Below are 56,018 nucleotides of genomic sequence, written 5' to 3' on the forward strand. Positions count from 1 at the left end.
GCGTTACTCCTGAACCGGTGCATCCAACGAACTCGTTCTAGTATTCGTGCTTGTGACCAATCTTCGCGAGATTCCGCTGCGCACGCTCTCCGACAAGCCCACCACGCTGGCCGAACTGGCCGGCGACAAGGCCGTCCTGCTGGTCAATGTCGCCTCCAAGTGCGGGCTCACCCCGCAGTATTCGGGCCTGGTCGAACTGCAGCAGACCTATGGGCCGCAGGGCTTCACGGTGATCGGTGTGCCGTGCAACCAGTTCATGGGCCAGGAGCCCGGCACCGCCGAGGAGATCGCTGAATTCTGTTCCGCCACCTACGGAGTGGACTTCCCGCTGCTGGAGAAGAGCGACGTCAACGGTGAGGGCCGGATCCCGCTGTACCGGGAACTGACCCGGGTCGCGGACGCCGCCGGTGAGGCCGGGGACATCCAGTGGAACTTCGAGAAGTTCCTGATCGGACGCGACGGTGCGGTGCTGGGGCGGTTCCGTCCGCGCACCGAGCCCAAGGATCCGGCGATCGTCGCCGCCATCGAGGCGGCGCTGTAGGCCTTCGGGGCTGCCGTTCAGCCTTCCGACGGTCGTGCGCGGCGGTGGTGCCGCACCGCGCACGACCGTCGCCGGTCCTACGGAATCCATTGCACAGCAAGGGATCTCAGTGGCGCAGCACGCGCAGCGCGGATCTTTCCATGCGCTCGGCGATTTCGGCGTAGGACGCATAGCCCATGCCCGCGCGCACCAGCGCGCCCGCGTAGATCATTTCGAGAGTTTCCACCAGTTCGAGATCGGCGTCCGCGCCCAGCGCCTCGATCAGCCGGCGCCGGATCTCACTGCCGATCCGCAACCGCAGATGCGCCACATCCGGATCGGTCCCCAGCAATGCGGCCGTCACCGCACCCGCGAGGGCCGGCTCATCGGCCAGCAGCAGTGCGATCTGCCGCAAGACGCCCAGCACCCGCGCGGTCGAATCGGGTTCGTCTCCGGCGGGCGGTTCCATCGCGGCCAACCGCCGCCAGAACATCTCCGCGACCAGGTGTTCCTTCGAGGAGAAATAGGTGTACGCGGTGGCCGTCCCCACGCCCGCCTGCGCCGCCACCATCCGCACGGTGAGCCCCGCGAATCCCTCCCGCGAGAGCACATCCATGGCCGCCCGCGTCAATCGGTCCACGGTATCGGCCTGCTTCTCGGTGAGACGCCGACGCGTGGCCTCCATGCTCACCGCTGGGCGGGCGGATGCGGGATCAGACACGTGTCCGGATGCTACTATTGCTCGACCCGCCGAGCAACTCGCGATTTGCGCGATCCACATGAATGAGCGTCCCCTAGAAAGGCTTTCGAATGCCCACCACGGCGCTCTCCGCGATTCCTCGGGAATTGCCGACACTGGTCGACAGGATCGCCCGCACCCTCTCTGCGGACGAGGCCCGCGCATTCTCCGAAGCCGCCCGGTCCTACGCGAACAAGGGCGCGATTCTCGAAATAGCCGCCCATTCGGCCGATGAATCCGAGAGCTACGAGCACGCCGTCCGAACATGGCGTACGCCATTGCGGTTGCTCCTGATCCTCGACCCGCCCTCCGACAGCGCCGCCGTCGACGCCTACGACGACTGGGTGCACTGGATCGCCGGCGGCGGCCTCCTCGCGCTCCGCGGCTCCGACGTTCTCCACCGTCGAGCCGCCGACAGCGGAAAGTTCCGGGAACTCACCGCCGTCGGCGCTCTGCGCGTTCTGCAGCGCATCGCCGCCTGCAACTAGTCGAACATCAGCGATTCAGCGTGATCGCCGGTTGCGGGTCAGGCGGATCGGGTGTCCATGCCGAGCGGCGCGAGTTTGCCCGCCAGGCGGTCGAGGTAGGCGAGCACCTCGGGTTCGGGTTTGTCGGGGAGGCCGTACAGGACGTCGGTGACTCCGGCTTCGGCCCAGGCCGATAGTTTTTCGGGGTCGGGTTTGTAGGCGAGGGCCACCACCCGCGGAGTCCCCTCGCGGCCTGCTTCCTGCCAGTGCTTCAGCAGGAGGCCGGTGGAGGCGGAGACGTCGGATTCGTAGGGCGTGGTGATCCAGCCGTCGCCGGAGCGGGCGATCCACTTGAAGGTCTTCTCGGTGCCGCCGGCGCCGATGAGGACGGGGATGTGGGGCTGGATCGGCTTGGGCCAGGCCCAGCTGGGGCCGAAGGAGACGAAATCACCCGAGTAGGAGGCTTCTTCCTGGGTCCACAGGGCGCGCATGGCTTCGACGTACTCGCGCAGGACGGTGCGGCGCTTGTTGCCGGGGACGCCGTGATCGCTGAGTTCGTCGGTGTTCCAGCCGAATCCGGCGCCGACCGTGACACGGCCGCCGGAGAGATGGTCGAGGGTGGCTATGGTCTTGGCGAGCGTGATGGGGTCGCTCTCGGTGGGCAGCGCTACCGCGGTGGACAACTCGATGCGGGAGGTGACGGCGGCCGCGGTGCCCAGGGACACCCATGGGTCGAGGGTGCGCATGTAGCGGTCGTCGGGGAGATCGGCGGTGCCGGTCTGCGGGTGGGCGGCCTCGCGTTTGACGGGAATGTGGGTGTGTTCGGGGACGAAGAAGGAGTCGAAGCCTCGATCTTCGGCGGCCTTGGCGGCGGCCGCGGGCCTGATGCCGCGGTCGCTGGTGAACAGGACGATGCCGAAACGCATGGGGGAGCGCACCTTTCAGAGCGGCTTGGCGGCGGAGACGCCGGCGCGGCGGCCGAAGAAGCTGCCGTCGCCGAGTGAACAGCCCGAGGCGTAGCCGCCGGCGCAGATGCCGGAGGTGACGCGGCCCGCGGCGTACAGGCCCGGGATGGGCTCGCCGGAGACGTGCAGGACTCGGGAGTCCAGATCGGTGCGCAGGCCGCCGAGGGTGAAACCACCGGTGTAGCCGCGCAGGTCGTACGCCCCGAGCGGAGTGCGGATGGGTTTGACCCATTCGGTCTTCTTGTTCAGGAACGGGTCGATGCCCTGTGCCGCGTGGTGGTTGTAGAGGTCGATGGTGGCCTGGAGCGTGTGCTCGGGCAGACCCATCTCGCTCTCCAGCTCGGCGACCGTCTCGGCCACCCAGGTCGGCGCGATGCGCAGGAACGACATGGACGACTGGGTATCGAACGCCTCCTCCAGCGCGAGCTCGTCGATCACGAGATACGCCTGATTGCCCTGCTCCTGCAGCACGGCCTGGCCCATGCGGCCCGGGTAGGTGTCCTCGGTGATGAACCGCTGTCCGCGCCCGTTCACCAGGATGCCGCGCGCCACCACCTGCGGATCCACGATCAGCGCCACCTCGGTGGCGTCCATGTGCGCCAGATCCGCGCCCAGCGCCTGCGCGACCCGGATGCCGATGCCGTCATGCTCCTCGACCGTGGCGGCGGGGCGGCCGGAGATCTTGGGCGCGAAGCGCTCCACCATCTCGTGGTTGTAGGCGAAGCTGCCGGTGGCCAGCACCACGCCTCGCTCGGCGCGCACATGGACGGGTTTGCCGTAGCGGGTGGCGGCCACACCCACCACGCGCCCGGCCTCGTCGACGATGAGCCGCCGCATGCGCACGTCGTATTCGTGGCGCACGCCGAGCTCGTCGGCCTTCTGCGCGAGCGGCTCCATCAGCATGTAGCCGCCGCCCTTCTCACCCAGCTTCTTGTCCTTGGTCCAGGCCAGATGACCGCGCGGCGCGGGCGGAACGGTGTCCTTGAATGGCGCGGCGTTCTCGCCGCCGGAGTACATCAGGCCCTGGTCGCCCGGCGGTTCGTAGCCGGGCTCGCCCCAGAACTCCTCCTTGAACGGAACGCCCTGGGCGACAAGCCAATCGAAGTGCTCGACACTGCCCTGGCAGTAGTCGTGGATCTTCGCCTTGTCCACGCCGGGACCCAGGGCCGCGGTGAGGAACGCCTCCATGTTCTCGGCGGTGTCCTCGAAACCGAGCTTCTTCTGCAGCGCGGTGCCGCCGCCCAGATAGATGAAGCCGCCGGACATGGCGGCCGCACCGCCCCAGCCCCCGGTACGTTCCAGCACCAGGACATCGGCCCCGGCGCGGGCGGCCTCGAGGGACGCGCACACCCCGGCGATGCCGAAGCCGACGACCACGACATCGGCCCGGAAATCCCAGGATTCGACCTCACTGGCCAGAAGCGGCCGGACGCTTGCGGTTTCCGCCATTGTCTTCGAATTCCTCACTGCGGGTAGGATTACTTCTTCTTGTCCTTGGCGAGCGTTTTGCGGATGACGCCGTCCAGCTTGGTGGCCGCGGGCCAGCCCACGTAGTGGGCCAGGAACACCGCGATCTCACGCAGCTGATCGGCGTCGAGTTCCCCATTGCGCAGGGCCGCGCCCACCTGGATCTCGGCGATCTCCGAATGTCCCTGCGCGACAATGGCGCCGAGCAGCAGCAGCCGCCGGTCCCGCATGGACAGGCCCGGCCGATTCCAGATATCGCCGAAGAGGTGGTCGACGGTGACCTCGAAGAACGGATCATCGGTCAGGTTCGGCAGATCGAACCCGTACACCTCCGACATCCTCTTCAACCCCCGCTGCCGCTGCTCCGAGGGGATCCGCTCATCACGCCCGCCCGTCGTCCCGCCGCCATCCCGGGCCGAATCGCTTCGCGATGCCATCACTTCTGCTCCTTCGCAATCGCTCCGGGCCCCACACCGAGCCCGTCACCCAGATCGTGCAATGCGCGCCACGCCAGCGGTAGTTCGACATCCAGCCGCCCGGCCAGATCCAGCGCCAGCGCCAGATCCTTCTCACCGAGGTCGCGGACGTGGCCGAGGACGGTGAACCAGAAGTCATCCGCCTCGACCGGTGCGGTGGTCTTCCGCAGCATGATCGCGCCGGGCCCGCCGGTGTGCGAGTCGGAATGCCGGACCACCTTGCCGAGCTGGGTGATGTCCAGCCCGGCCGCCTCGGCCAGCCGCTGTGCCTCGGAGGCCGCGGTGAACGCGACGAAGTGCAGCAGGTTGCGCGCCAGCTTCATACGCGTGCCCGCCCCGACCTCACCGGCGTGGATGACCAGGGATCCGAAGCGCCCGAACGGTTCCCGCACGGCGTCGAAGGCGGCACCGCTGCCGCCTACCATGACGGCCAGCGCCCCGCGCTGCGCGGCCGGAGCGCCGCCGCTGATCGGCGCGTCCACGAATTCCACACCGTGCGAGGCGCATTCGGCGCCCAGCTGCACGGCGGTGCGGTCGGAGATGGTGGAGTGCACGGCGATCACCGTGCCCGGTTTCGCGGTCTGCAACAGCCCGTCGGGGCCGGTCACAACCGTGCGCACCTGGTCGTCGTCGAGGACGACCACGGAGATGACGCCGCACCGCTCGCCCAATTCGGCGGGGGTGCCGGCGGCGGTGGCCCCCGCGTCGGTGAACGGCCGCACCGCGTCCGGCCGCACATCGCACACCACGAGCCCGCCCGGCCACTCGACCAGCCGCTGCGCCATGGGAGCGCCCATATTGCCGAGCCCGATGAACCCGACCGAGACTTCCCGATTCTCGCTCATGGCCGGAAGACCTGCCCCCCATCGACATTCAGCACCTGACCGGTCACCCACGCGGCGTCGTCGGACAGCAGGTACAGGCATGCCCCCACCATGTCCTCGGTGGTCCCGAGCCGCTTGAGCGCCATCTGCTTCACCAGCTGATCCACGAACTTCTCCGGCACGATGCCGCGGGTGGCCTCGGTGTCGGTGGGCCCGGGCGCGATGGCGTTCACCCGAATCTTGGAGTGCCCCAGCTCATGTGCCAGCTGCTGGGTGAGGCTGTTGATCCCGGCCTTGGCCAGCCCGTAGAACCCGGAGTAGGTCCAGGCCGCGGTGGACGACTGATTGACGATCGACCCGCCGCCCGCCGCCGCGAGGTGCTGGTATACCGCGCGCGTCATATTCAGCGCGCCATCGAGATTCACGGCCATGAACCTCTTGTAGTAGTCCCATGGCACGGTCAGCAGGATGTCGAGCTTCATATCGCCGTAGATGGCGGCATTGTTGACCAGGTGGTCGATGCCGCCGAACTCGGCGACGGTGAAATCGGCGACCGCCTTGGCGGAGGCCGGATCGGCCACGTCGACCTGCGCGAAGACCGCGACCCCGCCCGCGGCGGTGATCTCCTTCGCCACGGTCTCGCCCAGCTCGCTGTTCAGGTCGGCGACAACGACTTTCGCGCCCTCTGCGGCCAGCGCCCGCGCGTAGGCGGCGCCGATGCCGCGCGCGGCCCCGGTGACGATGATCGACCTGTCGGTGAATCGGCCCATGTCAATACTCCTCAGACGCCGGTCGCGATGAGTTTGGTCTCGGTGTATTCCTCGAACCCGAGGACGCCCATTTCCCGGCCGATGCCGGACTGCTTATAGCCGCCGAAGGGCGCGTCGGCCGAATACCAGATGCCGCCGTTGACGCTGAGCGTCCCGGTGCGCACGCCCGCCACGACCGCGCGCAGCCGCTCGGGATCGCGTCCCCACACCGAGCCGGACAGACCGTAGGGGGAGTCGTTGGCGATGCGCACGGCATCCGCGTCACCGTCGTGCGGGATGACGGTGAGGACGGGCCCGAAGATCTCCTCCTGGGCCACGGTGGAGCTATTGGGCAGACCCGTGATGAGGGTCGGCTCGATGAACCATCCGCCCACGCGGTCCGGCCGCTTTCCGCCGGTCACGATGGTGCCGCCCTCGGCGCGCGCGATATCGAGGTAGCGCTCGACGCGGGCCAGCTGCCGCTCGGAAATGACGGGGCCGCACACGGTTGCGGGTTTCGCGGGGTCACCGGGCGCGATATTGGCGAGGGTGCGCGCGGCCGCCTCGACCGCCTGATCGTGCAGCGTCCGCGGCACCAGCAGCCGGGTGCTGATCGCACACCCCTGCCCGGCGTGCACGCACACCCCGAACGCCGCATAGCTGACCGCCGCAGCGAGATCCGCGTCGTCCAGCACGATGAACGCCGACTTGCCGCCCAGCTCCAGGAACACCTTCTTCAGCGACGCCGCCGCCGCGGCCATGACGGCCTTGCCGGTCCGTGTCGACCCCGTGAACGAGATCATGTCCACCCGCGGATCGGTGACCAGCTGCGCGCCCAGCTCGTGGTCGTCGGAGGTGACGATATTGACCACTCCGGCCGGTATATCGGTTTCCTCGGCGATGATCCGTCCCACGGCCGCCGCGCACCACGGAGTGTCGGGCGCGGGCTTGAGCACCACAGTGGTGCCCGCCGCGAGCGCCGGGCCCAGCTTGGCGAAATTGATCTGATGCGGGAAGTTCCAAGGCGTAATCGCGCCCACGACGCCGATGGGTTCTCGCCGCAGCAGTCGCGAGCTCTTGATCCCCATGGGCGAGGCGATGCCGAGATCGGTTTCCCATGCGTAGTTCTCGGCGAGGTCGGCGAAGTATCCGAGATCGCCGACCGGGCCCTCCAGCTGCGGCCCGCTGGTCAGCATGCGCGGGGCGCCCGCCTCGGCGATGGTGATCTCGCGCAGGTCCTCGAGGTGGCTGCGCAGGGCATCCCGCAGCTGTCGCAGGCAGGTCGCGCGAAAACCCGGATCGCGCGACCAGTCGGTGGTGTCGAAGGCGGTGCGGGCGGCGGCGATGGCCGCATCCATATCGGCGGCGTCGGCATTGGCGGCATAGCCGAGCGTTTCCCCGGTGGCCGGGTTGGCGGTGGTGAACACGCCGCCGCCGCCGGGCGTCAACTTGCCGCCGATCAGCAGGTGCGAACCGCCGTCGGGGACGAGATCGCTCGGGCTCATAGGTAGCTCCCATGCTGTCCGGACACGTGTACGGACTATAGATTCGCGGCTCGGGGGTACGCAAGAACCTGTTTCAGTTTGCGCGTCCGTTGCCGATTCGGTTCGCGGGATCCCGTTGTCAGGCCATCCCGTCGCTAGTACCGTACAGACACATGTCCAGCTGCGTGTCTTCGTTGCTGGAAAACGTTCGTCAGAGCCGATGAACGCGTTACCGAATACGAGGTGCACACACCATGACCGCAGCCTCCCTAGAGCCGCTGCTGTTCGACCCCTACGACTACCGCATCCACGAGGACCCTTACCCCGTGTACCAGCGGTTGCGCACCGAGGCGCCGGTGTACCACCATCCCGGCCTGGACTTCTGGGCGCTGTCCCGGCACGTCGATGTGACGGCCGGCTTCCGAGACAACATCAAGCTCTCCAGTGCCAACGGCGTCTCGCTGGACCCCGCCGCCTGGGGGCCGCACGCATGGCGGACCATGTCCTTCCTGGCCATGGACGACCCGCGGCACCTGCGCTTGCGCAAGCTGGTCTATCAGGGCTTCACCCCGCGCCGGGTCACCGAGATGAGCGACCGCATCCGCGACATCACCCTGCGCTACCTCGAACCCGCGCTGGCCGGTGGTGATTTCGACTGGATCGACGCGGTGGCGGGCCAGGTCCCCATGGACGTCATCTCCGAACTACTGGGCGTCCCGGAATCCGATCGCGCCGAATTGCGCAGACTGGCGGACCTGCTGGTGCATCGTGAGGAAGGTGTGCTGGATGTGCCCGTCGCGGCCATGGAGGCGGCCCTGCAGCTGGCGGGCTACTACAACGAGATGCTCATGGCCCGGAAGCGGCGACGGACCGAAGATCTGACCTCCGCCCTGCTCGACGCCGAGGCCGACGGGGACCGGCTCACCGACGAGGAGATCCTCGGGTTCATGTTCCTGATGGTGGTCGCGGGGAACGAGACCACCACGAAACTGCTGGGCAATGCGCTGTATTGGGCGGGCCGGCATCCTGAGCAGTACGCCAGGGTCGCCGCGCACCCGGAAATCGTCGAGGACTGGGTGGAGGAGACGCTGCGCTATGACGCCTCGAGCCAGATTCTCGCCCGGACCGCCACCGAAGATCTCGAGTACTACGGACAGACCATCCCGCGGGGCGCGAAAGTGCTGCTGCTCGTCGGTTCCGCCAATCGCGATTCCGCCGTCTTCCACGATCCGGACCGCTACGACATCGAACGCCCCGACAAAGGCGGGCTGATCAGCTTCGGCCGCGGCGTGCACTTCTGCCTCGGCGCGCATCTCGCGCGGCTGGAGGCGTCGATCGTGCTGCGGGAGTTCGCCGCTCGCGTCCGTGCCTACGGCATCGGCGAATCCGGTGTCCAGCGCGTGCATTCGGTGAATGTCCGCGGTTTCGCCCATCTGCCCGTCGCCGTGGAGGTTCGGTAATGGCACGTTTCGCACCGCATCCCGCCCGCCGCCCGGCCATCGTCGCGGGCGCTTCCTCCGGAATCGGCGCCGCTACCGCGGAAGCCCTTGCCGCCCTGGGGCATCCGGTCGCGCTCGGCGCGCGCCGGGTGGAGATCTGCGAGACCCTCGCCGAGAAGATTCGCGCGGAGGGCGGTGAAGCCTTCGCCGGGCGGCTCGACGTCTCCGACACCGGGTCGGTGCACGAATTCGTCACCGCAGCTGAGGAAGCGCTGGGGCCCACCGAGATCCTGGTCTCCGGTGCGGGCGATCTGGAGTTCGGGCAGGCCTGGGAAATGGACCCCGACGTCTTCGAATCCCAGGTCCGCGTGCATCTGGTCGGCGCGCAGCGCCTCGCGCACCGGGTGCTGCCGGGGATGATCGAACGGCAGCGCGGCGACTTCGTCGTCATCGGTTCCGACTGCGCGGTCCGGGTGCGGCCCGGCGCGGGCGCGTACAACGCGGCCAAGAGCGGTGTGGAGGCCTTCGCGACCCAGTTGCGCATGGAGCTGGAGGGCACCGGCGTGCGCTCGTCCATCGTCCGCCCGGGTCAGACTCTCACCGGCATGGGCATGCAGGCCACCCCCGAAGTGGTCGGTCCGCTACTGGAGAACTGGGTGAAATGGGGCTTCGCCCGGCACCCGCAGTTCCTGCGGCCCTCGGATCTCGCGGCGGCCGTGACCGCGGTCGTCTCCACCCCGCGCGGCGCGCACCTGGTGCTGGTGGAGGTCCAGCCCGAAGCGCCGATACAGAACAAGGAGGGCGCCTGATGCGTCTGGTCGTCGATCTCGATCTCTGTCAGGGCCACGCCGTCTGCCAGGACGAGGCCCCCGGACTCTTCCACGTGCCCAAGCACGGGCAGGTCCGGATCCTGCGCCCCGATCCCGGCGCCGACCTGGAGGCGGCGCGCGCCGCCGTCCGCTACTGCCCGACCCGGGCGCTGTCGCTGGTCGACGACAGCGCAGCAGAATAAGGAGGCCGCGGTGAGCTGGTCCCGCGAAGAACTCGACGAGATGATCCGCCGCTGGGTGGAGGAGAACGAGCAGTGTGAGGCGCTCGGCGATTGGAAGCCCCTCGCGCACTTCTACACCGAGGACGCCACCTACGGCTGGAACTACGGCCCGCAGCAGGAATTCATGGCCGTCGGCCGCGACGAGATTCGCGATATCGCGCTCGGCCAGGAGATGTTCGGCCTCGAAGGCTGGACCTACCCGTATCAGGAATTCGTGGTCGATGAGCGCAGCGGCAGCGTCATCGGATTCTGGAAGCAGGTCAATGAGGGCCGGCGGGCGGATGGCCGACCCTACAGCCCGGAGGGCATCGGCGGCAGCTGGTTCCGCTACGCGGGCGACTATCAGTGGTCGTGGCAGCGCGACTTCTTCGACTTCGGCAATGTCACAGCGCTTTTCGTGGAGATGATCTCGAACGACGCGCTGTCGCCCGGAATGCGCAAGCGCATGGAGCGGGCGGCGTCGGGCCGAGCGCTGCCCGGCTGGTACCCGGTCGGAGAGGGACCGGTGCCCCTGTGGTGAACAGCAGATTCAACTCGCTGACCAGATCTGAACTGGCCCTGCTGGTTCCGGAACTGCTGCTGTGCGGCCACCTCATCGACCGCTCCGGCATGGCGCACGTGCTCGGCGCGCTCGGCCGCGGGGGCATGACCGCGGTGGCCATCGACGAATGGCGGCTGGCCAGTCCGGTCTACACCCGGCGCATGCAGCGCGCGCTCGATATCACCGGCGACGGCGTGGACGCCATTTTCAAGGGCTTCCAGCTCGACATCGGCGCGCCACCGCAATTCATGGATTTCCGCTACCGGGTGATCGACCACGACCACGGCGAATTCCATCTCGACCACTGCGGTGCGCTCGCCGATGTGGAACCCATGGGTACCGAGTTCGTGGTCTCCATGTGCCACGACATCGAGGACCCGACCTTCGACGCGACCGCACTGGCCACCAATCCGCACGCCCGGGTCCGCCCCGTGCACCGGCCACCCCGGGAGCCCGCCGACCGCAGGCCGGTGTGCGCGTGGACGGTCACCATCGATCCCGCGCACGAGCCGCCGGCGCCGCCCGACGACGCGCACGTGGTGGCCGGATCCGAGGCCGCCGCCACGGTGCTGGCACCCATCGACCCGGAAGATCCCGGGCAGCAGGACTATTCGGGTCCACTGCTGAGCGATCTGCGCTTCGAGGACTTCTCCCGCTCGGCGCTCATCCGGATCGCCGACGAGGTGTGCCTGCAACACCATCTGCTCACCCTCGGGTACAAGGCCGCCGTCGAGGCGCGGACGAAACCCGAAACGGCGCTGGATATCCTGCGCAAACAATGGACCGGTATCGCCGGGCTGACCTCCGAGCGCATTCGCAAGGCGCTGGGACTCGGGGACGACGCCGCCGCGCTGGCCAAGGTCCTGCGCCTGCACCCGGCGTTCAATCCGGCCGCCTATGTCGACATCGAGGTCTCCAGCGAGACCATCGGGGGCCGACAGCTGGTGGAACTGCGCATCGGCCGGGCCTGCGGCGCGATGGACGACGGCGCGTGGCCCGCGCTGCTCGATCCCGAGCACCTGGCCCCGCTCGACGCGCTGGTGCGCGGGGTGAACCCCCGCTTCCACACCGCTGTCCGATCCGTCGGCGAGTGCGGTCTCACCGTCGAAATCCGTTGTGCGGACCTGCCCTTCCGGGAAGCCGACGAGGTCGCCATCACCCGGTTCAGCTCGGGGGCGGCCTTCACCTTCACCGACCGGGGCGCCCCGTTGCCGCTCACCGTTCTGTAGCCGGAACACACCAGGAGATACGGCCATGGCGTGCAATTTCGCCGACCTCTACGAACACTCCGCCGACGCCGTGCCGGACCGGACCGCCGTCATCGAGGGCCCGCGCCGGCTCACCTTCGCCCAACTCGACGCCCGCGCCAACCGGCTGGCCCACCACCTCTCCGCCGCCGGGGCGGGGCCGGGCACGCATATCGGCTTCCACATGCACAACAGCATCGAGACGCTGGAAACACTGCTGGGCTGCTACAAGATTCGCGCGGTGCCGGTCAATATCAACTACCGGTATCGCGCGGAGGAACTGCGCTACGTCTACGACAACGCCGACCTCGAGATGGCGGTGCATCACCGCTGTTACGCCCCGCTGATCGAGGAGATCCGGGCGCAGCTGCCCACATTGCGGCACACGCTGGTGGTCGAGGACGACCAGGGCGGAGCTGGAGTGCCCAGCAGCTCCGTCTCCTACGAGGCCGCTCTCGAATCCGCCTCTTCCGACCGGGATTTCGGGCCGCGAAGCGCCGACGACCACTTCATCATGTACACCGGCGGCACCACCGGCCTGCCCAAGGGCGTCATCTGGCGGCAGGAGGACATGTGGCGGGTGCTCGGCGGCGGCATCGACTTCTACACCGGCGAACCGGTCGCCGACGAGTACCAGCAGTCCCGTGCGGGGGCTCAGAATTCCTCGCCCATGACCTGGTTCGTGCTGCCGCCGCTCATCCACGCCGCCGCCATGATGCCGACCTTCACCGCTCTGTGGTCCGGCAATACGGTGCTGTTCCAGCCCCGCTTCGACCCCGTCGAGGTGTGGCAGGTGGTGGCGCGGGAGCGGCCCCACGTCCTGGTGGTCACCGGCGACGCCATCGCCCGCCCGCTGGTGGACTCCTACCGGGCCGCCCCCGTGGACGCGTCCTCGCTCATCTCCATCGGCTCCGGCGCCGCCCAGCTCACCCAGCCGGTGAAGAACGCGCTGCTGGAACTGTTCCCGAACACCCTGGTCACCGAATCCATCGGCTCCTCCGAAACCGGTTTCGGCGGTATCGGATTCGCGCGGAAGGACGACGACCCGGCCCGCGCGCCGCGGGTCACCACCGGGCGCGGGGCGCTCGTGGTCGACGATGCCGGGCAGCCGGTCGCGCCGGGCGGTGAGGGCTGGGTGGCCAAGACCGGCAATGTGCCGATCGGCTACTACAAGGACCCCGTCAAGACCGGCGAGCTCTTCCGCACCGTGGACGGGGTGCGCATGGTCATCACCGATGACCGCGCACGCGTCGAGTCCGACGGCTCGGTCACGCTCATCGGCCGCGGCAACATGGTCATCAACACCGGCGGTGAGAAGGTCTTTCCGGAGGAGGTCGAGGCCACGGTCAAGGCCCATCCCGCCGTCTACGACGCCGTCGTCATCGGGGTGCCGCACGAACGCTGGGGAGAGCTGGTGGCCGCCGTGGTGTCCGCGGCCGAGAGCGAGATCGACTTCACCGCCCTCGAAGAGCACGTGCGCGCGCGGCTCGCCGGTTACAAACTGCCGCGCCGGATCTGGGTGGCCGACACCGTCGCGCGCACGCCGAGCGGCAAGCCCGACTATCGATGGGCCAAGGCGTACGTGGCCGAGCGGACGCCCGACCACGAGGCGGGCTGAACGGTGAAGCGCGGCCGGGTGACCGAGGAGCGGAGAAACCCTGTGAAACCCCCACCCCGGAAGACTGAAACCTGTTCTAATTCGAACATGGTGGAGGCGCATACCGTACTCGGCGAACAGGTCCGCATGCCGGTGGAAATCCGGCACGCCGACGCCAGCTCGGCGCTGTTCCTCGTCGACGCGGCGGCGGCCCGCGGCCTGCTGGCCGGCACGGGGCTGGAGCCGATCACACCGCTGCCCGGAAAGGCCGTGCTCTCACTGGCTTTCGTGCGCTACGTCGACGGCGATCTCGGGCCGTACCACGAGTTCGCCTTCTCGCTCATGACCAGACAGCCCGGCCGCAAGAACAGCACCGGCGCCTACATCCACTGGCTGCCGGTGAACCAGAGCTTCACCTGCGAAGCGGGACAGTCGATCTGGGGATTCCCGAAGCTCATGGCGGATATCGACATCACCCCCGACGGCCGCGGGCACCGTTGCGAGGTGCGCGTCGACGGACAGTTCGTGCTCGCCCTGCGGATCGCCGACGGCTTCCCCATGCCGGGCGGCGCGGGCGGGGCGTCCATCGACGCCTACACCCACCGCAACGGAATACTGCGGCGCACACCGTGGGTCATGAATCCGGGCCAGGTCCGGGGACGGCCGGGCGGTGCGCGGATCGAACTCGGGGACCATCCCGTCTCCGGGCAATTGCGCGCGCTGGGACTCCCCGCGCGCGCACTGTTCTCCAGCCGGATCGGCGCGCTCCGCATGACATTCGAGGACGCCGCGACGGTACTGCGCAACCGGGAGGCCCGATGAGCCGGACAGCACTCGTCACCGGAGCGGCCAGCGGCATGGGCCGCATCGTCGCGCAACGACTCGCCGCCGCGGGCTGGCAGGTGGCGGCGGTCGACCTGAACGCCGACGGACTGGCCGCCATGGCCGCGCGCTCGCCGAACACCCACACCTACACCTGTGACGTGTCCGATTCCACGCAGGTCCGCGCCGTCGTCGACAAGGTGCGCTCGGAACTGGGCGCCATCGACCGCCTCGTGCATGCCGCCGGGATGGCCCATGTGCACGCCTCCGTTCTCGACCAGGACGTGGCCGAGCTCCGGAAGATGATGGACATCAACTACATCGGCACCGTCAACCTCTGCCAGGCCGTCATCCCCGCCATGAAGCAGGCCGGTGCGGGCACCGTGGTGTTGTTCGCCTCGTTGGCCGGCTGGCTGCCCTCGCCCGGCATGGCCGGGTACACGGCGTCCAAGCACGCGGTGGTCGGCTTCGCCGACAGCCTCTCCTACGAACTGCACGACACCGGCGTGCGACTGCTCGTGCTGTGTCCGCCCATGGTGGAGACCCCCTTCCTGGCCGCGGTCCGCAAGGAGAACGCCACCGTGCTCGGCAATGCGGGCGGCAGCGCACCGGAGGCCATCGTCGACGCGCTGGAAAAGGCGCTGGCCAAACCGAAGTCGCCGTTGTTCCTGCTGCCCGGACAAGCCCGCCCGGCCTACCTGATGCGGCGCTTCCTGCCGAACGTGGCGCGCGCCATCGTCCGGCGCTCTGTGCACCCCACCGGATGATCACCTGCGAACGTGGATGCCGGCACGTGCTCCGATCGGCATCCGCTCCCGACGCTGGACGGCCGGGCTCCGCGGCGGCCCAGCGCCCGTATCCAGCCATCGACCAGCAATAATTCAGTGGCGTCATACCTCCCCACCAGGCACTCTGGGCTGTCTGCACTGCTCGAAGTACCGATTCGAGAGGGGATGGATGAGTTCGCGCACATCCGCTGTCAGGCTGGTTCTGCGCTACTACGGCCGGGAGATGGCCCGGCGCAAGGCAATCACGATTCCGGCCATGCTGGGGCCCGCCCTCGGCAATATCTGCCAGCTCTACATCGCACCACTGCTGGTCGCGGTGATCGTGGGCAAGGTGGCGGCCACCGGCGACTCCTCGATCGGCGCGCTCGCGCCGTACGTACTGGGGTTCGGCGCGCTGCTGTTGCTGTCGGAAGTGTTCTGGCGCCTGGGCATTCACTGCCTCAACCGCCTCGACGCCTACGGCATCGAAAGTCTCTACAACATCGCCATGGACGAACTGCTGGCCAAGGATTCGGCGTTCTTCCACGACAACTTCGCGGGTTCGCTGACCAAGCGCGCCCTGAGCTTCGCGACCCGGTTCGAGGAATTCGCCGACACCTTCGCCTTCGAGATCGTCGCCGCGCTGGTGCCGTTGAGCTTCGCGTCGGTGGTGCTGTGGCGATACGACCCGATGCTGGTCATCGTGCTGCTCGGGCTGATCACGGTGAGCGGCATCGTGGTCGCCCCGCTGATCCGCCGCCGTCAGCACCTGGTCGACGACCGTGAGGCCGCCATCGCGCGGGTCTCCGGGCACGTCTCCGACACCCTGTCGAACATGCAGGCGGTGCGGGCCTTCGCGGCCGAACCGCAGGAGATCGAGGAGCATCGGCGGCGGGTGGCGGTGCAACGCCGAAAGTCGCTGCGCTCCTGGGACTACAACAATCTCTACATCGACACCGCGGTGACGCCGCTGATGGTGATCGTGAACGTCTCCGGGTTGCTGATCGCCCTGGGCATCGGCGGTGGGCACGCCTCGGTCGAGGTGATCATGGTGGCCTTCACCTACTACTGGAACGCCACCGGCATCATGTTCCGGTTCAACCAGATCTACCGGCGGCTGGAGAGCTCCACCACCGAGGCCGCACAGTTCACCGAACTGCTGCTGGAATCGCCGACCGTTCTCGACGTGGCCGAGCCGGAACCGTTGCGGCCCAAGGGCTCCGACATTCGGTTCGAGCGGGTGGACTTCGCGCACGCGGGCGCGCCGCCACTGTTCCGCGGTCTGGATCTGGAGGTGCCCAGCGGCGCGCGCATCGGCCTGGTCGGCCGGTCGGGCGGCGGCAAGAGCACGCTCGCCCAGCTGCTGCTGCGGATGATGGACGTCAACGGGGGCGTCATTCGCATCGGCGGACAGGACATCTCGCGACTACGCCAGCGTGATCTGCGCAGCCTGCTGTCCTACGTGCCGCAGGACCCTGCCATGTTCCACCGGACGCTACGCGACAACATCCGTTTCGCGCGGCCCGAGGCCACCGACGAGGAGGTGCGGCGCGCCGCCAAGGCCGCGCACGTCACCGAATTCGCGGACGGGCTGCCCGAAGGCATGGACACGCTCATCGGCGAGCGAGGCGTGAAACTGTCCGGCGGGCAACGCCAGCGGGTCGCGCTCGCGCGGGCCATCCTGCGCGACGCCCCGATCCTGCTGCTGGACGAGGCCACCAGCGCACTCGACTCCGAGAGCGAAAATCTTGTGCAGCAGGCGCTCTGGGAGTTGATGGAAGGGCGTACGGCGCTGGTGGTCGCGCACCGGTTGAGCACGGTGGCCGGCATGGACCAGCTGATCGTGCTCGATCGCGGGCGGATCGTCGAAAGGGGCAGCCATGAGGAGTTGCTGCGTGGCGAGGGTACGTACGCGCAACTGTGGCGGCACCAGTCCGGCGGATTCCTCGGCGAGGAATTGGCCGCCCACTGACGGTGATGTGGCGAGGGGAGAGGACCGTCGCCACATCCCTCCGGGGGGACAGTCCCCGGAATTCCTCAGTTCCCCTGGAAGTTGGGCGTGCGCTTCTCGGCGAAGGCGCGCGGGCCTTCCTTCGCGTCATTGCTGCGGAAGACGGGCAGGCCGACCTTGGCGTCGATCTTGAACGCCTCTTCCTCGTGCATGCCCTCGGTGTCGCGGATGACCTTCAGGATCGCCTGCACGGCCAGCGGGCCGTTGTTGTTGATCAGCTCGGCGATCTCGAGCGCCTTGTCCAGCGCGGTCCCGTCCGGCACCACGTGGCCGATGAGGCCGAAGTTCAGCGCCTCGGTCGCGGTGATGTGGCGGCCGGTCAGCAGCAGCTCGGCAGCGACGGTGTAGGGGATCTGGCGCGGCAGCCGCACCGCCGAGCCGCCCATCGGGAACAGGCTCCACTTCGCCTCGGACACACCGAACTTCGCGCTCTCGCCCGCGATGCGGATGTCGGTGCCCTGCAGGATTTCGGTGCCGCCCGCGATGGCCGCGCCCTCCACCGCCGCGATGAGCGGCTTGGTCAGGCGCCGACCCTTGAGCAGGCCGGGCATGCGGGACGGATCGAAGGCGCTGCCCTCCTTCATGCCGTCGTCGGGGCTGCGCTTGTTCATGTTCTTCAGGTCCGCGCCCGCGCAGAACGCGCCGCCCGCGCCGGTGAGGATGCAGGAGCGAATCTCCGGATCGTTGTCGACGGTGTCCCACGCCTCGGTCATGATCGCCAGCATCTCGCCGGTGAGAGCGTTCTTGGACTTGGGGCGGTTCATGGTGACGATCAGCGTCGCGCCGCGCTTCTCGACCAGGGCGTGCGGTTCGGTGTTGCTACTTGTTTCAGCAGTCGCTGCGGTCATCGCCGACCCTTCTTTCCACATGGACGAACCAAGATTCCGGCACGAAACTACCCCGCGCCGTTGTCCTGAACAATAACGTGTTCTAGTTTGGAGCATGGTGACCGCCGTCACGGGCGGCAAGTACTGGAGAGAGTCCCATGAGCACAACGAGTAAGGCGAAACTTCCGCCGCGCGTCACGGAACCCCTCATCAATCGGCTGACCGCGATGGTGACCGCGGGCAAGGCCGGCGAGGCCCGCGAGCCCTTCGAGATGGTCGAGGTCTACACCGGCGATGTCGTCGGCTACCTGCCGCAGTCCTCCCCCGAGGACGTGAAAGCCGCCGCCGAGCTCGCCCGCGCCGCCCAGAAGGAATGGGCCGCCCGGCCGCTCAAGGACCGCCTCGCCGTTTTCGAGCGCGCGCACGAAATGATTCTCTCCGAAATCGAGACGATCGCGGACCTGATTCAGATCGGTTGCGGCAAAGCGCGTCGCATGGCCATCGAGGAGGCGTGCGATACGCCGATGGTCATCGCGCACTACCTGAAGACCGCCGAGAAGACCCTCAAGCCCAAGAAGCGCAGCGGTCCGATGCCGGTCATCACCTCCTCCACCGAGGAGCACCGGCCCAAGGGCGTGGTCGCGGTCATCGCGCCGTGGAACTTCCCCTTCGCCATCTCCATGTCCGACTCCACCCCGGCGCTCATGGCGGGCAACGGCGTGATCATGAAGCCGGACAACAAGACCGCCCTGTGCACCCTCTACGGCATCGAGCTGCTGCACAAGGCGGGCCTGCCGCGCGGGCTCATCCAGGTGGTCTGCGGCGGTGGCCCCGACGTCGGCCCCACCCTGATCGACAATGTCGACTTCGTCATGTTCACCGGCTCCACCGCCACCGGTCGCGCCATCGGTGAGCAGGCCGGGCGCAACCTCATCGGCTGCAGCCTGGAGCTCGGCGGCAAGAACCCGATGATCGTGCTCGACGACGTCAACCTCGACGAGGCCATCCCCTCGGCCCTGTTCGCAGTCTTCGGCAACACCGGCCAAGCGTGCATGCACATCGAGCGGATCTACGTCCACGAGCGCATCTACGACGAGTACCTGCGCCGCTTCGTGGCAGCCGCCGAAGAGCTCGCCGGAAAGATGGGCGCCAGTTACGACTTCGATCCCGAGATGGGCTCGCTGGTCTCGGTGGATCATATGAAGCGCGTCGCCTCACACGTCGAGGAGGCGCGCGAGAAGGGCGCGACCGTCGTCACCGGCGGCAACCCCCGACCCGATATCGGCCCCGCGTTCTTCGAGCCGACCGTGCTCACCGGCGTCACCAAGGACATGGCCCACGCCACCATGGAGACTTTCGGGCCCGTGGTCAGCATCTACAAATACGCCACCGAGGACGAGGCCGTCGCGCTCGCCAACGACACCGCCTATGGCCTCAACGCCAGCATCTGGACCGGAAACATCGACCGCGCAACGAAACTCGCCGAGCGCGTCGAGGCCGGGGCCATCAATATCAATGACGGCTTCGTCACCAGCTACGCCGCCAAGGGCACCCCATCCGGCGGTGTGAAGCAGTCCGGCGTCGGCACCCGCCACGGCGCGGCCGGCATCCTGAAGTACACCGACACCATCAATGTCGGCGTGCAGAAGAAGCAGATCATGGCGGCCCGCGCCTCCATGCCCTACGACAAACAGCTCAAGTCCACCCTGGTCACCCTGCGCCTCATGCGCCGCCTGCGCCTGGGCTGAAAACCGCTCCGCCACACAGGGTCCCGGCGATTCGCCGGGACCCTGCCCGCGTTCCGGGTCAGGGCCGCCGCGCGGTCAAGGTCGTGCGCGCCACACCGATGATGTGGGAGCCCATGGAGAAGGACACCACCGTCGGGGTGGTGGCGGCGGGCAGGTCCAGGGTCGGGATGTCCAGGGCCAGGACCGAGATCTGGTAGGTGTGCGGGCGGTCGCCGGTGGGCGGGCACGGGCCCAGGTAGCCGGGGACGCCGGCGTCATTGACGCCCGCGACGCCCGCCGTGCCCGTGGTGAAATCGGTTGTGGTGGCGGGTATATCCCAGTTCATCCAGTGCCAGAAGCCGGCGGCGGTCGGGGCGTCCGGGTCGAACATGGTGACGGCGAAGCTCTTCGCCCCGGCGGGAGCGCCGGACCACTGCAGGCGCGGCGCGTGATTGGCGGCGGTGCAGCCGAAGGAGCCCGCGTAGAAGTCGGCGGGGAAGGCGCGGCCGGACGCGGCATCGGGCGTGGTGACGGTGAACTGGGCGGCCGACGCGGGGACCACGGCCCGAACCTGAACGGACGGAGCCGGATTCGAGGTCTGGGTGGCGGATGGCGAATCCTTGCCGCTGCCGCAGGCGGCCGCGGACAGCAGCGCCGCCACGGCGAGGGTCGCGGAAACGATGCGTGCGATGGGATGCATGGCGGTTCTCCTCTGGGCTCTGATGGCAACAAGAGAATCCCGGAATCCCGAACCGCCAGGGAGATCGTCCGCAGCCTGGTATTCCGCGTGCTACCCGGCCGCCGCCCTAGGCTTGGGCGGGCGGCACAAGGCGGTGCCGGACCTCGGAGACAAGGAGTGCGCGTGGACACTGCGGCATCGGGCAGGGAGCTGGGCGCCTTCCTGCGGGCCATGCGGGGGCGGCTGGCACCCGAGCAAGTAGGACTGCCGAACCTCGGTCAGCGGCGCACTCCGGGCCTGCGACGGCAGGAGGTGGCACAGCTGGCCGCGGTCAGCATCGACTGGTACATCCGCCTCGAACAGGGGCGCGTCGGCACCCCCGGCGCCGCGATCCTCGACGCCCTCGCCGACGCTCTGCGGCTCACCGATACCGAACGCGCGCACCTGCACCTCATCGCCCGCGGCGCGCAGCCGCCCACCCGCCGGCCGGCCGACCCGCCGGAGTCGCTTCTCGCCATCCTCGAGGGCATGCCCTCGCTTCCGGCCTACCTGACCGACTTCCGCCTGGACGTGCTGGCTCGCAATACCGCCGCCGCGGCACTGTTCGGCCCGGGCTTCGGACCCGGCATCAATGTCGCCCGCCTGACCCTGCTCGATCCCGCCACCCGCGGCACCCAGCTGGACTGGGACCGCGTGGCCCGCGAGACGGTCGGCAACCTGCGCCGCAATCTGGCCCGCCACCCCGACGACATGCGCCTGCGCGAGGTGATCGCCGAATTGCGCACGGACAGCCCCGAATTCGCCGTCTGGTGGGATGACCACACCGTGCAGGACCGCAGCCACGGCGCCAAGCGCATCCGGCATCCGGAGGCGGGGGACCTGACGGTCTGCTACGACAACCTCACCAGCCCGGACGGGGCCGACCACAGCATTACGGTCCTCACCCCCGCGGACGCGGCGTCGGCCACCGCACTGCGTGCCATCCTCACCGCTCACGCGGATCGTCTGGGCGGCACGCGCCTTCGCCCGGTCGCGGGCTGACCACGCAAACAATCCAGAAAACACAAAACCCCCGGCTCTCGAAAGAGCCGGGGGCCGAGTTGTGTCTCAACCACACAGTCGGGGTGACAGGATTTGAACCTGCGACCTCTTCGTCCCGAACGAAGCGCGCTACCAAGCTGCGCCACACCCCGTGAAGCGAACCTGCAGTAGCTTAGCGCACTGGCCGTACAGACGTTAAATCGGCTGGTCAGATGCTCTAAATCAGGCGAAAAGTGGCGAACAGCTTACGCGCGAAATCGGCCGTGACCGAGCGATCCACCCCGGTGTCGGCGACGATCACCAGTACCAGCGAACCCTTCCCATCGCCGACGCTGAGGGCGAAGGTGTACACCGAGTATGAGGTGGCGCATCCGGCGGGGGCGGTGAAGTTGCCGCTGGTCTCCAGGAAGGTGCCGTGCAGGGTGCCGTCGGTGGTGTCGAGGGACTGGGCGGCCCCCGCGTTCAACGAGGTGCGGGTGGACCAGCCCAGGCGCGCGGCGTGCGCGCCCACGTCCGTGGCCGCCGCGGCGGCGTCCGAGATATCGGAGGTGGACAGAAACATGGTGGTGCGCACATTGTCCGGGCAGTAGTCGGCGCCCTCCTCGCTGAAGCCCGCGGCGGGAATGCTGTCGGCGTCCGTGCCGTACTTGGTCGTGGTCTGATCGATGGTCCAGTCCTTGGGGATGTCCCAGGCCGCCTTCAGATCCGTGGGTACGACAACCTGATAACCGGGGATCTGGGGCGTCAGTGTCGATGCGGGGGTCGTCGTGGTGGTGCGAGGCGCCGAACTGGGCGGTCTGGTGGTCGAGGTGGGCTTGGTGGTGGTCGGCGTGGCGCTGGTACCGGAATCGTTCATCACGATCACGATCGCGACAATGGCCACGATCACCACCACGAGCGCGCCGACACCCGCCACCAGCCACACCCGCCCCCGATCGCCGCCCGGCGGCGGTGCGTAGCCACCCGAGTACGGCGACGGGCCGCCCGGCGGCGCGGACGCGAACGGCGCCGAGCCCGTGCGATACGAATTCGACACCGGCGGAACGGGATTCGGGCCGGAGCGATAGGGCGAGGACTGGTAGGGGTGCGGCCCGGACTGATACGGACTCGGACCCGGTTGCGGATTGCGCCCGGAGACCGGATTCGGCCCGGAGACCGGATTGGACCCGGAGACCGGATTGGACCCGGAGACCGGATTCGGCCCGGAGACATAGGGATTCGGGCTCGGGTGTGGATACGGGGGAGGTGGCGGGCTCGGCCGGGACCGGTCCCGCACCGGTCCCTGCCACCAGTCCCCGCTGGATGTCGTCTTCTCCGGATCGATGTCCTGACCGTCGGTTCCACCGCTCATCGTCGGACCCCCTGTCTGACGAGTCGTGCCGCCGCCTACTGGATCGGGCGGATACTGGCGAGAATCTTCTTCGCTAAGGTCGCGTCCACCGACTGGTCCACCCCGGTATCCGCGGCGATGGTGAACACGAAAGCGCCGCTATCTCCGGGGAAGGCGAAAGTGTAGACCGAATACGTCGAGGCACAGCCCGCCGCCGGAGCCGGAGCATTGCCCTTGGTCTCCAAGTAGATACCCTGCAACTGGCGGTCCGAGGACTGGAACGACTCCGGCGCGCCGGGCGTCGCCCCGGTGGACGTGGACCATCCGATGCGGCCCATGCGGGTACCGATATCGGCGGCAGCCTTGGCGGGGTCCGTCTCGTCGGACTGGGTCAGGAAGACGTTGGTGCGCACATACTTCGGGCAGTACTCGATGCCGTCCTGCGCCAGCCCGGCCACCGGAATGCTGTCCGCGCCGCTGCCGAAGGCGCTCTGCCCGGTGCGATCCACCTTCCAGGTCGTCGGAATGTCATAGGCCGCACCGTTGTCCGGGATCGTGACCACCTGGTACCCGGGAATCACCGCGGTCGGTGTGCTGGTCGCCTTCGGGCCTGTGGTCTTGGCGGGCGTCGGCCGGCCCGACTGGGTCGGCTTGGCCGTGGTCGAGGTGAGCGCGCTGATCAGCGACGGCGTCGTATTCGACTTCGCCGAGGGCTCGTTCGAGTTCTTGTCTACCAGTGCCACGACCACCACCGCCGCGACGATCGCCAGCACCAGGACGCCCATGCCCGCGAACAGCCACACCCGGCGCTTGCCGTCGCCCGGCGGCGGATAGGGCGGCTGCTGACCGTAGCCGGGTGGCTGCCCATAGCCCGGCTGCGCCCCGTAACCCTGCGACGCACCGAACGAGCCCGGCGGCGCGCCGAACGCCTGCGTCGGCGGGTACTGCGGCTGTGCGGGCGGATAGTCCTGGCCGTACGGCCCGCCGGTGAGGGGCGTCGTCGGCGGCGGCCCGTAGCCGGGCTGCTGCCAGCCCGGATTCGGTTGCGGCGCAGCGTAACCGGGCTGCTGCGGCGGCTGCCAGGTCGGCTCCTGCGTGGGCGCGCCCTGCCACCAATCCGGATTCGGGTCCGGCCGGCCGGGCTCATTGCTGTGGTCGTTTCCACTGGTCACGGTTGGCCCCCTGACTGACAACTACATACCGCGCTGTATATCGCGGCGGGCGCTCACCGCGCGACAGCCTCCGAGGACGCGGTACGGCCGCGCCCCGACTCGGCGGCCGGCTTCTTCGGCGGCGCGCCGACCAGCGTCAGCAGCGTCGCCTCCGGGCGGCAGCAGAAACGGTACGGAGCCCAGGGCGAGGTGCCCAGACCCGCCGACACGTGCAGCTGGGTGTGCGCGCCCCAACGCGAGGGACCCTTCACCCGCGCCCGGTCGATTCCGCAGTTGGTCACCAGCGCGCCGAAGCCCGGCACGCACAGCTGCCCGCCGTGGGTGTGGCCCGCCATCACCAGGTCGTAGCCGTCGGCCGCGAACCGGTCCAGCACCCGCGGCTCCGGCGAGTGGGTGAGCCCGATGCTCAGGTCCGCCAGCGGATTCGGCGCACCCGCGATGGTCTCGTAGCGGTCGCGCTGCAGGTGCGGATCATCCACGCCCGCGGTCGAGATCTTCACCCCGGCGACCTCGATATCGCGGCGCACATGCGTCAGATCCAGCCAGCCCCGCTCGGTGAACGCCGCCCGCAAGTCCTGCCAGGGCAGCGGTTCGCCGTAGACGCGCTTGTGATCCTTCTTGAAGTACTTGAGCGGGTTCTTCGGCACCGGCGCGAAGTAGTCGTTCGAGCCGAACACGAAAATGCCGGGGCGCGCGAGCAATCCGCCCAGCGACTGCACCACCGACGGCACCGCCTTCAGGTGCGAGAGGTTGTCCCCGGTGTTCACCACCAGGTCCGGCTCCAGCCGGTCCAGCTCCCGCAGCCAGGCCTGCTTCAACTGCTGGCCGGGCATCATGTGCAGGTCGCTGATGTGCAGCACCCGTAGTGAGGGTTTGCCCGGTTCCAGCACCGGCAGCGTCGCCTCGCGCAGCGTGAAGGCGTTGCGCTCGATGAGGGTCGCGTATCCGATTCCGGCGACCGCGGCCCCGGCGGCTCCGAGTGCGGCACGGGTGAGGGCGGAGGTCGAGAAGACGGGCATTTGCCCAGAATAGGCGACCCGGCGGAAAAACATCGAGTCAAATGAGCTGGACCACGATAGAAGTCCCTCGTACCGTGTCGCTCATGTCGGAACTCAAATCCACGCTGCGGGCGGACATGACCACCGCGATGAAGAGCAAGGACACACTGCGGCTGGCCACCCTGCGGATGCTGTTGTCCGCGATTCAGAACGCGGAGGTCGCCGGTCCCGAGGCCCGTGAGCTTTCCGACCAGGAGATCATCGCGGTCCTGCAGAAGGAGGCGAAGAAGCGCAACGAGGCCGCCGTCGTCTACGAGCAGGCCGGGCGCGGTGAACTGGCCGCCAACGAGCGCGCCGAGGAGTCGATCATCGACGAGTACCTGCCCACCCAGCTCACCGACGCCGAGGTGGGCGACATCGCCGACACCGCCATCGCCGACGTCGCCGAGCAGTTGGGGGTGCGTCCCGGCATGAAGCAGATGGGGCAGGTCATGAAGGTCGCGACCGCGCTGGCGGCCGGGCGGGCCGACGGGTCGCGGATCTCGGCGGCGGTCAAGTCCCGGCTGTAGACGGTGTCCTTTTAATACGCTGTGTCCCTCAATGCGAAGGTCCGGAGTGAACGAATCACTCCGGACCTTCGTTGTGGGTTACCGCGGAATCGGGATGGGAATCGGGATCGGCGGTAGCTGCGGGATGGTGATGTTCGGCAATCCCGGCAGCGACGGCGGTGCGTTGGGCGTGGGCACCGGTATCTGACTGCCGTCACTCACGTAGATCGTGATCACCGAGCCCGGAATGGCCGACCCGTTCGGCGAGACGTTCATGACCGTCCCTTTGGCCGCGCCCGGCTGGGTGGTCACCGACACCTGGAAGCCCGCTCCCACCAGCATGGAGGTGGCCTCCGCCTGGGTCATGCCGATCACGTCCGGGATCTGCGAATTGTTCGAGCCGCGGACGTACTTGTCGTCCAGCGGAGGCAGCGCCGCGGGCGGGAACTTGTCGAGCACGTTCTTCATCGCGCCCAGATAGGTGCGGGCGGGTTCGTTACCGCCGTACAGGTTTCCGCTGCCGCAGCTGCGCAGCGGGAACGAGCAGATCTCACCCGGCGTCGGGCTGTCGCCGTAGATGTAGGCGGACCCGGCGAAGGAATTGGTGAACGCCAGGAAGGCCGAGGACCGGTGGCTCTCCGTGGTACCCGTCTTGGCCGAGGTCGGGATGTTCCAGCCCACAGCGTGCGCCGAACCGGCTGCGGTACCGCTCACCACGTCCTGGCTCAGGGCGTTGGCGAGGGTATTGGCCAAACCTGGATCCACCACCTGCTCACATGCCTGCTGGGTCAGCGGCACCGACTTGCCGTTGCGGTCCACCACTTCCTTGATCGGCGTGGGCGGGCACCACTTGCCGTTGGAGGCCAGCGTGGCGGCCACATTCGACAACTCCAGCGGGTTGATCGCCACCGGTCCCAGGGTGAACGAACCCAGGTTCTGGTCCTTGACCATGTCGGCAAGGCTCTGGTTGCCGTGGCCGGAGGTGCCGGGCTGGGTGTAGGAGCGCATGCCCAGGCGGACCGCCATATCCACGGTCGGGGCCACGCCGACGGCCTGGATCAGTTTGACGAAGGCCGTGTTCGGCGAGGTCGCCAGCGCCTCGGTCACCGACATCGAGCCCTTGTAGGCGCCCGCGTTCTTCACGCAGTAGGTCTCCGGCGGGCAGCCCGGCGTCCCGGAATTACCCATGCCCTTGGCCGAGAAGAACGACGGAACGTCCAGCGTGGCATTGATGCCCAGGCCCTTCTCCATGGCCGCGGCCGTGGTGAAGATCTTGAAGATCGAGCCCGCGCCGTCACCGACCATCGAGTACGGCTGCGGCTGCACGGTCTGATGCGCGTTGGCGTCCAGACCGTAGACGCGGCTCGAGCCCATGGCCAGCAGCGGATGCGAATCCTGGCCGGGCGCCACGATATTCATGACCTCGGCGATGTCGTCCAGATTCGGGTTGGTGTTGGCGGCCAGCGAGTCGCGCACCTGGTCCTGGACCGCCGGGTCCAGGGTGGTGCGAATCAGGTAGCCGCCCTTCTCGAGCTGATCGCGACTGATGCCCGCGTTGTTCAGGTACTGCATGGCGTAGTCGCAGAAGAAGCCACGGTCATTGGCGGCGATGCAGCCGCGCGGCAGGCCCTTGGGCTCGGGCAGTACGCCCAGGGGCGCTTCCTTGGCCTTGCGGTATTCGTCGGCGCGGTTGGGTACGTTCTGGATCAGGGTGTCCAGCACGGTGTTCCGGCGCTCCAGCACACCCTGCGGGTTGGTATAGGGGTTCAGCTTGGAGCTGGACTGCACCATGCCGGCCAGCATGGCCGACTGCACCACGTTCAGATCCTTGGCGTCGACGCCGAAGTAGGTCTGGGCGGCGTCCTGGATGCCGTAGGCGCCGTTGCCGAACGGCACCAGGTTGAGATACCTGGTGAGGATCTCGTCCTTGGTGAGTCGCTTGTCCAGCGTCAGCGCCATGCGGATCTCGCGGATCTTGCGGGCGGGGGTGGTCTCGATGGCGGCCCGGCGTTCGGCGTCGGTCTTGGCCACCACGAGCAGTAGGTAGTTCTTCACGTACTGCTGGTCGATGGTGGAGCCACCCTGCGAGACCTGGCCGCCCGAGGTATTGGTCAGGAAGGCGCGAAAAGTGCCCTGCCAGTCCACACCGTGGTGGTCGGCGAAACGCTTGTCCTCCACCGAGACCAGGGACAGCTTCATGTCATTGGAGATCTTGTCGCTGGGGACCTCGAAGCGGCGTTGCTCGTACAGCCATGCGAAAGGTGTCCCATTCGCGTCCACCATGGTCGAGACCGCCGGAACGGTACCCTCGACCAGTTCGGCGGACACATTGTCGACGGCATCCGCGGCTCGGTTGGAGATGAACCCGAAGCCACCGGCGAGCGGGAACAGCAACCCGGCGAGCAACACGGCGGCCAAGACGCACGCGCCTGCCAGTCTCCAGAGCGTTCGTGTGATCGGCACGGGCCCTAGCCTAATTGGCCTTGCGGGCACTCGGTGTTCGCCCGCCGTGGGGTGTCCATTCGTCCCAAAAGAGACGGACTGCCCGGTTCAATGCAACGAATGCATGGACGGACGTACCAGAAAATCTCGGGACGGTCTTGCGCAGGCCGCACACCTTTACCTAGATTGAGAACCCAGTGTGATAGAGCTAACACTCAAAGTGGAATGTGGTGCAGGACGCAGTGGGGTTGGGTAGCTGCGCGCTGTACACGCGATTCTGGAGCGCCGTGACCCGGTGTTCGGACTGCAAAGGGGCACACCAAATGCACATGACTACCCCGATCGCTCGATTGGACGTGGAGCAGGCCGAAGCGAGAATCGCCTGGGTTTCCCAGGCCCGATGCAAGGAAGTGGATCCCGACCAGCTGTTCGTGCGAGGCGCAGCGCAGCGCAAAGCGGCAACCATCTGCCGGCACTGCCCGGTCCTGATGGAGTGCGGGGCGGATGCCCTGGACAATCGTGTCGAGTTCGGAGTGTGGGGCGGCATGACCGAGCGGCAGCGCCGCGCGCTGCTCAAACAGCATCCGGAGGTGACGAGTTGGGCCGACTTCTTCCGCGCCCAGCGGTCCCAGAAAGTAGCGATGTAATCGAGTATCCCTTACCGAGATCCCCCCTATAAGCAGAACGGATCGAGCCCGCGAAAGCGGGCTCGATCCGTGTCCGGGGTCGGATCGGGCATTTCAAACCAAAGGGTCGAAAGCCTTGGCTCTGCCAGGCGGACTCGGCGCCACCTGATCGGGCGGATCGGGAAGAGCCTGGTCAGGCGGATCGGGCAGTGCCGGCCTCGACCAGTTGATCACCCACCGCGCGCAGCGCTTCCAGGTCGGCGACCTCGAACGGCAGTGCGGTGACTGCCACAATCGGGACGCTCGGGTGCGCGCCCGTGAACCGGTGCAGCAGATGCTGTTCCCGCTTGGCGGTGGCGGCTCGGTGGGCGTGAATGCGCAGCACCGCGGCGGTCAGGGCCTCCGGGGTGTCCGCCTCGGGTTCCGGCGTCGCGCCATTGGTCGCGGTCTGCGGGGCCAGCCGGTCCGCGGCGACCTGCGCCTGCTCAGCGGACAGTGAACTCAGCACCGGATGCGTGCGGTTCAGCACCAGGCCCGCCAGCGGCATCTTGTCGGTCGAGAGCCGATCCACGAAGAAGCTCGCCTCACGCAACGCGTCCGGTTCGGCCGCGGCCACCACCAGGAAGTGGGTGCCCGGTCGCGACAGCATGGCGTAGGTGCGGTCGGCGCGATCCTGGAAGCCGCCGAACATGGATTCCAGCGACTGCAAGAAGACACTGGCGTCTTTGAGCAATTGGCCGCCGACGATGGTCGAGACGCCGCGCAGCGCCAGGCTCATGGCACCGGCCACGAACTTCCCGACCCCGCGGCCCGGGGCCATGATGACGCGGATCATCTTGCCGTTGAGGAAGTTGCCCAGCCGCTTGGGCGCGTCCAGGAAGTCCAGGGCATTACGGGAAGGCGGGGTGTCGACCACGATCAGGTCCCACTGGCGCTTGGAGGCCAGCTGTCCCAGCTTCTCCATCGCCATGTACTCCTGGGTGCCACCGAAGGAGGACGCGACGGTCTGATAGATCGGGTTGGCGAAGATCTGCTCGGCCTTGTCCGGACTGGTGTGCTCGAGCACCATCTCGTCGAAGGTGCGGCGCATATTCAGCATCATGGCGAACAGCTCGCCCTTGGCCTCCGGGCCGAGTTCCACCTTCTGCGGGACGTTTCCGAGGTCGCTGACGCCCAGCGACTGGGCCAGCCGGCGCGCGGGGTCGATGGTCAGCACCACGACCTTGCGACCCTCCTCGGCGGCGCGCAGCGCGATGGCGGCGGCCGTCGTGGTCTTGCCCACGCCGCCGGAGCCGCAGCACACCACGATGCGGGCCGACGGGTCTGCGATGATCTTCGAAATATCCAGGGGCACAGTGCCTGCCGGAACGATCATGACTAGCGAACCCCCTGCGCGCTCAAGACTTCGGCCAGCTCGTAGAGTCCGCCCAGATCCATGCCGTCGGTCAGCGAGGGCAGGTACAGCCGTGAGATATCGAGCTGGGACAGCTCGGCCGCGCTCTCGTCCTGGGCGGCCAGCCGGGCGGAATGCTCCACCGCCTCGGCGACCAGGCCCTGGAAATCGGCCTCGGACAAGCTGATCCCGGCCTCGGCCAGCCCGGCCTTCAGCGCGTCGATGTCGACCTCGCCCTGGGCGGCCCGTTCGCGCACCGGGCGCGGCAGGTAGCCCTCGCTCGCGCGATTTACGATGACCGTGCCGATATTCAGGTCATTGGCGGTGAGTTCGGCGACGGCGTCGGCGGTTTCCTGCACCGGCAGCGCCTCCAGCAGCGTGACCAGGTGGATCATGGTCTGCTCGGAGTGCAGCAGCTTGGACACGCCCTCGGCCTGGGAGGCGATGGGACCGCCGCCGGCGATCTCGACCATGGCCTGGGTGACGTCCAGGAAGCTGGCGATGCGACCGGTCGGGGGCGCGTCGATGACGATCTCGTCGTAAACCGGCTTGCCCGACTTGTCCGCGCGCACCGCGCATTCCTTGATCTTGCCGGTGAGAATCACGTCGCGCAGGCCCGGCGCGATGGTGGTGACGAACTCGATGGCGCCCACCCGGTGCATGGCGCGACCGGCGAAGCCCAGGTTGTAGAACATGTCGAGGTACTCGAGGAACGCGTGCTCGACATCGAGGGCCAGGGCCACCACCTCGCCGCCGCCGTCCGCGGTGGCGATACGGGTCTCGGTGGGCGGCAACGGCGGCAGATCGAACAGCTGGGCAATGGACTGTCTGGCCTCGACCTCGACCAGCAGCACCCGGCGTCCCCCGGCGGCGAGTGCCAGCGCCAGCGCGGCGGCGACCGTCGACTTCCCGGTGCCACCCTTCCCGGAAACGTAGTGCAGGCGGGCCTTGTTCGCTCGCTCCGGCCAACCTACTTCGACCCCCGGCTCAACCGAAACGGGCACTGCTATCGGTACTCCCACGCCCGCGAGCCTATAACTCGTTCCGGATATCTGCCCAGAGGCACGACATACTGTCTGATACACCACTTTTAGTTTGTGGTCCGCCTCGGCCTGGACCGCAGCTTGACAGACCTCCGCCCTGCAGCGAGGGGAGCGAAGGGCTCCATATACCTGCGCCTTGGGGAGCGGAGGAGGGAAAGCCGAGATTCCGGCTCCATAGACCTGCGCCTCGGCCGCGAACCCGCCCCGGAGCGAGGTGGAGGGGCGAATTAAACTCGGCCCATGAGTGAACTGACCGTGTGGGAGTACGCGACGGTGCCGCTGCTGACCCATGCCACCAAGGCCATTCTGGACCAGTGGGGTTCCGATGGCTGGGAACTCGTCACGGTACTTCCGGGGCCCACCGGTGAGCAGCATGTCGCCTACCTGAAGCGGAGGAAGAGCTGATGGCCTGGGCGGAGAACCTGAAGAAGCTCGGCCTCGAGCTGCCGCCCGCTCCGCCGCCGGTCGCGGTGTACGTGGCGGGCGTCCGCACCGGGAACTACGTCTACACCTCCGGCCAGCTGCCCTTCGTGAACGGGCAGCTCCCGCTCACCGGAAAGGTCGGCGCCGAGCTCACCATCGAGCAGGGCGCCGAGATGGCCAAGCTGGCGGCGCTCAATGCGCTTGCGGTCGTGCATGATCTGGTCGGGCTCGACAATGTGGTGCGCATCGTCAAGGTGGTGGGTTTCGTGGCCTCCGCACCTGGCTTCAACGATCAGCCGCTGGTCATCAATGGCGCCTCGGAGCTACTCGGCGAGGTGCTCGGCGAGGCCGGTGTGCACGCCCGCTCCGCGGTCGGCACCTCCGAACTGCCCAAGAACACCCCGGTCGAAGTCGAACTCATCGCCGAGGTTCGCTAGCGCGAAAGCGTTGCGGCACAAGACTTATGCGCGGTGCGTTCAACTCTGGACGCACCGCGCTCGGTGCATTAGGACGAATGTATGACGCTCACCCATCCCGCATACGAGCAACTGCGGCAAGTGACGCCGTCCGCCGCGGTCGTGCTGGCCGACAACCCCAGCGGAATGACGTTGCAGGGCACCAACACCTGGTTGCTGCGCGCTCCCGGTGCCACGGAATACGTTGTGGTGGACCCGGGCCCGGAGGATCGCAAGCACACCGAGGCACTGGTGCATGAGACCGGCGGAAATATCGCCCTCACGCTCATCACCCACAAGCACCACGACCACACCGGCGGTATCGATCACCTGGTCGAGGCCACCGGAACTCCGGTGCGCGCCAAGGATTCCGAATTCCTGCGCGGTCGAGGCGCCCATCTGACCGACGGCGAGGTCATCGAGGTCGCCGGATTGCGCATCACGGTGCTCGCCACCGCCGGGCACACCGAGGACTCGCACAGCTTCCTGCTCGACGGCCCGGACGGTGAGCAGGCCCTGCTCACCGGTGACACGGTGCTCGGAAGTGGTACGACCGTCTTGGAATCCTGGGACGGCGCCCTCGCCGCCTACCTGGACTCCCTGGACAGGCTCATGGCGGTCGCCCCGGGCCGCACGCTACTCCCGGCGCACGGCCCCGACCACGCCGACGCCGAACCGGTCATCCGCTACTACCTCGCCCACCGCCAGGAGCGGCTGAACCAGGTCCGCGCGGCCCTGGAGAAGCTCGGCCCGAAAGCCGAAGCGCCGCACATCGTCGCCGAGGTCTACGCCGACGTCGACAAGCGCCTCTGGCCCGCCGCCCAGAGTTCGGTCGAGGCCCAACTGGACTACATCCGTTCCCGGGGCTAGGGCTTTCGCAGCGAAGCCCGCGAGAGTCCTCGGTACCGGACACAGGTTCCGTACACACGGGACGAGGCGCGTCGTCACCGCTCCGGGGTGACGACACGCCTCGTGTCGTATGTGCGGTCGCTGCCTAGCGAGCGCGGCGGGCCAGGCGCTCCGAGTCGGAGATCAGCACGCTCTTGCCCTCCAGCCGCAGCCAGCCGCGGTGTGCGAAGTCGGCCAGTGCCTTGTTCACCGTTTCGCGGGAGGCGCCGACCAGCTGGGCGATCTCCTCCTGGGTGAGGTCATGGGTCACGCGCAGCGCGCCCGCCTCCTGGGTGCCGAAGCGCTGGGCCAGCTGCAGCAGCGCCTTGGCGACGCGACCCGGAACATCGGTGAAGATCAGGTCGGCCAAGTTGTTGTTGGTGCGGCGCAGGCGGCGGGCGAGCACCCGGAGCAGTTGCTCGGCGATCTCGGGGCGCTGGTCGATCCACGCCTTCAGAGCGTCGCGGTCCATGGTGACCGCGCGGACCTCGGTGACGGTGGTGGCCGTCGAGGTGCGCGGACCCGGGTCGAAGATCGACAGCTCACCGAACATGTCCGACGGACCCATGATCGTCAGCAGGTTCTCGCGACCGTCGGGGGAACGGCGGCCGATCTTCACCTTGCCCGAGGTGATGATGTACAACCGGTCGCCGGGCTCGCCCTCGTTGAAGATCACGTGGCCGCGCGGGAAGTCAACGGGCTGCAACTGTTTGGCGAGAGCCGCCACCGCGGTGGGCTCGACGCCTTGGAAGATGCCTGCTCTGGCGAGGGCCTCGTCCACGAATGTGCTCCTTATGGGAAATGGCTCTGTCCTGGACCGAAACGACTCGGCCGACAGTGCAGTCTACTTTGCAATACCGCCGGGTAGTGATAGACACCACGCGCCGAGCTCATTCTCAGACACGCGGGGCCTCAGTACGCGACACACAACGACGGTTTCGCGACACGCTTCACAAGTAATCTACGACACGCCGTGAGACCGGCGTCATGAAGTTCGTAAAAAGTGGTCCGGAGCCAAAGCCACCGGACCACCCGACCACCGACCCGAGCGATCAACTGGCCTGTGCGACGTCCATTCCCTTGGCTGCGGGCCGGGCTCGGCGCGGACGCGCCGCCGCAGCCGGCAAACCCAGTTTGGTCAGATCACTGACCTCGGCATTCGTGGCTCGATCGAGATACTGCTGGACCTCCGGGTCAGGCTCGAGAAGCTTGCGGAGTCGATTCTCGACCCGTTCCATCACCAACGCGAACAGCATCAGCGCTATCGGAAACAGCACCACAGCGAGTCCTTGCATAGGCAGCAGTAAACACGCCGAAGGTCTCAGATGGAACACGGCGGGTACTCGGCCCGGTTGTGGGACAGGGGTGGTTCCGTAAGGTGGACGCGTGCGTGTCTTTGAATCCAACGCGGCCGTGAGCGGGGCAGACCCGGATAATTCGGACGTCTCGGCGGCTTCCGGCGGGTCACCGGTCGATGTCTCGGATGCGCCACGCTTTTCGCGTCCGGCCAAAGCGCGCAAGCGCGACAAAGAGACTCGGATCGGCCTGGTCCGCCGGGCCCGGCGCATGTACCGGGAAATGACCATCGAGTTCCCCGACGCGCACTGTGAGCTGGATTTCACCACACCCCTCGAATTGGCTGTCGCCACAATTCTTTCCGCGCAGTGCACCGATACGCGCGTGAACCAGACCACACCGGCGATGTTCGCGAAGTACCGCGGCGCACGTGATTACGCGCAGGCCGATCGCGCCGAGCTCGAGGAGTACATCCGGCCGACCGGCTTCTACCGCAACAAGGCCAATTCCCTCATCCGGTTGGGCCAGGAACTCGTGGAGCGCTTCGACGGCGAGCTCCCGGGCTCTCTCGACCAACTCGTCACTCTGCCCGGCATCGGGCGCAAGACCGCGAATGTCATCCTCGGCGATGCCTTCGGCGTTCCGGGCATCACCGTCGACACCCATTTCAGTCGGCTGGTGCGGCGCTGGGGCTGGACCACGGAGTCCGATCCGGTCAAGATCGAGCACGCCGTCGGCGAGCTGATCGAGCGACGGGACTGGACCATGCTCTCGCACCGGGTGATCTTCCACGGCCGCCGTGTGTGCCATTCCCGCAAGCCCGCCTGCGGCGCCTGCCTGCTGGCCAATGACTGCCCGTCCTTCGGCACGGGACCGACCGATCCGACCGAGGCCGCCAAGCTGGTCAAGGGCCCGGAGGCAGATCATCTGCTCGAACTGGTGGGCCTGTGAGCGCCGAGTCGGCGCGGGGCAACACCAGGTGGCGGTGGGCGCTGGCGGCGGTGATCGTCGCTATTGCGGCGGCGGTCGCGCTGTGGCCGCAGTTCACCCGCTCCGACGACAAGAGCGCAGCCTCCGGCTCGACCACATCCGCGGGGCCGGTCGAACCGGCTGTCGCCGAGTCGGATCGGGCCGCGGCCGCGCTGGCGGCCTGCCCCCGGCCCACCGGTGCGCCCGTCGGGGACAGCCCGCTGCGCGGCATCGCGCTGAATTGCCTGGCCGACGGCAAGCCCGTGGATCTGGTTTCGGCGCTGGCCGGGAAGCCCGCCCTGCTCAACCTGTGGGCGTACTGGTGTGGCCCGTGCGCCGAGGAACTGCCGCTGCTGCAACAGTTCTCGCAGCAGGCGGGCAGCGCGCTCACGGTGCTGGCCGTGCACAGTGATGCCGGCACCGCCAAGGCGCTGTCTCGGCTGACCGGGCTCGGCATCCATCTGTCCGGGGTCGAGGATCCGAATACCAAGGTCCGCACGGCGGTCGGCGCGCCGGCCGTGCTGCCGATCTCGGTGCTGTTGCGTGCCGACGGCACCGTTGCGAAAGTCGTGGTACGCCCCTTCACCAGCGTCGAGGACATTTCCGCCACGGTCGCGGCCGAATTAGGAGTCAGGGCGTGAAAGCGGCGGGTCGGTTGAGCTTTTCGGCAAGGGTGTGGTGATGAGACTCGAGGCGTCCAGCAATGGAGTTCCGCAGTGGCTGCGCGGTGTGGCCGAGCACGATCCGGCCGATCCCGCCGGCGTGAACCCGGTGCTGCGGCGCAATGCCATGCGCCGCTTCGTCGCCGCCGCGACCCGGCCCCGGGACGCGGCCGTCCTCGTGCTGTTCGGCGGCTCCCCGGAGCCCGATTCGAGTGCGCCGGGCGGGCTTCCGGCCGATGCCGATGTGCTGCTCACCCAGCGCGCCGCCACCCTGCGACAGCACAGCGGTCAGGTGGCGTTCCCGGGTGGCGGCGTGGAGCCGCAGGACGACGGTCCGATCAGCACCGCCCTGCGCGAGGCGCGCGAGGAGACCGGGCTCGACCCCGCGGGCGTGGAGCCGATCGCGGTGTTGCCCAAGATCTTCGTGCCGCCGTCGCGGTTCGATGTGACGCCGGTGGTCGCCTATTGGCGCGACCCCGGCGAGGTGGGGGTGGTGAGCGAGACGGAGGCGGCCCGTGTGACGCGGGTGCCGCTGGCCGACCTCATCGATCCGGCCAACCGTTTCGTGGTGCGACATCCGCTGGGCTATATGGGCCCGGCGTTCGCCGTGGACGGAATGCTGGTGTGGGGGTTCACCGCCGGGGTGCTCGCCGGGCTGCTGGCCGTGTCCGGGTGGGAACACGAATGGGACCATCACGATGTACGTGATCTGCAGGCCTCACTGGCCGCGGTAGGGATGACATTATGAGCGCCTCGGGCTGGCTCGACCTCGGAATCATCATTCTGGCGCTGCTGGCCGCCACCTCCGGGTGGCGGCAGGGCGCGGTCGCTTCGGCGCTGGCCTTCCTAGGCGTCATCCTCGGCGCGGTCGCGGGCATCCTGATCGCGCCGCACATCCTCAAGCACGTCGGCGAGGGACGCACCCGGGTGCTGGTGGGCGTGCTGCTCATCGTTGCGCTGGTGATCGTCGGCGAGGTCGCGGGCATGGTGCTCGGGCGGGCCGCGCGAGGCGGCATGCGGGATCCGTTCACCCGCAGTGTGGACAGCGTGGTCGGCGCGGGCCTGCAGGCGGTGGCGGTGCTGGCCACCGCGTGGCTGCTGGCGTTGCCACTGACCAATTCCTCGCAGCCCGGAATCGCGGCCGCGGTCACCAACTCCCAGGTGCTGCGCAATGTCGACCATGTCGCGCCGGACTGGCTGCGGCGGGTGCCGACCGACTTCTCCAACCTGCTCAACACCTCCGGGCTGCCGGACGTCATCGGCCCGTTCGGGCATGTTCCGATCACCGCCGTGGAACCGCCCGATCCCAGCGTGCTGCAGCTGCCGGTCGCCCAGCAGCTGCAGAGCAGCGTGCTGCGCATCCGCGGTATCGCGCCGAGTTGCCAACGGCAGCTGGAGGGCTCGGGCTTCGTGGTCGCGCCGGAGCGGATCATGACCAATGCCCACGTGGTGGCGGGCACCAACAGCGTGAGCGTGGATACCGCGCGTGGCCCGCTGAGCGCCACCGTGGTGCTGTTCGACTCGTCCAAGGATGTGGCGATCCTCGCGGTGCCGGGCCTGAACGCCCAGCCGCTCGAACTGGCCCCGTCCGACGCCTCGTCGGGGGAGAGCTCCATCGTGCTCGGCTATCCGGGCGGCGGGCGCTACACCGCCAGCGCGGCACGCGTGCGCGAGACCTTGAACCTCAAGGGCCCCAACATCTACCGCGATGCCGACGTCAAGCGCGAGGTGTACACCATTCGCGGTCAAGTCCGGGCCGGCAACTCCGGCGGCCCGCTGGTGGACACCGACGGCCGGATCCTGGGCGTGGTCTTCGGTGCGGCCGTCACCGACGACGACACCGGATATGTGCTCACCCTCGACGAGGTCCGCCCCGAACTGAATTCGGCGGCAGGCCGGTCGACGGTGGTCGGCACCGGCAACTGCGTGCTGAGCTGAGCGGAATGGAAAGCGGCCCCGGCGACCATGATTCGCCGGGGCGGTTTCTCGTTCGAGCGTCATCAGCCCAGTAGTTTGGCGATCTCCGCCGTCACCGGCTCCGGATTCTCCTGGTGCGCATAGTGACCCGCGCCCGGGATGGCCACCACCCGGCGCTGCGGCGAGAGCTGCTGACCGCGGCGAATGGTGGCCGGCAGGATGTAGTGGTCCTGGTCGCCGTACAGGGCCAGCGTGGGCACCCGCACCGGCTCGCTCATGGCGGACATGAAACGCCGGCCGTCGGGCCGCCACTGGCTACGGAAGGCCCAGCGCTGGTATTCCAGCGCACAGTGCGCCGCGCCGGGAATCCGGATGGCGGTGCGCATGCGGCGGGCGGTGTCGGTGAATTCCTCGGTGGCCGACCAGCGTTCGCCCGCCCGGGCCCGCAGCAGCAGTTCGATCTCGATGCCGTCGTCGCGAGTGAGCCGGGCCTCCGGCGCCCGCGGCACCTGATAACGCAGGAAGTTCGGCAGCCAGGCCGAGCGCTGCCGCTTGTCGCGCAGCACCGTTCGCTTCAGGGTCACCGGATGCGGGGAGCTGATCAGGGCGATGGATCGCACCACGCGCGGATGCAGCACCGCGGTCGCCCAGCACACCAGTCCGCCCTCGGCGTGCCCGACCAGGGTCGCCTCGGCGTGACCCAGCGCGCGGATCAGACCCGCGACATCGCCGGCGAGGGTCCAGCCGTCGTAGCCGCGGGGCGGCTTGTCGGTATCGCCGTAGCCGCGCAGGTCCACCGCCACGGTGCGGAAGCCGCGCGCGGACAGCCCGGTCAACTGGTGGCGCCACGACCACCAGAAGTCGCCGAAGCCGTGCAGCAGCACCACCAGCGGCGTGCTCGGATCCGCGTGGGCCGTCCCGGCGGGCACGGCCTCGACCACGTGGAAACGAATGCCGTTGGCGTGCACGTCCCGATGGGTCCACGGCCCGTCATAGCGGACTGCGGACGGATCCGGATGCGAATTCGACGACACGCCGATGGAGCGTAATCGAAGGTCTAGGTCCGGGGCTTGCCGAGTTCGACCGTGACCTCCACGGTCTGCTCGTCGGAGTGGCTGAATCCGCTGGACAACAGGGTCGACGTCTCCTTCAGCGACTCGATGGTCTTCTCCGGTGCGCGCAGCTTGCGCACCTTCAGATAGCCCAGCAGTGCGAAGGCCGCCACCGCCGCGATCATCAGCAGGAACACCACCAGGAACGCGGCCCAGCGGTACAGCCAGATGTCGAGCAGCTCGGCGAGGAAGAAGAAAAAGAAGAAGGAGCTGAACAGCAGGATGGTCAGCGCCAGGATGAAGAAGACGCTGCCCTGCAGGCCCTTCTTGATCTCACCGGTCACCTCGGCCTTGGCGAGCTCCACCTCGGCGCGCACCAGGGTCGACATCTGCTCGGTCGCGTCGCGGACCAAGGTGCCGAAGGTGGCCGACTGATGGGCGTCGACATCGGACAACGGAATCGAAGTGACGGTGCGGGTGCGGTTCCCGTCGTAGCCGTTACCGCCCTGTGTGAAGCTCAATTGCTCGACCCTTCTCCATGTCCCGGTAGTACTGTCCGGTGTCACTCTTGACTTTGCAGTGCCCGCTCGTCACGTCGTGCCTGGTGAGCACGGCCACGACGCAACAGTAGCGCCGAACCCGCCAGGGAAGCCGCCAAAGACGTGAGCAACACCGCCGCTTTTGCGAGCTCTGCCGCGGATCCGTCGCCGACGTCTTCCAATGCCAGTTCTGCCACCAAGAGGCTAACGGTGAAGCCGATCGCACCCAGCACCGACAGCGCGAACATGTCTCGATAACCAAGATCACCGGGTCGTTCGGCGATGCCCAACCGCACGGCGAGCCAACTGGATCCGAAGATCCCGACGGTCTTGCCGACCAGTAGCCCCAGGATGATGGCCAGCGTCAGCCGGTCGGTGAACAGCTTCGACAGCACGCTCGCATCCAGCGGAACTCCCGAGGCGAACAGCGCGAACAGCGGCACGCAGACCCCGGCGGAGATGGGCTGGACAAGATGCTCGAGCCGGGTGGCGGGGACGCAGTGCTCGTCCTCGTCCTCGTCGGGACGCACGCGGGTCAGCAGTCCGCACGCCACACCGGCGAGGGTGGCGTGGATTCCGGCCTCGTGCAGGGCGTACCAGGAGACCAGGCCCAGCGGCACATAGATGAACGGGCTGCGGAACCGGAACTTCTGGGCGAGGGCCCAGCCCGCCAGGCACAGCACCGCGGTCAGCAGCCACAGCGCCTTCAGCGTGGTGGTGAACAGGACGGCGATGAGGATGATGGCGATCAGGTCGTCCACGACTGCCAGGCTGAGCAGGAACACCCGGGCGGTGGCCGGAATCCGTGACCCGGTCATGGCCAGCACCGCCAGCGCGAAGGCGATATCGGTGGCGACCGGGATGGCCCACCCGCGATCCATGCCCTCCACGCCCCATCCGACGGCCATGGCGATGAGCGCGGGCGTCACCACACCGCCCATCGCGGCCACGATGGGCAGGGCGGCGCGTTTGCGGTCCGCGAGCTCGCCGACCACCAGTTCCCGTTTGAGCTCCAGCCCGGCTACGAAGAAGAAGATGGCCAGCAGGCCGTCCTTGGTCCAGTCGGCCAGCGTGAGGTCCAGATGGAGGGCGGGAATGGCGAGCCTGGTGTCGACCATGGTCGTGTAGCTCGCGCCCCAGGGCGAGTTGACCCAGATGAGCGCTGTCGCGGCGGCGATGAGTAGCAGTGTGCCGCCGACGGTTTCGGTTCTCAGGTAGCGGGCAAGCTCTGATCGGACCCGAACGATCACGGTGCAGCCTTTCGGTCGTACGCTCGACGAGAAAGCGGCGTGCGACACCACTCCAGGGACCGACGGCGCAACCGCATGCCGACCAGACTTCCCGGCACACCTTTTGCGCAATTCTAACGGTTTGCCCGGAACTTCTTGACCCTCAACCCCGCCGCCATCCACTCCATGGGCCGACCGGATCCCCCGCATGAGCACGGCCCCCGCGACCATCTGGTCACGGGGGCCGCCCATTTCCTCGCGAACCGCCCTGGGCGGCGCGCCGCTACGCCTTATCGGCCCGGATGGCCTCGAAGACGTTGGGGTCCACCAGGGTTGAGGTGTCGCCCAGTTCGCGGCCCTCGGCCACATCGCGCAGCAGGCGGCGCATGATCTTGCCCGAGCGCGTCTTGGGCAGCTCCGGCACCACGTGGATCTCGCGCGGGCGGGCGATGGGGGAGATTTCGCGGGAGACCTCGGCCTTGAGTTCGGCGATCAGGTCGTCGCCGGTGTTCTCGGCCTCGGCGGTCAGGATCACGAAGGCCACGATGCCCTGACCGGTGGTCTCGTCGGAGGCGCCGACGACCGCCGCCTCCGCGACACCGGAGTGACCCACCAGTGCGGATTCCACCTCGGCCGTCGAGATGCGGTGGCCGGACACGTTCATCACGTCGTCGACGCGACCGAGCACCCACAGGTCCCCGTCGGTGTCGAGCTTGGCCCCGTCGCCCGCGAAATACCAGCCCTTCTCGGCATAGCGCGACCAGTAGGTGTCCCGATAGCGCTCGTCGTCGCCCCAGATGCCGCGCAGCATGGACGGCCACGGCTCGTTGAGCACCAGGTACCCATTGGCCTCGGTCTCGCCCAGCTGGACCGGATTGCCTTCCTCGTCGACGACTGTCGCCGAGATGCCCGGCAGCGGCGTCATGGCCGCGCCCGGCTTGGCCGCGGTGACGCCCGGCAGCGGTGAGATCATGATGGCGCCGGTCTCGGTCTGCCACCAGGTGTCCACGATGGGAGTTCGGTTGCCGCCCACCACATCCCGGTACCAGCGCCAGGCCTCCGGGTTGATCGGCTCGCCGACCGAGCCCAGCAGCCGCAGGCTGGACAGGTCGTGCGACTCCGGAATCTCGCGGCCCCACTTCATGAAGGTGCGGACCAGCGTCGGCGCCGTGTAATAGATGGTGACGCCGTACTTTTCGATGATCTGCCAGTGCCGGTGCTCGTCCGGGAAGTTCGGGGTGCCCTCGTAGACGACCTCGGTGGCGCCGTTGGCCAGCGGGCCGTACACGATGTAGCTGTGTCCGGTGACCCAGCCGATGTCGGCGGTGCACCAGTACACGTCGTGACCGGGCTTGTGGTCGAAGACGTGGTGGTGGGTGTAGGCGGCCTGGGTCAGGTAGCCGCCGGAGGTGTGGAGGATGCCCTTGGGCTTTCCGGTGGTGCCGGAGGTGTAGAGGATGAACAGCGGATGCTCGGCGTCGAAGGCCTGCGCCTCGTGCTCGGGGGAGGCGTTCGCGACGGTCTCGTGCCACCACAGGTCGCGGCCGGAGGTCATCGCGGTGTCGATGCCGGTGCGACGCACCACGAGCACGTGCTCGACGGTCGAATCGCCCTCGGCGAGGGCCTCGTCGACGGCGGCCTTGAGCGGGGCCGCGTTGCCGCGCCGCCACTGGCCGTCGGTGGTGATGACCAGTCTGGCCTCGGCGTCGTCGACCCGTTGACGCAGGGCGCTGGGAGAGAAGCCGGCGAAGACCACCGAGTGGGTCAGGCCCAGGCGGGCCGACGCCAGCATGGCCACGATGGCCTCGGGGACCATCGGCATGTAGATGGCGATCCGGTCGCCCGTGGTCAGGCCCAGATCGGTGAGGTAGTTGGCGGCACGCGACACTTCGGCCAGCAGCTCGGCGTAGGTGATGTCACGGGAATCACCGGGCTCGCCCTCCCAGTGGATGGCGACCTGGTCGCCGCGCCCGTCGAGGACATGGCGGTCCACACAGTTGTAGGCGACGTTCAGCTTGCCGTCGGCGAACCACTTGGCGAAGGGCGCGTCGGTCCAGTCCAGGACCTGAGTGAAGGGCTGATGCCAGTGCAGGCGCTGGGCCTGCTCGGCCCAGAACCCGTCGCGGTCCGCGGCGGCCCGATCGTAGAGAGACGCTTCGGCATTGGCGGCTGCTGCGAATTCGGGGCTCGGCGGATACGCATCCAGGTGGTCGGCGGTGGTATCGGTCATCTCGTCTCTTCTCTCGCGTTCGGTCGCGGGGTGACCGCGGCCACGTTCGACACTAATCGACTGTGACCTGCGTCGTGCCCGGCAGTCCAGATCCGTCCCGTTCGGCGGATCGTGAGCACGCTCACGATGGGGAGTTCGCGGATTTTCGCCCGTTGGCGCACTCCCCAGGACAGCGCGGGTTTCGGCCGCTAGGGTCGGCAGCTAAATTTCCAGGCCGCTCGTGACGGAGTCGTGAACGAATCGGGGCACAGGTGGACCATCGGATATCGGCTCGGCGGGCGGCGGCCACGCTGATCGCCGTGCTCGCACTGCTCGCCGCCGCGTTGACCGGCTGCGCCGTCGCGCCTGTCTACGGGGACATGGTCGCGGTCAACGGGACCGAGCCACAGAATCCGCTGGTTCCGTCCAACACCAACGAGAACGGCGGCGGGCGCATCGTGGATCGGCTGTTCGCGGGGCTGCGATACATCGACGCCAAGGGCGCTCTGCACGATGAGGTCGCGCAGTCCATCGAGACCACCGACCAGCAGCACTACCGGATCACCCTGAAGCCCGGGTGGACGTTCAGCGACGGATCGGCGGTCACCGCACACTCTTTCGTGGACGCATGGAACTTCGGAGCGCTCGTCACCAACAAACAGCTGCAGAGCTACACCTACCAGCCCATCGTCGGCTTCGATGACGTGCAGGCGGATCCGCCACGGGCACAGGCCATGTCTGGGCTGACGGTGATCGACGACCTCACCTTCACCGTCGATCTGACCGCACCCACCATCGACTTCCGCACCAGACTGGCGTACGCGCCCTTCTATCCGCTGCCCGCCGTCGCCTTCAAGGATATGAAGGCGTTCGGTGAACACCCGATCGGCAACGGCCCGTATCGATTCGCCGACGGCAATGCCTGGCAGCACGACGTTCAGCTGACCGTGGTGCCGAACGAGAGCTACCGGGGTGGGCGGCCGGCCCGTAACAAGGGCCTGATCTTCGTCTTCTATTCCAACTTCGATTCCGCGTACTCGGATCTGCTGGCCGGCAATCTGGACGTGTTGGACACCGTTCCCGACAGTGCCATTCGCGTCTTCGAGAAGGACCTCGGCGACCGCGCCATCCAAGCGCCCTCCGCGCAGAACCAGTGGATCGGCTTCCAGGCCAACATGCCCCATTTCAGCGGTGAGGAGGGCCGGTTGCGGCGGCAGGCCATCTCCATGGCCATCGACCGGGCGCGGATCGGCCAGAAGATCTTCCACGGCACCAGGATTCCGTCGCGCGACTTCACCTCGCGGACCCTTCCCGGGTACGACGGCAACCTGCCGGGGGCGCAGGTGCTCGACTACAACCCCGAGCAGGCCCGCCGCCTATGGGCGCAAGCCAACGAGATCGCGCCCTGGAGCGGGCGTTTCGAGATCGCCTACAACGCCGACGGCGGACATCAGGCGTGGATCGACGCGGTGGCCAACAGCGTGCGCAACACCCTCGGCATCGATGCGGTCGGCGCCGCCTATCCGACCTTCAAGCAGCTGCGCGACCAGGTGGTGCACCGCACCGTCGGCAAGGCGTTCCGATTCGGCTGGCAGGGCGACTATCCCACCATGCTGCAGTTTCTGGAACCCAGCTTCCTGTCCGGCTCCGAAACCAACGACGTCGATTTCCACAATGCCGAATTCGACCGGCTCATCGCCGCCGCCGAGGCCGCACCCGGTGAGCAGGAATCCTGGCGGATAGTCGGGCAGGCGCAGACGGTGCTGCTGCGCGAATTGCCCGCCATCCCGGTGTTCGATTACATCAACTCCGCCGGATACTCCCGGCGCGTCCACAATGTCGTCCAGACCTGGAACGGGTTGGCCGACTTCGAGAACATCGAACTGAGGTGAGACCGTGGCCTGGTACATAGCGCGGCGGCTGCTGCAGATGATTCCGGTGTTCTTCGGCGCGACCCTGCTCATCTACTTCCTGATCTGGAAGGTGACCGGCGGATCCGTCACCGCCCTGGCCGGACAGCGCACGCTCACACCGGCTTTGGAGGCGCAACTGAAGGCCCAGTACGGGCTCGACAAACCGTTCTGGTGGCAATATCTGCACTATCTGAAGGGCATCCTCACGCTGGATTTGGGCACCTCGTACTCCGGCCGACCGGTGAAAGACGTCTTGGCGCACGCCTTTCCGATCACCTTCAGGCTGGCACTGCTGGCCGTGGCCTTCGAGGCGATCTTCGGGATCGCGTTCGGTGTCTTCGCGGGACTGCGCAAGGGCGGTTGGTTCGATTCCACCATGCTGGTGGTCAGCCTCATCCTGATCGCCATGCCCATCTTCGTGATCGGATTCCTGGCGCAGTTCCTGTTCGGCGTGAAATGGCAGCTGGCCCCGGTCACCGTCGGCTCGGACGTGAGCATCCCGCGGCTGATCCTGCCCGCTCTCGTGCTCGCCTCGCTGTCCTTCGCCTACGTACTGCGCCTGACCCGGAACTCGGTGGTGGAGAACAGAGATGCCGATTACGTACGCACCGCCACCGCCAAGGGCCTGCCCCGGCGGCGGGTCGTGGTCGTGCATATCCTGCGCAACTCGCTGGTCCCCGTGGTGACCTTCGTCGGGGCGGACCTCGGCGCGCTCATGGGCGGCGCCATCGTCACCGAGGGGATCTTCAATATCCCGGGCGTGGGCGGCACCCTCTACCAGGCGGTGGTGCGCGGGGAAGCGCCGACGGTGGTGTCCTTCGTGACCGCGCTCATCGTGATCTTCCTGCTCTCCAACCTCATCGTCGACCTGCTCTACGCCGTGCTCGACCCACGGATCCGCTATGCGTGAACGGGAGCCCTGATGTCCGAAACCGATGTGCCGCAGCGATTGCCGCGCCCCGGCCAAGAACGCTGGGTGGCGCCTGCCGACCAGGTCGAGGTGGTGGCGACCGACCGGGTGGACGTGCACGGCACACCCGGCGGGTTCTGGGGATCGGCCTGGCTGGAACTTCGCCGCAAGCCGCTATTCCTGGTCTCGGTGGCGCTGATCGCGCTGGTGCTACTGGTGGCGGCCTTCCCGGGCCTGTTCACCGGACAGGATCCGCGCTACTGCCTCGTGGAACACAGTCTCGCGGCGCCCGAACGCGACCACTGGTTCGGCTTCGACCTGCAGGGGTGCGACATCTACGCGCGCACCATCTACGGTGCGCGCGCCTCGGTGCTCACCGGCATCGGGGCCACCACCCTGTTCGTGCTGATCGGCGGCACGCTCGGAGCGTTGGCGGGATACTATGGCGGGCTCCTGGATTCGGTGATCTCGCGAATCGCCGAGATCGTGTACGCGATTCCGCTCATGCTGGCCGCGATCGTCATCATGCAGCTGGCCCAGCACCGCACCATCTGGGTGGTCATCGCGATCCTCGCCGCCTTCACCTGGCCGCAGGTGGTGCGCATCGCGCGCGGTTCGGTCCTCGCCGCCAAGAACAGCGACTACGTCACGGCCGCCACCGCACTGGGAATGTCCCGCTTCCGCATCCTGGTGCGGCACGTCATCCCCAATGCGCTCGGGCCGGTGATCGTGGTGACGACCATCTGGCTGGGCGTATTCATCGTCACCGAGGCCACCCTGTCCTTCCTCGGCGTCGGGTTGCCGCCCACCGAAGTCTCCTGGGGCGCGGACATCGCCGCCGGGCAGCGGCAGCTGCGGGCCGGGTCGCTCATCCTCTTCTACCCCGCGACGGCGCTGGCACTGACCGTGCTCGGCTTCATCATGCTCGGTGACGCCCTGCGCGACGCGCTCGATCCGAAGGGACGACGATGACCGAGCCGCTGCTCGAAATCAGGGACCTCCGAGTCGCTTTCGGTGCGGGCGAACGTCGCGTGGACGCGGTGCGCGGGGTCGATCTGACCGTGTACCCGGGTCAGACCGTCGCTCTCGTGGGAGAGTCCGGTTCCGGTAAGTCCACGACGGCCCACGCGGTGATCGGGCTGCTACCGCGCGGCGGGCAGATCGCCGCGGGCAGCATTCGGTTCGACGGCCGCGAGCTGGCCCACGCCTCGCCCTCGGAATTTGTCGCGGTGCGCGGCAATGGCATCGGGTTCGTGCCGCAGGACCCCATGACCAATCTCGACCCCGTGTGGAAGATCGGATTCCAGATCCGGGAGACCCTCGCCGCCAATGGAATAGCGCGGGGACGAGCCGCACGCCGACGGGCGGTGGAACTACTCGCAGAAGCGGGCATCCCGGACGCGGTGAGCCGCATCGGCCAATACCCGCATGAATTCTCGGGCGGCATGAAGCAGCGCACGCTCATCGCCATCGGCCTGTCCGCCCGGCCCAAGCTGCTCATCGCCGATGAACCCACCTCGGCGCTGGACGTGACCGTGCAACGGCAGATCCTCGACCACATCGACGGCCTGACCCGTGAGCTCGGCACGGCCGTCCTGCTCATCACCCACGATCTGGGATTGGCCGCCGAACGGGCCGAGCACCTGGTGGTCATGTATCGCGGACGGGTGGTGGAATCCGGGCCGGCGCCGGAGATCCTGCGCGATCCCCGGCACGAGTACACCAGGCGCCTCGTCGACGCCGCGCCCTCGATCGCCGCGCGGCGAGTGTCGGCCGGCCGCAAGCGCGTCGGCATCCGGCAGCTGGCGGTCGAGGTGGCGGACACCGAGACCGGCGGCGAGCTGCCGGACGACATTCTGGTCCTCGACCGGCTCACCAGGCGTTACCGTCTGCGTGGATCGATGCCGTGGCGGCACACCGAACTCGCTGCCGCCGAAGATGTTTCATTTCGGGTACGACGCGGCACCACCACCGCCGTGGTCGGTGAATCCGGCTCCGGCAAGACCACCGTCGCCAATCTGGTGCTCGGATTGGACACGCCCACTTCGGGTTCGGTCACCTTCGACGGCAGCAATGTCGTCGAACTGGCCAAGCGTGAGCCCCTGGCTTTCCGTCGCCGTGTCCAGCCGATCTTTCAAAACCCTTACGGCTCCTTGGATCCCACCTATTCCATCCATCGAAGCATCGCCGAACCATTGCGTGTGCACGGCGTGGGCGCCCGCGCCGAGCGGGACCGGCGGGTGCATGACCTGCTCGAACTGGTGGCACTGCCCTCCGGCGTGGCGGGCCGCTATCCCAGCGAGCTCTCCGGCGGCCAGCGTCAGCGCGTCGCCATCGCCCGCGCCCTGGCTCTCGAGCCGGAGCTGGTGGTCTGCGACGAGGCGGTCTCCGCCCTGGATGTGCTGGTGCAGGCCCAGATCCTGCAGCTGCTCAACCAGCTCCAGGCCGAACTCGGCCTCACCTACCTGTTCATCACCCACGATCTGGCCGTGGTCCGACAGATCGCCGATGACGTAGTGGTCATGCAACAGGGCAAGGTGGTCGAGGCCGCCTCCACCACCGAGGTATTCGGCAACCCGCAATCGGAGTACACCCGCCGGCTCCTCGACGCCATCCCCGGTCCCGACCCCTCGCGGTATGACAGCCCGGGCGTCGGCGGGCTCTCCGATACCCGGCAGTAGCCTCGTACCTTGTGACCGACCCGCTGCAGCCCCTCGTCGACCTGCCCGGCGTACGCGACGCCGCCGACAAGGCCCGTGACGCCCTCGCCGAGGTGCATCGCCACCGAGCGAACCGCCGCGGCTGGCCCACCACCGCCGCCGAGGCCGCCGTCCGCGCGGCCCGCTCCTCCGCCGCCATCGAGGGCGGCACCATCGACCTCCCCGCCGACGGTCGCGTCGAGGATCCCATCCTCGCGGGCTCCCTCCGCGTCGGCCAGGCCCTCGACGCCGAGGCCCTCACCAACCTGGTCGGCGTCTGGCAGCGCGCGCCTCTGCAGGCCCTCGCCCGTCTCCACCTGCTCGCCGCCGCCGACATGGTCGACGACCAGCAGCAACTCGGTCGTCCCCGCGATGTCCCCGGCGTCGCCGAGCGCTTGGACCTCCTGGTCCAAACCATCACCAGCACAAAGGCCCCCGCCCCGGTGATCGCGGCTATCGTCCACGGCGAACTGCTGTCCCTGCGCCCCTTCGGCACCGCCGACGGCATCGTCGCCCGCGCAGCCTCCCGCCTGGTCACCGTGTCCAGCGGCCTGGACCCCCACAGCCTCGGCGTCCCCGAAGTCTTCTGGCTCCGCCGCCGCCAGGCCTACCTCGACGCCGCCGCCGCCTACGGCACGGGCACCGCGGAGGGCGTCGGCGGCTGGGTGATCTTCACCTGCGGCGCCCTCGAAGATGGCGCGCGCGAAGCCCGCTCGATCGCGGACGCCGCTTCGGGGTAAATACCGCTGACGGCGAAATGCATTGTGCACCAGGTATTTCCGGGAAGCCCCCCACGCATCAGAGCGGGCGGCGTTGTCGCTGATATGCGACCTCACCGCCCGCTAGCACGGACCACCCGGTTACCAAGCGTGCTTTCAGGGTTGTGCTTCTTCGGCCTCGGCGAGCTCTCCAGGATCCGGTGGTTCATCCCCGCGTGGATGCGAGGCCCTCGCCGTCGATATCCCGGATAACGCAGGCCCACAACCACTCGTGCTCTTGTCGCGGCGTGCTCCGCGTGGGTGCCTGGTGTCCGTGCTGGGAAGGGTGGGATGGGAGGTCGGATCTTCTCTTCCGATCCGATCTTGGCCGTCCGTCCTTCCGTGCATCCATTGTTACCCCGTGACCGCGGTCACATCAAGGCCTGAGAATTCTTTCAAATACTCGGCGTGTCGGACTGTTTGCGTCCGGGCGTTTCCGGTTGCCCCGCGTCAGCGGCGGCGGCGCAGCAGCCGATAGGTGAGCGCTCCGGCCACCAGCGCACCGAGTCCGACCGCGGCGGTCGCGGCCACCGTGGTGGTGGTCGGGGCCGGGATTCGCGCCCACAGCGATACCGGATTGGAGAAGGCGAGGATGGGCCAGCCGCGCGCGGTGGCCTCGCGCCGCAGGCCCCGATCCGGGTTCACCGCCGTGGGGTGGCCGACCGCCTCGAGCATCGGCAGATCGGTGATCGAGTCGGAGTAGGCGTAGCAGCGCGAGAGGTCGTAATCGTAATGCGCCGCAAGCTTTTCGATGGCCTCCACCTTGCCCGGGCCATAGCAGTAGAACTCGACTTCGCCCGCGTACCTGCCGTTTTCGATGACCATGCGCGTGGCGGCGAAGTGATCGGCGCCCAGCGCCGCGGCGATCGGGGCGACCATCTCCTCGCCGGAGGCGGAGACGATGACTACGTCGTGCCCTCGAATCCGGTGGTCCGCAATGAGATCCGCGGCCTCGGCGTAGATGAGCGGGTCCACGATATCGTGCAGGGTCTCGGCGACGATCGAGCGCACCTGGTTCACATCCCACCCCGCGCACATCTTGGTGAGATGCTCGCGCATGCGCTCCATTTGATCGTGATCGGCGCCGGAGAGCAGGAACAGGAAGTGCGCGTAACTGCTCTCCAGTACGGCCCGCCGGCTGAGCAGGCCCTGATCCAGGAACGGCTTGCTGAACACGAAGGCACTCGACCTGGCGATCACCGTCTTGTCGAGATCGAAGAAGGCGGCGACTCGTCCGCGTTCGGCTGTCACGGGTTCCAGGATATGGTTCCGCGCCGTGCGGTGGGCGGCATGGCCACGCCGAGCGGGTGGCGAGGATCACTGTGGCGGCGATGACGGGTCGTTGCGGCGACGAGATTTGCCGGGGTTAGCCAGCGGGAAGCCGAGCCGTCCGGGCGGGAAAAAGACTCGCCGGGCGGACTTGCAATCCGGCCGGGGCTTGGGTGTAGTATCGCATTTACCTGGACATGGTCCAGGCGCGTTCAGCCCGACCCCCCGGGGCTGAACCCGACGGCCCCAGCCTCCTCCCCCCCGGCTGGGGCCGTCCTCTATTTACGGGACAGTCCGGAATCCGTTCCCGCCCGCATGTTCTGCACAGGCCGCGTGTTATCCACACTCGCCGTGGAGGCGCTTTCGCCGCCTCGCCAATCGGGCGACGCTGACCTGCATGAACTCCGATGTCGCCACCCCACCCGCCCTGTCGCTGATCGCCGATTCCCGCCTGCGCGATGAGATCCGCCGCATCGCCGCCGCGGCGGACCGCCCGCTCGATGAGCGCGTGCCGCCCCCGGGCCGGCACGCCTGGACCGCCGCTTCCGTGATCATTCTCGATACTGCGGCCGCGCATGGCTGCGCCGACGCCGGCCACCCCCGCCGCCCAGGGATTCTCCTGGTGACCGACGGCGACCCGGGTTTGCTCGACTGGCAGGCCGCGACCGCGGCCGGCGCCGAACAGGTCCTGCCCCTGCCGGACGCGGCCGACGCATTGATAGCCGCCTTCGCCGCCCACGACGGCCGCCGCCCCGGCGACGGCGCGGTCCTCGCGGTGGCCGGCGCGGGCGCGGGCTCCGGAGCCTCCGTCCTCGCCGCGGCCGTAGCCCTCACGGCCGCAGGCCGTTTCCGCGACCGCACCCTGCTCGTCGATTGCGCCCCCTACGGCGGCGGGCTCGACCTCCTCCTCGGCTTGGAGAAAACCCCGGGCCTGCGCTGGCCCGATCTCACCATCGAGCACGGCCGCGTCTCCGCCGCTGCCCTGCACGAGGCTCTGCCGTCCACCGCGGGTCTGGCCGTCCTCTCCTGCGGAAGGGGCGTCCCGGCAACGGAACTCGATCCGACGGCGATGTCGGGCGTCTGGGCCGCCGACGGCCGTGGACGCCGAAGCGATTCTGTCGCAACGGAACTCGGTACCGTCCCGTGCCTGGTCGATCGCGGTAGGGTCGGGACCGCCCTCGAATCGGGCGGCGCGGAGGGAATGACCGGGACATTCGCCGCGCTAGCGCCCGCGGCCGTCCGCGCGGTCATCGAGGGTGGTCGTGCCGCCGGAGATCTGGTCGTCGCGGACCTGTCGAGCGACCATGGTCCCCATACGGACCAGGTCCTCGACAGTGCGGATCTGGTGGTGCTGGTGACCCAGGCTCGATTGCGCTCGATAGCCGCCGCGGAATCCGCTGCCGTCTACCTCGCCGCCCGGAATCCGAACGTGCGCCTGGTCGTCCGTGGCCCCGCGCCGGGAGGTCTGTCCTCCACCGAGATCGCTGGGGCACTCAGGCTCCCACTCCTGACCGCCGTGCCCTCCCAGCCGGGTCTCACCGAGCGCCTCGAACGCGGCGGCCTCACCGTCCGTCGTCGGGGCCCACTCCGCACCGCTGCCGAAACCGCTCTGACCACGCTGTTTTCTGACAATCCGCGCCGGATCCGTGCGGCAGGGGGACCGGGTCCATCGTGGTGGCGGATCGCCCGCGCACACGGTCCCACCTGTGGCGCTCCATTGCCGGAATCCGCCGGAGCACCGCAATGACGGTCGAACAGTGCCGCGCGGGCTGGACGGGTGGTCTCGTTCGGCATCTGGGCCGATGGGCAGGGTTCGCGTCGGTGCGATTGCGGAGCGCGTCCGGTGCGGCCGGGCGGGTCGAATATCGCCGCATCGGGCGGGCATCCCGGTGGCCGGCCGTGGGCGTCGAGGTCCGCGATGAGTGAGCTGGTGACGGCCGAGCTGCTGGAGCGGGTGCGGGAGCGGCTGGCGGAGGGGGCGGCGGATCCGGATCCGGCACGGGTGGCGGCGGCCATTCGGGCGGAGGCCGGTGGGGTGCTCGCGGATACGGATCTGTTGCGCGCCTTGCGATTGCTGCAGACCGAGATGACCGGAGCGGGAGTATTGGAGCCGCTCCTTCACGATCCTGAGGTGGCCGATGTGCTGGTCACCGCGCCGGATTCGGTATGGGTGGATCGTGGGCGCGGGCTGCGGCGCACCCCGGTGCGGTTTGCGGATGAGGGCGCGGTGCGACGGCTGGCGCAGCGGTTGGCGTTGGCGGCTGGGCGTCGGCTGGATGACGCGCAGCCGTGGGTGGATGGCCGGCTGGCGGGAACCGAAGCGGCGCTGGGGGATTCCTTCGGGGTGCGGTTGCACGCCGTGCTGTCGCCGATCGCGCATGGCGGGACGTGCCTGTCACTGCGGGTCCTGCGCCCCGCGACTCAGGGCTTGGACGCGCTGGCCGCGGCGGGTGCGGTGCCCCCCGACGCGAAGCTCCTGCTGGAGCGCATCATTCGCGCCCGGCTCGCATTTCTGGTGGTGGGCGGCACGGGCGCGGGCAAGACGACGCTCCTGTCGGGTCTGCTGGCCAAGGTGGCTCCGACCGAGCGGATCATCTGCGTGGAGGACGCCGCGGAACTCGCGCCGCCGCATCCACATGTGGTCCGGCTGGTCGCCCGGCCCGCCAATGTCGAAGGCGCGGGCCAGGTCACCGTCCGTGATCTCGTACGCCAGGCGTTGCGGATGCGCCCGGATCGCATTGTCGTGGGGGAGGTCCGGGGCGCGGAGGTCGTGGATCTGCTCACGGCCCTCAATACCGGCCACGACGGTGGCGCGGGGACCGTGCATGCCAACTCGCCCGGCGAGGTTCCGGCCCGCTTGGAGGCGCTCGCGGCGCTGGGCGGCATGCCCGCGGCCGCTCTGCACAGCCAGTTGGCCGCCGCGATCCAGGTGATCCTCCATGTCCACCGCCAGCCCGACGGCCGCCGCACCCTCCGTGAAATCGGCATGGTCACCCCGATCGGCGGCAGGGTGCGGATCACTCCCGCCTGGACCGCCGATGGGCGGCCCGCATCGGGCGCTTCGACCCTCATGAAACTCCTCGACGAAAGGACTCCCGACGATGCCGGCTAATGACGAGTGCCCAGGATCGTGCGGTTGCCCACGGCCGCAAATGAATCCGCAGCCCCGTCCCGCGAAGCGCCGTTCGGGCACGAGCGCTGATCGACTGTGCGGTAACCCTTTCGGTCCGCGAGGTTCACGCCTGCCGGGTTTGCGGCTGGCGCGGCCCGCTGATTGCTGCCGGACACGCAAGTCCGATGCTCGTGGTGCCGAGAATGATTCGGCGCCAATGCGGCTGGAGGATGACTGATGGGCCCTGGCATCGGTGCGTCTGCGCCTGCGCTGGCCTGTCTCGCACTCGCCCTTCTGGTGGTGCCGCCGCCGATCGCGCGTAGGCGAATGGCTCGGATGTTCGCTTCTCCTGTTCCCGTGCGAAAGTCACTGCCCGGCTGGATGATTCGCGCCGCACCGCTGCTGTTCGCGCCACTGCTGCTGCTCGCCGGTCCGGGTCCGGTGATGGCCGCGGTGCTCGTATCGACCACTCTCGTGGTCCGTCGACGGAAGGCGAGGCGGGGTCGGGAGCGGGCTGCCGGGACAGCGCAGCTGCTCGAAGGCCTGGAGGCGGTCATCGGAGAGCTGCGGATAGGCGCGCATCCGAGCGCCGCGGCGGCGGTGGCGGCCCGGGAGACAGAGGGGGAAGTGGCGCGGGCCTTCGCGGTGAGCGCGGCGAGCAGTCGACTGGGTGGTTCGGGTGCGGAGGGGCTGCGGCGACCCGGCTCAGTGGTGGCGGAGGAGCTGGCGCGGGTGGCCGGGGCCTGGCGGGTGGCGGAGCGGCACGGCCTCGCCCTGGCCGAGCTGCTGGCGGCCGCGCGCCTGGATCTGCTGGGGCGCAAGCGCTTCCGGGATCGCACGGCTGCGGCCTTGGCCGGGGCCCGCGCCACCGCCGCGGTGCTGGCTCTGCTTCCGCTGCTCGGCATCGGCTTGGGACAGATGATGGGCGCGTCCCCGCTGCATGTCCTGTTCCGGTCCGCGATCGGAACAGTGTTGCTGCCCTTGGGATCCGCACTGACCTGCGCCGGGCTGCTGTGGTCCGACGCCATTACCGGCAAGGTACTGCGATGACCCCATCCCTCGCCGCGGTGCTGGCGGCGATCGCGCTGCTCATGCTGCCGGGGCGCGTCGGCGCGGTCCGCCGCCTGCACCGGCTCCGGGATGCGTCGTCCGATAATCCGTTGCCGCAGCCGACGTCTCGGGCCGTTCCGGATCCGCTCGGCGTCGCCTCGGCCCTCGATCTACTCGCAGCCTGCCTGCGCGCCGGGCTGCCCACCGCCTCCGCTGCCGCAGCGGTCGCCACCGAGGCCCCCGAACCGCTGGCGTCGGCACTGCGCCGGGCCGCCGACCTGCTGGCGTTGGGTGCGGATCCCGTGAGCGCATGGGAGCAGGCCATCGCCGGAGCTGCCGACGAGTCGGTGACGGCGCTGGCGCGCATGGCTCGTCGCTCGGCGCGCTCGGGAACCGGACTGGCCACCGCCGTGGGTGAACTGGCGGAGCGCCGGCGCGGCGAGCTCGAAGACGCGGCCGTGGCCCGGTCCGAGCGCGCTGGAGTGCTGATCGGTGGTCCGCTCGGTCTGTGCTTCCTGCCGGCCTTCCTGTGCCTGGGGATCGTCCCGGTGGTGATCGGGCTGGCGGGCCGGGTCCTGGACGGCGGCCTGCTGTGACCGCCGGAGACCGTGCCGGCGCGGAACCGCCGCGCCGGAGTGAGGGAAGGAGCGACCGTGGGAACGACTGTCCGAAACCTGATTCGGGAACTGCGGACGCGGCTGCTGCACGCCGTGACGGCCGAATCCGGTATGAGCACCGCCGAGTACGCGATCGGAACAATCGCGGCGGCGGCCTTCGGGGCGGTGCTGTACACCGTGGTGACCGGCGACAGCATTGTGAACGCCCTGACGACGATCATCGACAAGGCGCTGAAGACTCCCGTCAAGTGACGTATGCCATGCCACATCCTTATGCCGAGGCGGGCATGGCGACCGTGGAGGCGGCCATAGCGCTGGCTTCCCTGGTCGCGGTGCTGGTGTTATGCGTCGGAGCCCTGCTGGCGGTATCGGCGCAGGTGCGCTGTGTCGATGCCGCCCGCGAGGCGGCGCGTCTCGCCGCCCGCGGTGACACCGAGGCGGGGATCGCCACTGCCCGCCGGGTGGCACCGTCCGGTGCGCAGGTCGTCGTACGCACCGAAGGAGACCTGGTGGTAGCCGAGGTCAGTGCCCCTGCGGCCCTGGTTCCGATCACCTTGCATGCGGCGGCCGTGGCGGCGCGGGAACCCGGGGAGGCCGGGTGAGGTTCGTGGTCCGGGATCGCGCGGGAAGCGACAGGGGTGGAGTCACGGTGACCGCGTGCCTCGCGCTGATCGGCGTACTCGCCGTGACGGTCCTGATTGCCCAGGTCGGTGTTGCGGTGACGGCCAAGCATCGGGTTCAGGCGGCCGCGGATCTGAGCGCGCTGGCGGCGGCGGGTGCGCTAGACGGTGGCGCGGCCGCCGGGTGTCACCGGGCCGAGGACATCGCCGGACGAATGGGGGTGAGGTCGACCGGATGCGTGGTGCTGGGATGGGATGTGACAGTCACGGTCGTGGGGCGAATATCGCTGGGGCCGCTCGGGGACCGGGATGTGCGCGCGGCGGCGCGGGCCGGTCCGGCGCAGGAGTCGCGATAGCAAGGCACTATCCGCGTACCGGGCGGTTGGTTAGAAATGCGATGGCGCGGGCCACATTGGTGGTCGATCAATACAGAAATTCA

At 68.3% G+C, this 56,018-nt stretch carries 57 protein-coding genes and 1 tRNA gene (1 of these 58 only partly in view); 35 read left to right on the plus strand and 23 right to left on the minus strand.

Going from position 1 to position 56,018, the window contains the following annotated elements; translation table 11 throughout:
• On the plus strand, window positions 1-13 hold the 3' portion of the coding sequence (locus tag GLP40_RS05365) for a cytochrome P450 (protein ID WP_328289717.1). The gene continues 1,220 nt to the left of window position 1, outside the view; the window shows 13 of its 1,233 coding nt (coding positions 1,221-1,233); its start codon lies off the left edge, out of view; it ends in the stop codon at window positions 11-13.
• 63 nt (window positions 14-76) lie between these two features.
• A complete protein-coding gene (locus GLP40_RS05370) occupies window positions 77-541 on the plus strand; it encodes a glutathione peroxidase (protein ID WP_154786873.1) in 465 nt (154 codons plus the stop codon).
• 106 nt (window positions 542-647) lie between these two features.
• Here GLP40_RS05370 and GLP40_RS05375 read toward each other — a convergent pair whose 3' ends face one another.
• Window positions 648-1,211, minus strand: coding sequence for a TetR/AcrR family transcriptional regulator (locus GLP40_RS05375; RefSeq protein ID WP_328289773.1), 564 nt, complete (start codon window positions 1,209-1,211; stop codon window positions 648-650).
• A 119-nt stretch (window positions 1,212-1,330) separates the two neighbouring features.
• On the opposite strand from GLP40_RS05375, the gene GLP40_RS05380 reads away from it, so the two are divergent.
• A complete protein-coding gene (locus tag GLP40_RS05380; RefSeq protein ID WP_154786667.1) occupies window positions 1,331-1,747 on the plus strand; it encodes a hypothetical protein in 417 nt (138 codons plus the stop codon).
• 38 nt (window positions 1,748-1,785) lie between these two features.
• Here GLP40_RS05380 and GLP40_RS05385 read toward each other — a convergent pair whose 3' ends face one another.
• From GLP40_RS05385 to GLP40_RS05410, 6 genes are read right to left on the minus strand one after another with little or no spacing between them, the layout of a single operon-like run.
• Complete coding sequence (locus GLP40_RS05385; protein ID WP_154786668.1) at window positions 1,786-2,652, minus strand: LLM class F420-dependent oxidoreductase; 867 nt, start codon at window positions 2,650-2,652, stop codon at window positions 1,786-1,788.
• Between the two features lie 15 nt (window positions 2,653-2,667).
• Window positions 2,668-4,140 (minus strand): FAD-dependent oxidoreductase, encoded by a 1,473-nt coding sequence (locus tag GLP40_RS05390; protein WP_154786669.1) that lies wholly within the window; start codon window positions 4,138-4,140, stop codon window positions 2,668-2,670.
• A 29-nt stretch (window positions 4,141-4,169) separates the two neighbouring features.
• Window positions 4,170-4,595 (minus strand): carboxymuconolactone decarboxylase family protein, encoded by a 426-nt coding sequence (locus GLP40_RS05395; protein WP_154786670.1) that lies wholly within the window; start codon window positions 4,593-4,595, stop codon window positions 4,170-4,172.
• The gene (locus tag GLP40_RS05400; protein ID WP_154786671.1) at window positions 4,595-5,479 is read right to left on the minus strand and encodes an NAD(P)-dependent oxidoreductase; all 885 of its coding nucleotides are present in this window, start codon (window positions 5,477-5,479) and stop codon (window positions 4,595-4,597) included. The genes GLP40_RS05395 and GLP40_RS05400 overlap by 1 nt, the downstream gene beginning before the upstream one ends.
• Window positions 5,476-6,228 (minus strand): SDR family oxidoreductase, encoded by a 753-nt coding sequence (locus GLP40_RS05405; RefSeq protein ID WP_154786672.1) that lies wholly within the window; start codon window positions 6,226-6,228, stop codon window positions 5,476-5,478. Before GLP40_RS05405 ends, GLP40_RS05400 begins: the two co-directional genes overlap by 4 nt.
• A gap of 11 nt (window positions 6,229-6,239) precedes the next feature.
• A complete protein-coding gene (locus GLP40_RS05410; RefSeq protein WP_154786673.1) occupies window positions 6,240-7,712 on the minus strand; it encodes an aldehyde dehydrogenase in 1,473 nt (490 codons plus the stop codon).
• A gap of 233 nt (window positions 7,713-7,945) precedes the next feature.
• Here GLP40_RS05410 and GLP40_RS05415 point away from each other — a divergent pair, with 233 nt between their 5' ends.
• The 9 genes from GLP40_RS05415 to GLP40_RS05455 all read left to right on the plus strand — a co-directional run bounded on the left by GLP40_RS05415 (window position 7,946) and on the right by GLP40_RS05455 (window position 17,127).
• Window positions 7,946-9,151 (plus strand): cytochrome P450, encoded by a 1,206-nt coding sequence (locus GLP40_RS05415; RefSeq protein ID WP_154786674.1) that lies wholly within the window; start codon window positions 7,946-7,948, stop codon window positions 9,149-9,151.
• On the plus strand, window positions 9,151-9,939 hold the full coding sequence (locus GLP40_RS05420; protein WP_154786675.1) for an SDR family oxidoreductase: 789 nt from the start codon (window positions 9,151-9,153) through the stop codon (window positions 9,937-9,939). The genes GLP40_RS05415 and GLP40_RS05420 overlap by 1 nt, the downstream gene beginning before the upstream one ends.
• Complete coding sequence (locus GLP40_RS05425) at window positions 9,939-10,142, plus strand: ferredoxin (protein WP_154786676.1); 204 nt, start codon at window positions 9,939-9,941, stop codon at window positions 10,140-10,142. Before GLP40_RS05420 ends, GLP40_RS05425 begins: the two co-directional genes overlap by 1 nt.
• A gap of 40 nt (window positions 10,143-10,182) precedes the next feature.
• A complete protein-coding gene (locus GLP40_RS05430; RefSeq protein ID WP_154786874.1) occupies window positions 10,183-10,701 on the plus strand; it encodes a nuclear transport factor 2-like protein in 519 nt (172 codons plus the stop codon).
• Complete coding sequence (locus GLP40_RS05435) at window positions 10,698-11,951, plus strand: hypothetical protein (RefSeq protein WP_328289719.1); 1,254 nt, start codon at window positions 10,698-10,700, stop codon at window positions 11,949-11,951. Before GLP40_RS05430 ends, GLP40_RS05435 begins: the two co-directional genes overlap by 4 nt.
• Window positions 11,952-11,976: 25 nt before the next feature.
• Entirely contained in the window at window positions 11,977-13,587 is a 1,611-nt protein-coding gene (locus tag GLP40_RS05440; protein ID WP_154786677.1) for an acyl-CoA synthetase, read from the plus strand.
• 87 nt (window positions 13,588-13,674) lie between these two features.
• The gene (locus GLP40_RS05445) at window positions 13,675-14,388 is read left to right on the plus strand and encodes an acetoacetate decarboxylase family protein (RefSeq protein WP_154786678.1); all 714 of its coding nucleotides are present in this window, start codon (window positions 13,675-13,677) and stop codon (window positions 14,386-14,388) included.
• Complete coding sequence (locus tag GLP40_RS05450) at window positions 14,385-15,155, plus strand: SDR family NAD(P)-dependent oxidoreductase (protein WP_154786679.1); 771 nt, start codon at window positions 14,385-14,387, stop codon at window positions 15,153-15,155. Before GLP40_RS05445 ends, GLP40_RS05450 begins: the two co-directional genes overlap by 4 nt.
• A gap of 190 nt (window positions 15,156-15,345) precedes the next feature.
• The gene (locus GLP40_RS05455) at window positions 15,346-17,127 is read left to right on the plus strand and encodes an ABC transporter ATP-binding protein (RefSeq protein ID WP_230329247.1); all 1,782 of its coding nucleotides are present in this window, start codon (window positions 15,346-15,348) and stop codon (window positions 17,125-17,127) included.
• Window positions 17,128-17,192: 65 nt separating this feature from the next.
• Here GLP40_RS05455 and GLP40_RS05460 read toward each other — a convergent pair whose 3' ends face one another.
• Window positions 17,193-18,014: a crotonase/enoyl-CoA hydratase family protein gene (locus GLP40_RS05460; protein ID WP_154786680.1), complete on the minus strand. Its 822-nt coding sequence runs from the start codon at window positions 18,012-18,014 to the stop codon at window positions 17,193-17,195.
• 137 nt (window positions 18,015-18,151) lie between these two features.
• Here GLP40_RS05460 and GLP40_RS05465 point away from each other — a divergent pair, with 137 nt between their 5' ends.
• Complete coding sequence (locus GLP40_RS05465) at window positions 18,152-19,741, plus strand: succinic semialdehyde dehydrogenase (RefSeq protein ID WP_154786681.1); 1,590 nt, start codon at window positions 18,152-18,154, stop codon at window positions 19,739-19,741.
• A 58-nt stretch (window positions 19,742-19,799) separates the two neighbouring features.
• Here the strand turns inward: GLP40_RS05465 and GLP40_RS05470 are convergent, their stop codons facing one another.
• Window positions 19,800-20,420, minus strand: a complete 621-nt coding sequence (locus GLP40_RS05470) for a YbhB/YbcL family Raf kinase inhibitor-like protein (RefSeq protein WP_154786682.1) — start codon at window positions 20,418-20,420, stop codon at window positions 19,800-19,802.
• 162 nt (window positions 20,421-20,582) lie between these two features.
• On the opposite strand from GLP40_RS05470, the gene GLP40_RS05475 reads away from it, so the two are divergent.
• Window positions 20,583-21,440 carry a helix-turn-helix transcriptional regulator gene (locus GLP40_RS05475; protein WP_328289720.1) on the plus strand — a complete coding sequence of 286 codons (858 nt, stop codon included), beginning with the start codon at window positions 20,583-20,585 and terminating at the stop codon, window positions 21,438-21,440.
• A gap of 78 nt (window positions 21,441-21,518) precedes the next feature.
• On the opposite strand, the gene GLP40_RS05480 is transcribed toward GLP40_RS05475, so the two are convergent.
• From GLP40_RS05480 to GLP40_RS05495, 4 genes are all read right to left on the minus strand, one after another.
• Window positions 21,519-21,592: transfer RNA gene (locus GLP40_RS05480), tRNA-Pro, on the minus strand.
• Between the two features lie 65 nt (window positions 21,593-21,657).
• Window positions 21,658-22,791, minus strand: coding sequence for a hypothetical protein (locus tag GLP40_RS05485; RefSeq protein WP_154786684.1), 1,134 nt, complete (start codon window positions 22,789-22,791; stop codon window positions 21,658-21,660).
• Window positions 22,792-22,826: 35 nt separating this feature from the next.
• A complete protein-coding gene (locus GLP40_RS05490; protein ID WP_154786685.1) occupies window positions 22,827-23,942 on the minus strand; it encodes a hypothetical protein in 1,116 nt (371 codons plus the stop codon).
• A gap of 53 nt (window positions 23,943-23,995) precedes the next feature.
• Entirely contained in the window at window positions 23,996-24,961 is a 966-nt protein-coding gene (locus tag GLP40_RS05495; RefSeq protein WP_154786686.1) for a metallophosphoesterase, read from the minus strand.
• A gap of 83 nt (window positions 24,962-25,044) precedes the next feature.
• Here GLP40_RS05495 and GLP40_RS05500 point away from each other — a divergent pair, with 83 nt between their 5' ends.
• Window positions 25,045-25,509 carry a GatB/YqeY domain-containing protein gene (locus tag GLP40_RS05500; protein ID WP_154786687.1) on the plus strand — a complete coding sequence of 155 codons (465 nt, stop codon included), beginning with the start codon at window positions 25,045-25,047 and terminating at the stop codon, window positions 25,507-25,509.
• Between the two features lie 78 nt (window positions 25,510-25,587).
• Here the strand turns inward: GLP40_RS05500 and GLP40_RS05505 are convergent, their stop codons facing one another.
• Window positions 25,588-27,951, minus strand: a complete 2,364-nt coding sequence (locus GLP40_RS05505; RefSeq protein WP_328289721.1) for a penicillin-binding protein — start codon at window positions 27,949-27,951, stop codon at window positions 25,588-25,590.
• Window positions 27,952-28,253: 302 nt separating this feature from the next.
• On the opposite strand from GLP40_RS05505, the gene GLP40_RS05510 reads away from it, so the two are divergent.
• Window positions 28,254-28,577 (plus strand): WhiB family transcriptional regulator, encoded by a 324-nt coding sequence (locus GLP40_RS05510; RefSeq protein WP_154786688.1) that lies wholly within the window; start codon window positions 28,254-28,256, stop codon window positions 28,575-28,577.
• A gap of 172 nt (window positions 28,578-28,749) precedes the next feature.
• On the opposite strand, the gene GLP40_RS05515 is transcribed toward GLP40_RS05510, so the two are convergent.
• Entirely contained in the window at window positions 28,750-29,931 is a 1,182-nt protein-coding gene (locus tag GLP40_RS05515) for an ArsA family ATPase (protein ID WP_154786689.1), read from the minus strand.
• A 2-nt stretch (window positions 29,932-29,933) separates the two neighbouring features.
• The gene (locus tag GLP40_RS05520) at window positions 29,934-30,953 is read right to left on the minus strand and encodes an ArsA family ATPase (RefSeq protein WP_328289722.1); all 1,020 of its coding nucleotides are present in this window, start codon (window positions 30,951-30,953) and stop codon (window positions 29,934-29,936) included.
• A 279-nt stretch (window positions 30,954-31,232) separates the two neighbouring features.
• Here GLP40_RS05520 and GLP40_RS05525 point away from each other — a divergent pair, with 279 nt between their 5' ends.
• The 3 genes from GLP40_RS05525 to GLP40_RS05535 all read left to right on the plus strand — a co-directional run bounded on the left by GLP40_RS05525 (window position 31,233) and on the right by GLP40_RS05535 (window position 32,740).
• The gene (locus GLP40_RS05525) at window positions 31,233-31,397 is read left to right on the plus strand and encodes a DUF4177 domain-containing protein (RefSeq protein ID WP_154786690.1); all 165 of its coding nucleotides are present in this window, start codon (window positions 31,233-31,235) and stop codon (window positions 31,395-31,397) included.
• Window positions 31,397-31,852: a RidA family protein gene (locus GLP40_RS05530; protein ID WP_154786691.1), complete on the plus strand. Its 456-nt coding sequence runs from the start codon at window positions 31,397-31,399 to the stop codon at window positions 31,850-31,852. Before GLP40_RS05525 ends, GLP40_RS05530 begins: the two co-directional genes overlap by 1 nt.
• A gap of 81 nt (window positions 31,853-31,933) precedes the next feature.
• The gene (locus GLP40_RS05535; RefSeq protein ID WP_154786692.1) at window positions 31,934-32,740 is read left to right on the plus strand and encodes an MBL fold metallo-hydrolase; all 807 of its coding nucleotides are present in this window, start codon (window positions 31,934-31,936) and stop codon (window positions 32,738-32,740) included.
• Between the two features lie 124 nt (window positions 32,741-32,864).
• Here GLP40_RS05535 and GLP40_RS05540 read toward each other — a convergent pair whose 3' ends face one another.
• A complete protein-coding gene (locus GLP40_RS05540) occupies window positions 32,865-33,539 on the minus strand; it encodes a Crp/Fnr family transcriptional regulator (protein ID WP_019044571.1) in 675 nt (224 codons plus the stop codon).
• A 271-nt stretch (window positions 33,540-33,810) separates the two neighbouring features.
• Window positions 33,811-34,038 carry a hypothetical protein gene (locus GLP40_RS05545; RefSeq protein WP_081986109.1) on the minus strand — a complete coding sequence of 76 codons (228 nt, stop codon included), beginning with the start codon at window positions 34,036-34,038 and terminating at the stop codon, window positions 33,811-33,813.
• 259 nt (window positions 34,039-34,297) lie between these two features.
• Between GLP40_RS05545 and nth the strand changes: the two genes are divergently transcribed.
• The 4 genes from nth to GLP40_RS05565 are packed head-to-tail and all read left to right on the plus strand — an operon-like array spanning window position 34,298 to window position 37,623.
• Complete coding sequence (gene nth / locus GLP40_RS05550) at window positions 34,298-35,005, plus strand: endonuclease III (RefSeq protein ID WP_328289774.1); 708 nt, start codon at window positions 34,298-34,300, stop codon at window positions 35,003-35,005.
• Window positions 35,002-35,664, plus strand: a complete 663-nt coding sequence (locus GLP40_RS05555; RefSeq protein WP_328289723.1) for a TlpA family protein disulfide reductase — start codon at window positions 35,002-35,004, stop codon at window positions 35,662-35,664. The genes nth and GLP40_RS05555 overlap by 4 nt, the downstream gene beginning before the upstream one ends.
• Before the next feature lie 40 nt (window positions 35,665-35,704).
• Window positions 35,705-36,433, plus strand: a complete 729-nt coding sequence (locus GLP40_RS05560; protein ID WP_154786694.1) for an NUDIX hydrolase — start codon at window positions 35,705-35,707, stop codon at window positions 36,431-36,433.
• A complete protein-coding gene (locus tag GLP40_RS05565) occupies window positions 36,430-37,623 on the plus strand; it encodes a MarP family serine protease (RefSeq protein ID WP_154786695.1) in 1,194 nt (397 codons plus the stop codon). Before GLP40_RS05560 ends, GLP40_RS05565 begins: the two co-directional genes overlap by 4 nt.
• A gap of 62 nt (window positions 37,624-37,685) precedes the next feature.
• Here the strand turns inward: GLP40_RS05565 and GLP40_RS05570 are convergent, their stop codons facing one another.
• The 4 genes from GLP40_RS05570 to acs all read right to left on the minus strand — a co-directional run bounded on the left by GLP40_RS05570 (window position 37,686) and on the right by acs (window position 42,652).
• Window positions 37,686-38,636, minus strand: coding sequence for an alpha/beta fold hydrolase (locus GLP40_RS05570; protein ID WP_328289724.1), 951 nt, complete (start codon window positions 38,634-38,636; stop codon window positions 37,686-37,688).
• 23 nt (window positions 38,637-38,659) lie between these two features.
• Window positions 38,660-39,175, minus strand: coding sequence for a phage holin family protein (locus GLP40_RS05575; RefSeq protein WP_154786696.1), 516 nt, complete (start codon window positions 39,173-39,175; stop codon window positions 38,660-38,662).
• A 41-nt stretch (window positions 39,176-39,216) separates the two neighbouring features.
• Complete coding sequence (gene nhaA, locus GLP40_RS05580; RefSeq protein WP_328289725.1) at window positions 39,217-40,443, minus strand: Na+/H+ antiporter NhaA; 1,227 nt, start codon at window positions 40,441-40,443, stop codon at window positions 39,217-39,219.
• A gap of 262 nt (window positions 40,444-40,705) precedes the next feature.
• Window positions 40,706-42,652, minus strand: a complete 1,947-nt coding sequence (gene acs / locus GLP40_RS05585; RefSeq protein ID WP_154786697.1) for an acetate--CoA ligase — start codon at window positions 42,650-42,652, stop codon at window positions 40,706-40,708.
• A gap of 359 nt (window positions 42,653-43,011) precedes the next feature.
• On the opposite strand from acs, the gene GLP40_RS05590 reads away from it, so the two are divergent.
• The 5 genes from GLP40_RS05590 to GLP40_RS05610 are packed head-to-tail and all read left to right on the plus strand — an operon-like array spanning window position 43,012 to window position 48,893.
• Window positions 43,012-44,523, plus strand: coding sequence for a peptide ABC transporter substrate-binding protein (locus GLP40_RS05590; RefSeq protein ID WP_154786883.1), 1,512 nt, complete (start codon window positions 43,012-43,014; stop codon window positions 44,521-44,523).
• A 4-nt stretch (window positions 44,524-44,527) separates the two neighbouring features.
• Window positions 44,528-45,454, plus strand: coding sequence for an ABC transporter permease (locus GLP40_RS05595; protein WP_328289727.1), 927 nt, complete (start codon window positions 44,528-44,530; stop codon window positions 45,452-45,454).
• A 12-nt stretch (window positions 45,455-45,466) separates the two neighbouring features.
• Window positions 45,467-46,426 (plus strand): ABC transporter permease, encoded by a 960-nt coding sequence (locus GLP40_RS05600; RefSeq protein ID WP_154786698.1) that lies wholly within the window; start codon window positions 45,467-45,469, stop codon window positions 46,424-46,426.
• Window positions 46,423-48,135, plus strand: coding sequence for a dipeptide ABC transporter ATP-binding protein (locus GLP40_RS05605; RefSeq protein WP_154786699.1), 1,713 nt, complete (start codon window positions 46,423-46,425; stop codon window positions 48,133-48,135). The genes GLP40_RS05600 and GLP40_RS05605 overlap by 4 nt, the downstream gene beginning before the upstream one ends.
• An 11-nt stretch (window positions 48,136-48,146) precedes the next feature.
• Window positions 48,147-48,893, plus strand: coding sequence for a Fic family protein (locus tag GLP40_RS05610; protein WP_328289728.1), 747 nt, complete (start codon window positions 48,147-48,149; stop codon window positions 48,891-48,893).
• A 468-nt stretch (window positions 48,894-49,361) separates the two neighbouring features.
• Here GLP40_RS05610 and GLP40_RS05615 read toward each other — a convergent pair whose 3' ends face one another.
• A complete protein-coding gene (locus GLP40_RS05615) occupies window positions 49,362-50,171 on the minus strand; it encodes an HAD-IB family hydrolase (RefSeq protein ID WP_154786700.1) in 810 nt (269 codons plus the stop codon).
• Window positions 50,172-50,577: 406 nt separating this feature from the next.
• Here GLP40_RS05615 and ssd point away from each other — a divergent pair, with 406 nt between their 5' ends.
• The 7 genes from ssd to GLP40_RS05650 all read left to right on the plus strand — a co-directional run bounded on the left by ssd (window position 50,578) and on the right by GLP40_RS05650 (window position 55,935).
• Window positions 50,578-51,927 carry a septum site-determining protein Ssd gene (ssd, locus tag GLP40_RS33585; protein WP_230329249.1) on the plus strand — a complete coding sequence of 450 codons (1,350 nt, stop codon included), beginning with the start codon at window positions 50,578-50,580 and terminating at the stop codon, window positions 51,925-51,927.
• Window positions 51,928-52,098: 171 nt separating this feature from the next.
• A complete protein-coding gene (locus GLP40_RS05625; protein ID WP_154786701.1) occupies window positions 52,099-53,292 on the plus strand; it encodes a TadA family conjugal transfer-associated ATPase in 1,194 nt (397 codons plus the stop codon).
• A 357-nt stretch (window positions 53,293-53,649) separates the two neighbouring features.
• On the plus strand, window positions 53,650-54,342 hold the full coding sequence (locus tag GLP40_RS05630; protein WP_328289730.1) for a type II secretion system F family protein: 693 nt from the start codon (window positions 53,650-53,652) through the stop codon (window positions 54,340-54,342).
• On the plus strand, window positions 54,339-54,938 hold the full coding sequence (locus tag GLP40_RS05635; protein WP_154786703.1) for a type II secretion system F family protein: 600 nt from the start codon (window positions 54,339-54,341) through the stop codon (window positions 54,936-54,938). Before GLP40_RS05630 ends, GLP40_RS05635 begins: the two co-directional genes overlap by 4 nt.
• A 57-nt stretch (window positions 54,939-54,995) precedes the next feature.
• Window positions 54,996-55,211, plus strand: a complete 216-nt coding sequence (locus GLP40_RS05640) for a DUF4244 domain-containing protein (RefSeq protein WP_328289731.1) — start codon at window positions 54,996-54,998, stop codon at window positions 55,209-55,211.
• A gap of 8 nt (window positions 55,212-55,219) precedes the next feature.
• Entirely contained in the window at window positions 55,220-55,561 is a 342-nt protein-coding gene (locus GLP40_RS05645; RefSeq protein ID WP_154786704.1) for a TadE family type IV pilus minor pilin, read from the plus strand.
• 5 nt (window positions 55,562-55,566) lie between these two features.
• The gene (locus GLP40_RS05650) at window positions 55,567-55,935 is read left to right on the plus strand and encodes an Rv3654c family TadE-like protein (protein ID WP_328289775.1); all 369 of its coding nucleotides are present in this window, start codon (window positions 55,567-55,569) and stop codon (window positions 55,933-55,935) included.
• Window positions 55,936-56,018: the final 83 nt, after the last annotated feature.

The organism is Nocardia aurantiaca, from assembly GCF_009708175.1.
GTDB classification, from domain to species: Bacteria; Actinomycetota; Actinomycetes; order Mycobacteriales; family Mycobacteriaceae; genus Nocardia; species Nocardia aurantiaca.

Excerpts from the sequence above, each read along its gene's own strand:
- GLP40_RS05380 (WP_154786667.1), top strand. The coding sequence starts at position 1,331 with ATGCCCACCACGGCGCTCTCCGCGATTCCTCGGGAATTGCCGACACTG.
- GLP40_RS05385 (WP_154786668.1), bottom strand. The coding sequence starts at position 2,652 with ATGCGTTTCGGCATCGTCCTGTTCACCAGCGACCGCGGCATCAGGCCC.
- GLP40_RS05390 (WP_154786669.1), bottom strand. The coding sequence starts at position 4,140 with ATGGCGGAAACCGCAAGCGTCCGGCCGCTTCTGGCCAGTGAGGTCGAA.
- GLP40_RS05395 (WP_154786670.1), bottom strand. The coding sequence starts at position 4,595 with ATGGCATCGCGAAGCGATTCGGCCCGGGATGGCGGCGGGACGACGGGC.
- GLP40_RS05400 (WP_154786671.1), bottom strand. The coding sequence starts at position 5,479 with ATGAGCGAGAATCGGGAAGTCTCGGTCGGGTTCATCGGGCTCGGCAAT.
- GLP40_RS05405 (WP_154786672.1), bottom strand. The coding sequence starts at position 6,228 with ATGGGCCGATTCACCGACAGGTCGATCATCGTCACCGGGGCCGCGCGC.
- GLP40_RS05410 (WP_154786673.1), bottom strand. The coding sequence starts at position 7,712 with ATGAGCCCGAGCGATCTCGTCCCCGACGGCGGTTCGCACCTGCTGATC.
- GLP40_RS05415 (WP_154786674.1), top strand. The coding sequence starts at position 7,946 with ATGACCGCAGCCTCCCTAGAGCCGCTGCTGTTCGACCCCTACGACTAC.
- GLP40_RS05420 (WP_154786675.1), top strand. The coding sequence starts at position 9,151 with ATGGCACGTTTCGCACCGCATCCCGCCCGCCGCCCGGCCATCGTCGCG.
- GLP40_RS05425 (WP_154786676.1), top strand. The coding sequence starts at position 9,939 with ATGCGTCTGGTCGTCGATCTCGATCTCTGTCAGGGCCACGCCGTCTGC.
- GLP40_RS05430 (WP_154786874.1), top strand. The coding sequence starts at position 10,183 with ATGATCCGCCGCTGGGTGGAGGAGAACGAGCAGTGTGAGGCGCTCGGC.
- GLP40_RS05440 (WP_154786677.1), top strand. The coding sequence starts at position 11,977 with ATGGCGTGCAATTTCGCCGACCTCTACGAACACTCCGCCGACGCCGTG.
- GLP40_RS05445 (WP_154786678.1), top strand. The coding sequence starts at position 13,675 with ATGGTGGAGGCGCATACCGTACTCGGCGAACAGGTCCGCATGCCGGTG.
- GLP40_RS05450 (WP_154786679.1), top strand. The coding sequence starts at position 14,385 with ATGAGCCGGACAGCACTCGTCACCGGAGCGGCCAGCGGCATGGGCCGC.
- GLP40_RS05455 (WP_230329247.1), top strand. The coding sequence starts at position 15,346 with ATGAGTTCGCGCACATCCGCTGTCAGGCTGGTTCTGCGCTACTACGGC.
- GLP40_RS05460 (WP_154786680.1), bottom strand. The coding sequence starts at position 18,014 with ATGACCGCAGCGACTGCTGAAACAAGTAGCAACACCGAACCGCACGCC.
- GLP40_RS05465 (WP_154786681.1), top strand. The coding sequence starts at position 18,152 with ATGAGCACAACGAGTAAGGCGAAACTTCCGCCGCGCGTCACGGAACCC.
- GLP40_RS05470 (WP_154786682.1), bottom strand. The coding sequence starts at position 20,420 with ATGCATCCCATCGCACGCATCGTTTCCGCGACCCTCGCCGTGGCGGCG.
- GLP40_RS05485 (WP_154786684.1), bottom strand. The coding sequence starts at position 22,791 with ATGAGCGGTGGAACCGACGGTCAGGACATCGATCCGGAGAAGACGACA.
- GLP40_RS05495 (WP_154786686.1), bottom strand. The coding sequence starts at position 24,961 with ATGCCCGTCTTCTCGACCTCCGCCCTCACCCGTGCCGCACTCGGAGCC.
- GLP40_RS05500 (WP_154786687.1), top strand. The coding sequence starts at position 25,045 with ATGTCGGAACTCAAATCCACGCTGCGGGCGGACATGACCACCGCGATG.
- GLP40_RS05510 (WP_154786688.1), top strand. The coding sequence starts at position 28,254 with ATGCACATGACTACCCCGATCGCTCGATTGGACGTGGAGCAGGCCGAA.
- GLP40_RS05515 (WP_154786689.1), bottom strand. The coding sequence starts at position 29,931 with ATGATCGTTCCGGCAGGCACTGTGCCCCTGGATATTTCGAAGATCATC.
- GLP40_RS05525 (WP_154786690.1), top strand. The coding sequence starts at position 31,233 with ATGAGTGAACTGACCGTGTGGGAGTACGCGACGGTGCCGCTGCTGACC.
- GLP40_RS05530 (WP_154786691.1), top strand. The coding sequence starts at position 31,397 with ATGGCCTGGGCGGAGAACCTGAAGAAGCTCGGCCTCGAGCTGCCGCCC.
- GLP40_RS05535 (WP_154786692.1), top strand. The coding sequence starts at position 31,934 with ATGACGCTCACCCATCCCGCATACGAGCAACTGCGGCAAGTGACGCCG.
- GLP40_RS05560 (WP_154786694.1), top strand. The coding sequence starts at position 35,705 with ATGAGACTCGAGGCGTCCAGCAATGGAGTTCCGCAGTGGCTGCGCGGT.
- GLP40_RS05565 (WP_154786695.1), top strand. The coding sequence starts at position 36,430 with ATGAGCGCCTCGGGCTGGCTCGACCTCGGAATCATCATTCTGGCGCTG.
- acs (WP_154786697.1), bottom strand. The coding sequence starts at position 42,652 with ATGACCGATACCACCGCCGACCACCTGGATGCGTATCCGCCGAGCCCC.
- GLP40_RS05590 (WP_154786883.1), top strand. The coding sequence starts at position 43,012 with ATGGTCGCGGTCAACGGGACCGAGCCACAGAATCCGCTGGTTCCGTCC.
- GLP40_RS05600 (WP_154786698.1), top strand. The coding sequence starts at position 45,467 with ATGTCCGAAACCGATGTGCCGCAGCGATTGCCGCGCCCCGGCCAAGAA.
- GLP40_RS05605 (WP_154786699.1), top strand. The coding sequence starts at position 46,423 with ATGACCGAGCCGCTGCTCGAAATCAGGGACCTCCGAGTCGCTTTCGGT.
- ssd (WP_230329249.1), top strand. The coding sequence starts at position 50,578 with ATGAACTCCGATGTCGCCACCCCACCCGCCCTGTCGCTGATCGCCGAT.
- GLP40_RS05625 (WP_154786701.1), top strand. The coding sequence starts at position 52,099 with ATGAGTGAGCTGGTGACGGCCGAGCTGCTGGAGCGGGTGCGGGAGCGG.
- GLP40_RS05635 (WP_154786703.1), top strand. The coding sequence starts at position 54,339 with ATGACCCCATCCCTCGCCGCGGTGCTGGCGGCGATCGCGCTGCTCATG.
- GLP40_RS05645 (WP_154786704.1), top strand. The coding sequence starts at position 55,220 with ATGCCACATCCTTATGCCGAGGCGGGCATGGCGACCGTGGAGGCGGCC.